The 51,092-nt window shown below is 74.8% G+C and carries 45 protein-coding genes and 1 pseudogene; 22 read left to right on the top strand and 24 right to left on the bottom strand.

The window, feature by feature from the left end; translation table 11 throughout:
- The first annotated feature begins 252 nt into the window (after positions 1-252).
- From ACZ56B_RS14770 to ACZ56B_RS14730, 9 genes are all read left to right on the top strand, one after another.
- Entirely contained in the window at positions 253-1,551 is a 1,299-nt protein-coding gene (locus ACZ56B_RS14770) for a glycosyltransferase (protein WP_468789872.1), read from the top strand.
- Between the two features lie 244 nt (positions 1,552-1,795).
- Positions 1,796-2,473: a DsbA family oxidoreductase gene (locus ACZ56B_RS14765; RefSeq protein WP_468789870.1), complete on the top strand. Its 678-nt coding sequence runs from the start codon at positions 1,796-1,798 to the stop codon at positions 2,471-2,473.
- 149 nt (positions 2,474-2,622) lie between these two features.
- Positions 2,623-3,192 carry a DUF6328 family protein gene (locus ACZ56B_RS14760; RefSeq protein WP_468789868.1) on the top strand — a complete coding sequence of 190 codons (570 nt, stop codon included), beginning with the start codon at positions 2,623-2,625 and terminating at the stop codon, positions 3,190-3,192.
- A 207-nt stretch (positions 3,193-3,399) separates the two neighbouring features.
- A complete protein-coding gene (locus ACZ56B_RS14755) occupies positions 3,400-5,958 on the top strand; it encodes a molybdopterin oxidoreductase family protein (protein ID WP_468789866.1) in 2,559 nt (852 codons plus the stop codon).
- A 6-nt stretch (positions 5,959-5,964) separates the two neighbouring features.
- A complete protein-coding gene (locus tag ACZ56B_RS14750; RefSeq protein WP_468789864.1) occupies positions 5,965-6,432 on the top strand; it encodes a hypothetical protein in 468 nt (155 codons plus the stop codon).
- 371 nt (positions 6,433-6,803) lie between these two features.
- A complete protein-coding gene (locus ACZ56B_RS14745) occupies positions 6,804-8,498 on the top strand; it encodes a BCCT family transporter (protein WP_468789862.1) in 1,695 nt (564 codons plus the stop codon).
- Between the two features lie 345 nt (positions 8,499-8,843).
- Positions 8,844-9,251 carry a hypothetical protein gene (locus ACZ56B_RS14740; protein WP_468789897.1) on the top strand — a complete coding sequence of 136 codons (408 nt, stop codon included), beginning with the start codon at positions 8,844-8,846 and terminating at the stop codon, positions 9,249-9,251.
- Between the two features lie 295 nt (positions 9,252-9,546).
- Positions 9,547-9,780: a DUF5133 domain-containing protein gene (locus ACZ56B_RS14735; protein ID WP_468789860.1), complete on the top strand. Its 234-nt coding sequence runs from the start codon at positions 9,547-9,549 to the stop codon at positions 9,778-9,780.
- A gap of 73 nt (positions 9,781-9,853) precedes the next feature.
- On the top strand, positions 9,854-10,024 hold the full coding sequence (locus tag ACZ56B_RS14730; protein WP_468789858.1) for a hypothetical protein: 171 nt from the start codon (positions 9,854-9,856) through the stop codon (positions 10,022-10,024).
- Between the two features lie 256 nt (positions 10,025-10,280).
- On the opposite strand, the gene ACZ56B_RS14725 is transcribed toward ACZ56B_RS14730, so the two are convergent.
- The 3 genes from ACZ56B_RS14725 to ACZ56B_RS14715 form a co-directional block, all read right to left on the bottom strand.
- Complete coding sequence (locus ACZ56B_RS14725) at positions 10,281-10,691, bottom strand: DUF2795 domain-containing protein (protein ID WP_468789856.1); 411 nt, start codon at positions 10,689-10,691, stop codon at positions 10,281-10,283.
- A 629-nt stretch (positions 10,692-11,320) separates the two neighbouring features.
- Positions 11,321-11,515: a DUF2795 domain-containing protein gene (locus ACZ56B_RS14720; protein ID WP_468789854.1), complete on the bottom strand. Its 195-nt coding sequence runs from the start codon at positions 11,513-11,515 to the stop codon at positions 11,321-11,323.
- 435 nt (positions 11,516-11,950) lie between these two features.
- Positions 11,951-12,778, bottom strand: coding sequence for an Orn/Lys/Arg family decarboxylase (locus ACZ56B_RS14715; RefSeq protein WP_468789852.1), 828 nt, complete (start codon positions 12,776-12,778; stop codon positions 11,951-11,953).
- Between the two features lie 27 nt (positions 12,779-12,805).
- Between ACZ56B_RS14715 and ACZ56B_RS14710 the strand changes: the two are divergent.
- Positions 12,806-13,809, top strand: a pseudogene (locus ACZ56B_RS14710) (M20/M25/M40 family metallo-hydrolase); the annotation flags it as partial.
- A gap of 210 nt (positions 13,810-14,019) precedes the next feature.
- Here ACZ56B_RS14710 and ACZ56B_RS14705 read toward each other — a convergent pair.
- The 5 genes from ACZ56B_RS14705 to ACZ56B_RS14685 form a co-directional block, all read right to left on the bottom strand.
- Positions 14,020-14,904 (bottom strand): urease accessory protein UreD, encoded by an 885-nt coding sequence (locus ACZ56B_RS14705; protein WP_468789850.1) that lies wholly within the window; start codon positions 14,902-14,904, stop codon positions 14,020-14,022.
- Positions 14,901-15,596 (bottom strand): urease accessory protein UreG, encoded by a 696-nt coding sequence (gene ureG / locus ACZ56B_RS14700; RefSeq protein WP_468789848.1) that lies wholly within the window; start codon positions 15,594-15,596, stop codon positions 14,901-14,903. The genes ACZ56B_RS14705 and ureG overlap by 4 nt, the downstream gene beginning before the upstream one ends.
- A 29-nt stretch (positions 15,597-15,625) precedes the next feature.
- Positions 15,626-16,300: an urease accessory protein UreF gene (locus ACZ56B_RS14695; RefSeq protein WP_468789846.1), complete on the bottom strand. Its 675-nt coding sequence runs from the start codon at positions 16,298-16,300 to the stop codon at positions 15,626-15,628.
- Between the two features lie 68 nt (positions 16,301-16,368).
- A complete protein-coding gene (locus ACZ56B_RS14690) occupies positions 16,369-18,204 on the bottom strand; it encodes an urease subunit alpha (RefSeq protein WP_468789844.1) in 1,836 nt (611 codons plus the stop codon).
- On the bottom strand, positions 18,197-18,862 hold the full coding sequence (locus ACZ56B_RS14685) for an urease subunit gamma (protein ID WP_468789842.1): 666 nt from the start codon (positions 18,860-18,862) through the stop codon (positions 18,197-18,199). Before ACZ56B_RS14685 ends, ACZ56B_RS14690 begins: the two co-directional genes overlap by 8 nt.
- Positions 18,863-19,351: 489 nt before the next feature.
- Between ACZ56B_RS14685 and ACZ56B_RS14680 the strand changes: the two genes are divergently transcribed.
- Positions 19,352-20,743 carry an MFS transporter gene (locus tag ACZ56B_RS14680; protein WP_468789840.1) on the top strand — a complete coding sequence of 464 codons (1,392 nt, stop codon included), beginning with the start codon at positions 19,352-19,354 and terminating at the stop codon, positions 20,741-20,743.
- 55 nt (positions 20,744-20,798) lie between these two features.
- On the opposite strand, the gene ACZ56B_RS14675 is transcribed toward ACZ56B_RS14680, so the two are convergent.
- The 6 genes from ACZ56B_RS14675 to ACZ56B_RS14650 form a co-directional block, all read right to left on the bottom strand.
- Positions 20,799-22,784 (bottom strand): helix-turn-helix domain-containing protein, encoded by a 1,986-nt coding sequence (locus ACZ56B_RS14675; protein WP_468789838.1) that lies wholly within the window; start codon positions 22,782-22,784, stop codon positions 20,799-20,801.
- A gap of 75 nt (positions 22,785-22,859) precedes the next feature.
- The gene (locus ACZ56B_RS14670) at positions 22,860-23,660 is read right to left on the bottom strand and encodes a 3-hydroxybutyrate dehydrogenase (RefSeq protein ID WP_468789836.1); all 801 of its coding nucleotides are present in this window, start codon (positions 23,658-23,660) and stop codon (positions 22,860-22,862) included.
- Between the two features lie 55 nt (positions 23,661-23,715).
- A complete protein-coding gene (locus tag ACZ56B_RS14665) occupies positions 23,716-24,195 on the bottom strand; it encodes an NUDIX hydrolase (RefSeq protein ID WP_468789834.1) in 480 nt (159 codons plus the stop codon).
- A gap of 64 nt (positions 24,196-24,259) precedes the next feature.
- A complete protein-coding gene (gene lnt, locus ACZ56B_RS14660) occupies positions 24,260-25,873 on the bottom strand; it encodes an apolipoprotein N-acyltransferase (RefSeq protein WP_468789833.1) in 1,614 nt (537 codons plus the stop codon).
- Positions 25,874-26,216: 343 nt separating this feature from the next.
- Positions 26,217-26,762 carry a hypothetical protein gene (locus ACZ56B_RS14655; protein WP_468789831.1) on the bottom strand — a complete coding sequence of 182 codons (546 nt, stop codon included), beginning with the start codon at positions 26,760-26,762 and terminating at the stop codon, positions 26,217-26,219.
- 113 nt (positions 26,763-26,875) lie between these two features.
- The gene (locus ACZ56B_RS14650) at positions 26,876-27,661 is read right to left on the bottom strand and encodes a glutamate racemase (RefSeq protein ID WP_468789829.1); all 786 of its coding nucleotides are present in this window, start codon (positions 27,659-27,661) and stop codon (positions 26,876-26,878) included.
- 39 nt (positions 27,662-27,700) lie between these two features.
- Between ACZ56B_RS14650 and ACZ56B_RS14645 the strand changes: the two genes are divergently transcribed.
- The 4 genes from ACZ56B_RS14645 (at position 27,701) to ACZ56B_RS14630 (ending at position 33,365) form a co-directional block, all read left to right on the top strand.
- A complete protein-coding gene (locus ACZ56B_RS14645) occupies positions 27,701-28,894 on the top strand; it encodes a glycosyltransferase (RefSeq protein ID WP_468789827.1) in 1,194 nt (397 codons plus the stop codon).
- A 487-nt stretch (positions 28,895-29,381) separates the two neighbouring features.
- Positions 29,382-29,816: a DUF6643 family protein gene (locus ACZ56B_RS14640; RefSeq protein ID WP_468789825.1), complete on the top strand. Its 435-nt coding sequence runs from the start codon at positions 29,382-29,384 to the stop codon at positions 29,814-29,816.
- Between the two features lie 40 nt (positions 29,817-29,856).
- Positions 29,857-30,684 carry an MOSC domain-containing protein gene (locus ACZ56B_RS14635; RefSeq protein ID WP_468789823.1) on the top strand — a complete coding sequence of 276 codons (828 nt, stop codon included), beginning with the start codon at positions 29,857-29,859 and terminating at the stop codon, positions 30,682-30,684.
- Positions 30,685-30,917: 233 nt separating this feature from the next.
- Positions 30,918-33,365, top strand: a complete 2,448-nt coding sequence (locus ACZ56B_RS14630) for a right-handed parallel beta-helix repeat-containing protein (RefSeq protein ID WP_468789822.1) — start codon at positions 30,918-30,920, stop codon at positions 33,363-33,365.
- 13 nt (positions 33,366-33,378) lie between these two features.
- Here ACZ56B_RS14630 and ACZ56B_RS14625 read toward each other — a convergent pair whose 3' ends face one another.
- Positions 33,379-35,628 (bottom strand): hypothetical protein, encoded by a 2,250-nt coding sequence (locus ACZ56B_RS14625; RefSeq protein WP_468789896.1) that lies wholly within the window; start codon positions 35,626-35,628, stop codon positions 33,379-33,381.
- 424 nt (positions 35,629-36,052) lie between these two features.
- On the opposite strand from ACZ56B_RS14625, the gene ACZ56B_RS14620 reads away from it, so the two are divergent.
- Positions 36,053-36,895: a DeoR/GlpR family DNA-binding transcription regulator gene (locus tag ACZ56B_RS14620; RefSeq protein WP_468789821.1), complete on the top strand. Its 843-nt coding sequence runs from the start codon at positions 36,053-36,055 to the stop codon at positions 36,893-36,895.
- 111 nt (positions 36,896-37,006) lie between these two features.
- Here ACZ56B_RS14620 and cds1 read toward each other — a convergent pair whose 3' ends face one another.
- Positions 37,007-38,131, bottom strand: a complete 1,125-nt coding sequence (gene cds1, locus ACZ56B_RS14615) for an L-cysteine desulfhydrase Cds1 (protein ID WP_468789820.1) — start codon at positions 38,129-38,131, stop codon at positions 37,007-37,009.
- A gap of 336 nt (positions 38,132-38,467) precedes the next feature.
- Here cds1 and ACZ56B_RS14610 point away from each other — a divergent pair, with 336 nt between their 5' ends.
- Positions 38,468-38,791, top strand: coding sequence for a hypothetical protein (locus ACZ56B_RS14610; protein WP_159530002.1), 324 nt, complete (start codon positions 38,468-38,470; stop codon positions 38,789-38,791).
- Between the two features lie 195 nt (positions 38,792-38,986).
- Complete coding sequence (locus ACZ56B_RS14605) at positions 38,987-39,529, top strand: ATP-binding protein (protein WP_468789819.1); 543 nt, start codon at positions 38,987-38,989, stop codon at positions 39,527-39,529.
- A gap of 97 nt (positions 39,530-39,626) precedes the next feature.
- Here ACZ56B_RS14605 and ACZ56B_RS14600 read toward each other — a convergent pair whose 3' ends face one another.
- Positions 39,627-40,049: a PPOX class F420-dependent oxidoreductase gene (locus ACZ56B_RS14600; protein WP_468789818.1), complete on the bottom strand. Its 423-nt coding sequence runs from the start codon at positions 40,047-40,049 to the stop codon at positions 39,627-39,629.
- A gap of 288 nt (positions 40,050-40,337) precedes the next feature.
- A complete protein-coding gene (locus tag ACZ56B_RS14595; protein ID WP_468789816.1) occupies positions 40,338-41,585 on the bottom strand; it encodes an ROK family protein in 1,248 nt (415 codons plus the stop codon).
- A 300-nt stretch (positions 41,586-41,885) separates the two neighbouring features.
- On the opposite strand from ACZ56B_RS14595, the gene ACZ56B_RS14590 reads away from it, so the two are divergent.
- Positions 41,886-43,019 carry a methyltransferase gene (locus ACZ56B_RS14590; RefSeq protein ID WP_468789895.1) on the top strand — a complete coding sequence of 378 codons (1,134 nt, stop codon included), beginning with the start codon at positions 41,886-41,888 and terminating at the stop codon, positions 43,017-43,019.
- 12 nt (positions 43,020-43,031) lie between these two features.
- Here ACZ56B_RS14590 and ACZ56B_RS14585 read toward each other — a convergent pair whose 3' ends face one another.
- Complete coding sequence (locus ACZ56B_RS14585; RefSeq protein WP_468789814.1) at positions 43,032-43,898, bottom strand: class II fructose-bisphosphate aldolase; 867 nt, start codon at positions 43,896-43,898, stop codon at positions 43,032-43,034.
- 21 nt (positions 43,899-43,919) lie between these two features.
- Positions 43,920-44,801 (bottom strand): SIS domain-containing protein, encoded by an 882-nt coding sequence (locus ACZ56B_RS14580; protein WP_468789894.1) that lies wholly within the window; start codon positions 44,799-44,801, stop codon positions 43,920-43,922.
- A gap of 134 nt (positions 44,802-44,935) precedes the next feature.
- On the opposite strand from ACZ56B_RS14580, the gene ACZ56B_RS14575 reads away from it, so the two are divergent.
- Both ACZ56B_RS14575 and ACZ56B_RS14570 read left to right on the top strand, forming a co-directional pair.
- Positions 44,936-45,715 (top strand): DeoR/GlpR family DNA-binding transcription regulator, encoded by a 780-nt coding sequence (locus ACZ56B_RS14575; RefSeq protein ID WP_468789812.1) that lies wholly within the window; start codon positions 44,936-44,938, stop codon positions 45,713-45,715.
- Between the two features lie 83 nt (positions 45,716-45,798).
- Entirely contained in the window at positions 45,799-47,634 is a 1,836-nt protein-coding gene (locus tag ACZ56B_RS14570) for a glycoside hydrolase family 15 protein (RefSeq protein WP_468789810.1), read from the top strand.
- A 4-nt stretch (positions 47,635-47,638) separates the two neighbouring features.
- Here the strand turns inward: ACZ56B_RS14570 and ACZ56B_RS14565 are convergent, their stop codons facing one another.
- Positions 47,639-48,628, bottom strand: coding sequence for a hypothetical protein (locus ACZ56B_RS14565; protein ID WP_468789808.1), 990 nt, complete (start codon positions 48,626-48,628; stop codon positions 47,639-47,641).
- A gap of 621 nt (positions 48,629-49,249) precedes the next feature.
- Between ACZ56B_RS14565 and ACZ56B_RS14560 the strand changes: the two genes are divergently transcribed.
- Complete coding sequence (locus tag ACZ56B_RS14560; protein WP_468789806.1) at positions 49,250-49,921, top strand: phosphatase PAP2 family protein; 672 nt, start codon at positions 49,250-49,252, stop codon at positions 49,919-49,921.
- Positions 49,922-50,084: 163 nt separating this feature from the next.
- On the opposite strand, the gene ACZ56B_RS14555 is transcribed toward ACZ56B_RS14560, so the two are convergent.
- The 3 genes from ACZ56B_RS14555 to ACZ56B_RS14545 all read right to left on the bottom strand — a co-directional run.
- A complete protein-coding gene (locus tag ACZ56B_RS14555; protein ID WP_468789804.1) occupies positions 50,085-50,243 on the bottom strand; it encodes a hypothetical protein in 159 nt (52 codons plus the stop codon).
- Entirely contained in the window at positions 50,240-50,548 is a 309-nt protein-coding gene (locus tag ACZ56B_RS14550) for a hypothetical protein (protein WP_468789802.1), read from the bottom strand. Before ACZ56B_RS14550 ends, ACZ56B_RS14555 begins: the two co-directional genes overlap by 4 nt.
- Positions 50,549-50,894: 346 nt before the next feature.
- A partial coding sequence (locus ACZ56B_RS14545; protein ID WP_468789800.1) for a hypothetical protein occupies positions 50,895-51,092 on the bottom strand: 198 nt, incomplete at its 5' end.

The raw sequence follows: 51,092 nt of genomic DNA, 5'->3' as shown, positions 1-51,092 counted from the left end.
AACACAGAGGCAACAGCAGTTGCTTGGTTGGCTCCAACACACCGCAGACCCCCCCCCCCCCCCCCTCCCCTCCCCCCCCCCCCCCCCCCCCCCCCCCCCCGCACCGCTTCCCCGTGCGGCCCGAGCCGTCCTGGCCGAGCAGGACCACGGGTGGCGCGAGGCCCGCCGCCGGACGGCGGTCCCGGCGGTCTTGCCCGGCGTCCGGACCCGGTGCGAGACTTCTGAACCGCCTTTCGGACGAAGGAGTCGGGCTTGTCATCCACGGGAGGGCCGTTACGGCCCCTGACCGTCCTCTTCGCACCGGAGAGCGCGTACGGGCCGACGAACAACTGCGTGGGGATCGGGGACGTCCTGCGCCGCCGGGGGCACCGTGTGGTGTTCGCCGCGGAGGCGTCCTGGAAGGGCCGTCTCGCACCGCTCGGTTTCGAGGAGGAGCTGGTCGATCTGGCCCCGCCGCCCGAACGGCCCCAGGACGCGGGCCAGTTCTGGAAGGACTTCGTCCGCGGCACCGCGCCCGAGTTCCGGAAGCCCACCATCGAGCAGCTGAGCACCTGGATCAAGCCGGTGTGGGAGGAGCTGGTCTCCGGCGCCCGGTACTGCGAACCGCGGTTGAAGGAGATCGTCGACCGGGTCCGGCCGGACGTGGTGGTCGAGGACAACGTCGTGTGCTTCCCCGCGCTGACCACGGCGGGCGTTCCCTTCGTGCGGATCGTTTCGTGCAACCCGCTGGAGATGAAGGGCGAGCACGTTCCGCCGCCGTTCTCCGGGTACCCGGCCGGGGACCGGAGCGAGTGGGACGGGTTCCGCGCCGCGTACGACCGCACGCACCGGAGCCTGTGGAGCGACTTCAACGCCTGGGTGACCGAGCAGGGCGCGCGTCCGCTGCCCGACCTGGAGTTCATCCACGAGGGCGATCTGAACCTGTACGTCTATCCCGAGCCGGCCGACTACACGGACGCCCGTCCGCTGGGCCCCACCTGGCACCGGCTGGACTCCTCGGTCCGCCGGACGTGCGAGGAGTTCACGCTGCCGCCCGGCCTGGCCGACGGCGGCGGGGCGCTGATCTACTTCAGCCTCGGCTCGCTCGGCTCGGCCGACGTGGACCTCATGCGCAGGGTCGTCGCCTCGCTCGCCCGCACCCCGCACCGCTACATCGTCTCCAAGGGCCCGCTGCACGAGGAGATCGCGCTGCCGCCGAACATGTGGGGCGAGGAGTTCCTGCCGCAGCCCCGGATCCTCCCGCTCGTCGACCTCGTCATCACGCACGGCGGCAACAACACGACCACCGAGGCCCTCCACTTCGGCAAGCCCATGATCCTGCTGCCGCTGTTCTGGGACCAGCACGACAACGCCCAGCGCATGGCCGAACTGGGTTACGGCGTCCGGCTCGACCCGTACCGCTTCACCGACGCCCGGCTCCACGGCGCGATCGACCGTCTGCTCGGCGACACGGCTCTGCGGCGCACCCTCACCGAGGTCGGTGAGACGATCCGGGCGCGCGACGGACTGCGCACGGCCGCGGACCTGATCGAGCGGGCCGCCGGGGGGTGATCCCACCGGCCCCCGGACGCACCGGGCCCGTGCCCGACCCCGCGCGCCCCGCGTACCGCCGGGCACCTCCGTGCCCCGCGGTACGCGGGGCACCGGCGGACCGACCGTGGCAGGGCCGCGGGCGCCGGCCTTCCGGCTCCCGTCCGGCGACCCGGGCGGCAGTATCGGCCCCGGGCAAAGGGGTACTCCCGACATCACGCACCGGAGCACAGCCGGTCGGCGACACGGCATCGGAGGTGAGGTCATGACGATCCAGGTGGCGCCGGGCACGATCGTCGTCTACACGGACGTGGCGTGCGCGTGGTCCACGGTGGGACTGGCACGGCTGTACGCCGCCCGGGAGCGGGCCGGGGCACAGGACCGGCTCCGGGTGGACCACCGCCTGTTCCTGCTGGAGGACATCAACCGCTTCCCCGTTCCCAAGCGCTACCTGGACGCCGAGATCCCGGTCGTGGGCCCCCTGGCTCCGGAGCTCGGGTTCAGGCCGTGGCAGCAGGACCCGTCGGCCTGGCCGGTGACCGCGGCCCCGGCCGACGAGGCCGTGCACGCCGCGAAAGCCCGGTCGCACGAGGCCGCGGAACAGCTGGACATGGCGCTGCGGCTGGCGTTCTTCCGTGACAGCCGGTGCATCTCGCTGCGCCACGAGATCCTGGACGTCGCCTCCGGCTGCGACCGGGTGGACACCGACGCGCTGGCCGAAGCACTCGACGCCGGCAGCGCCCGCGGCGCGATGATGCGCGACTACCGCGAGCACCGCGACGAGGTCCAGGGCAGCCCGCACTTCTTCCTCCCGGACGGGTCGGACGTCCACAACCCGGGCATCGGACTGCGCTGGGAGGGCGATCCCGGCGCCGGCTACCCCGTGGTCGAGAGCGACGACCCGGGCGCCTACGACGCGCTCGTACGCCGCGCCCTGGAGTGACCCGTCGCGCTGCCCGCACAGCCGTCCGTCCGTGTCCAGGGGGGCACCCCCACCGCCCGCCGCGGCCGGACCGGCCCTCCTGTACCCCGTGACCTGCATGAAAGGGGATCGGGCGGGCAGGCGGTCGGTCTGGAATCGGGGAGGATGCCATGACCATGACGGAGCAGCCGGCCGAACTGGTGGGAGAGGACACCGCCTGCTGTGCGCGCCACGACGACCGCGGACCGGGGCCCGGCGCCGAAGCGCCGGAGACACCGCGTGAGCGGGTCAACCGCCGCTGGAACGAGGTCCTGCAGGAGACCCGGGTCACCCAGACGGGCGTGCAGATCCTCTTCGGGTTCCTGCTCAGTGTGGCCTTCACCCCGCTGTTCCGGGAGCTGGGGACGTTCGACCGCGCCGTCTACGTCGTCACCGTGGTGCTCGGCGCGTCGGCCACGGGAACGCTCATCGCGCCCGTCTCCCTCCACCGCTTCCTGTCCGGCCAGCGCATGAAGGACGAAGTGGTGGAGATCGCCTGCCGCCTGATGAGGTGCGGCATGGTCCTGCTCGCGCTGACCATCGGCTGCACGCTGCTGCTGATCCTGCGTTTCGTCGTTCCCGGCGTCCTCGCCGAGGTGCTCGTCGGCGGGGTCATGCTGTGGTTCGGCCTGTGCTGGTACGCGCTGCCGCTGTACCTGCGCCGCCGCGCCGCCCGGCGCTCGCGCCCCGACGGCGCATAGCGCCCCCGGGGCGCGGGACGGGCGGGGCACCGTGGGCGGTCGGCGGGACACGTCCGGCGGGGAGGGCCCGCGGCAGGGGCCCGGGCGACGGTGACCGCCGCTGTCTCCGTCGGGCGGGTGGTTCTCCGTCCCGCCCGGATGTGGGCCACCGGTGGACGGGTACCTGGGGGTCGCCCGTGCGTTTCCTCCGAGTGGAAGAGGCTTGCTGTGAGTGACCGGATCGCGGACATCTGGGGGGCGCGCACCCCGCATGCGAGGGACACGCCCTGGCCCGTACGCGTCGACACCCATCTGGACGCGTCCCTGCGCGAGGAGGACGTGGACCGGTGGGTGCAGTCGGCGTGCGTGCTGTGCAGCAACGGGTGCGGATGCGACATCGCGGTGAAGGACGGCCGCATGGTCGGCGTCCGCGGCCGCGCGGCCGACACCGTCAACCACGGCCGGCTGGGACCCAAGGGGCTGTACGGGTCGTGGCAGTGGAGCCGCACCGACCGGCTCACCCGCCCGCTGGTGCGCGACGGGAGCGGGGACCTGGTCGAGAGCGACTGGGACACGGCGATGGGCCGCGTCGTGGAACGCTCACGGCAGTTGCTGGCGACCGACGCGGGAGCCCTCAGCCACGCCTTCTACACCTCCGGCCAGCTGTTCCTGGAGGAGTACTACACCCTGGGGGTGATCGGGAAGGCGGGGCTGGGCACGCCGCACATGGACGGCAACACCCGGCTGTGCACGGCGACCGCGGCGGCCGCGCTGAAGGAGAGCTTCGGCTCGGACGGGCAGCCGGGCAGCTACAGCGACATCGAGGCCACCGACGCCGTGTTCCTGTTCGGGCACAACATGGCCGAGACCCAGACCGTGCTGTGGATGCGCGTCCTGGACCGGATCCACGGCCCGAACCCGCCGCGGATCGTCGCCGTCGACCCGCGCACGACCAAGGTCGCCGAGGCGGCGCGGACCACCGGCGGGGTGCATCTGGCGCCGCTGCCGGGCACCAACCAGGCGCTGATGAACGCACTCGTCCGCGAGGTCATTCACCACGGTTGGCTGGACGAGGACTACATCGCGGCGCACACCCTGGGATTCGACGAGCTGAAGGCCGTCGTCGAGCCCTACACCCCCGAGCACGCGGCCGGCATCTGCCGGGTCCCGGCCGGCGACATCCGCCGCGCGGCGGAGATCTTCGGCACCTCCGAGCGGGTGCTGTCCACGGTGCTGCAGGGGTTCTTCCAGTCCCACCAGGCCACCGCCGCCTCCTGCGCGGTGAACAACCTGCACCTGCTGCGCGGGATGCTGGGCCGTCCCGGGTGCGGGATCCTGCAGATGAACGGCCAGCCCACCGCCCAGAACACCCGCGAGTGCGGGGCCGACGGGGACCTGCCGGGCTTCCGCAACTGGGACAACCCCGACCACGTCCGGCAACTGGCCGACCTGTGGAACGTCGACCCCCTGGTCGTTCCGCACTGGTCCCCGCCGACCCACGCCCTGCAGATCTGGCGCTACTGCGAACAGGGCTCGATCGGCCTGCTGTGGATCTCCGGCACCAATCCGGCCGTCTCCCTGCCCGAGTTGCCCCGCATCCGCAAGATCCTCGAGCGGGACTCCCTCTTCACCGTCGTGCAGGACGGCTTCCTCACCGAGACCGCCCGCTACGCCGACGTCGTGCTGCCGGCCGCCCTGTGGGGCGAGAAGCAGGGCACGTTCACCAACGTCGACCGCACCGTGCACCTGTCGGACAAGGCGGTGGACCCGCCCGGCGAGGCCCGCAGCGACCTGGACATCTGGCTGGACTACGCCCGGCGCATGGACTTCCGCGACAAGGACGGCGCCCCGCTGATCAAGTGGTCCGACCCGCAAGGGGCGTTCGAGGCGTGGAAGGAGTGCACCCGCGGCCGCCCGGTGGACTACACCGGCCTGACCTACGACAAGCTGCGCGGTGGCAGCGGCATTCCCTGGCCCGTGAACGAGGAGGCACCCGAGGGCACCGACCGCCTGTACGCCGACGCCGACTTCCCCACCCGTCCGGACGTCTGCGAGACCTACGGCCACGACCTGCTCACCGGCGGGGTGCTCAGCGCCCAGGAGTACCGCGCCGAGGATCCGGGCGGCCGCGCGTTCCTCAAGGCCGCCCCCTACGTCCCGCCGCCGGAGGGCCCCGGGGAGGAGTACCCGTTCGTCCTCACCACCGGCCGCACCGTCTACCACTTCCACACCCGGACCAAGACCGGACGGTCCCGCCGACTGCGCGGCGCCGCACCGGGGATGTGGGTGGAGCTGTCCCCCGGCGACGCGGCACGCCTCGGTGTGCGGGAGGGGGACCTGGTGCGCGTGGAGTCGCCCCGGGGTGCCCTGCGGGCCCCGGTGCGCGTCGGCCGCGGCCGTGACGGCGTGGTCTTCGCACCGTTCCACTACGGCTACTGGGACCAGCCCGGTACCGACGGCGCGGCACCGGGCGACAGTCCGCGCGCGGCGAACGAACTGACGATCACCGAATGGGACCCGGTCTCCAAACAGCCGCTGTACAAGATCGGTGCGGTCAGAGTCACCAAGATCGCCGACGCCACCGGCCCCTCCCCCGCGCCCACCACCACGGCGTCCGCGCCGGCCGACCCGGACGCGGTCCCGGCCACCGTCGGCGGTCCCGACGCGGACGTGCACGAACACCCGGACGCCGCCGCGCCGCCGCGGCCCCCGCGACAGCCGGAAGCCTCGCCGGAGCAGCCCGCCTCCGGAGGCACCACGACGTCCGCCCTCGGCACGGAGGACTGAGACCCCATGCACCTCGCCACCTACGTCGGCCTGCAGCACACCGCGTCCCGGACGCTGGCCGATGCCTTCCGCCAGGTCGCCGACGGGCACGCCGCCGAACCGGACGTGCGCTCCCTCTGCCGCACCCTCGCCCGGATGAGCGACGCGCACGTCGGCAGGCTCGCGCCGGTCGCCGAGCGCTACGGCGAACAGCGCGAGGACGAGCCCGAGCGGCTGCACGCCGAGGGGCTGTCCCGCACCCGCTCCGGCGGCGTCGGTCTCCTGCGCGACCTGCAGGACCTCTACACCCTGGCCTCCTTCGTGGACATCACCTGGACCGTCCTGGGCCAAGCGGCGCAGGGAACACGCGACCGCGAACTGCTGGACGTCGTGGACGCGTGCAAGACCGACACCCAGCGCCAGCTGAAGTGGCTGAACACCCGCATCAAGCAGGCCGCCCCCCAGGCGCTGATCGCCTCCGCGGCCGTCACCTGAACCCGGCCGCCGGGAGGCGGACCGAGCCCCGGACGCCCGCGGTCGCCGGGCCGCCGGCACGCCCGACCGCCCACGTCCCGCGAGTCCGCCGGACACGCAGGAGGCAGAGGGCGGTGGGCGCACCCGGCCGTTCCCGAGGAGAGCCGAACGGCGGACAGCCCATCCGGTTCGAACCCGGAGTCGGTTCGAACCGGTCCGTCTGCGGGCTGGGCCGCCTCGTTCGAGGATCGCCCGGAGGACTCGTCGACGGCGATGACGGGCAGGCCGACGGCCGGCGGCACAGTGCGGACGATGCACTGCGCGTCCTTACTCGGCCGCCGGGCGGCGTGCCGCCCGCTGCCGTGACGGCAGGCGTCTCATAGTGGGGCTTCATGAGCATGGAACCGACCGACCGGCCCCCGTCGGAGTCCGCACCCCCCACTCCCGTCACCGGCGCGCCCGACCGCGTCCTCGTCGGTGTCGGAATGGCCGTCGTCGTCGCCGTGGTCCTGTGGGCCTGGCTCGGCGAGGAGTCCTTCGACAGCGCCTCCTCCACGGGTCTGACGTGGGTCCTGAACAACTTCGGCTGGCTGTTCGTGGTCGCCGCGGACGTGTTCCTGGTCCTGTGCCTGGTGATCGCCCTCAGCCGGTTCGGCCGGATCAGGCTGGGCGCGGACGGCTCCGAGCCGGAGTTCGGGAACCTCGCCTGGATCGCGATGATGTTCAGCGCCGGCATGGGCATCGGCCTGATGTTCTACGGGGTCGGGGAGCCGCTCACGCACTACCTGGCACCGCCCCCGGCGAGCGGCGTGCGCCCCGAGTCCGGTGCGGCGGCGCGCACGGCCCTGGAGTACTCGTTCTTCCACTGGACGCTCACCCCGTGGGCGATCTACGGGATCGTGGGACTCGCCCTGGCGTACGCCGTGTTCCGCAAGGGCCGCGGCAATCGGCTCAGCGCCGCGTTCGTGCCCCTCATCGGCGCCCGGCGGGCCGGGTCGTGGCAGGGCAGGGCGATCGACCTGCTCGCCGTCTTCGCCACCGTCTTCGGCACGGCGACGAGCCTGGGGCTGGGCGCGCTGCAGGTGGCCGGGGGCCTCGACCTCACGGTGGGGGTGAGCGTCTCCCGGGCCACGGAGCTGATCATCATCGCGGTCCTGTCGACGGCGTTCGTCGTCTCGGCCTTCTCCGGCCTGCACCGGGGCATCAAGTGGCTGTCGACGTTGAACATCGTGCTCGTGGCGGCGGTGATGGTGTTCGTCTTCCTGTTCGGCCCGACCGTCTACGTCCTGGACACGATCCCGGCGTCCGTCGGCGGCTACCTGCAGAACCTGCTGCCCATGGCCACGCGGACCGGCGCCTTCTCGGACCACGCCTGGCTGGGCGCCTGGACGATCTTCTACTGGGCCTGGTGGCTGTCGTGGGCGCCGTTCGTGGGGACGTTCATCGCCCGCATCTCGCACGGCCGGACCATCCGCGAGTTCCTCATCGGCGTGCTGCTGGTGCCGAGCGGGGCGACCGTCGTCTGGTTCTGCGTGATGGGCGGCACGGCGCTCCGGCTCGAGTCGACCGGGCAGGCGGACCTCGCGGGCGCGATGGAGGACGGCGCCGAGGCGTCGCTGTTCGCGATGCTGGACGCGCTGCCGATCGGCACGGTCACGTCGTTCGTCGCGATGGTCCTGGTCATGACCTACTTCATCACGAGCGCCGACTCGGCGTCGCTGGTGATGGGTTCCCTGACCAGCCGCGGGGCGCTGCACCCGCCGTCGTGGCTGGTCGTCGCGTGGGGCGTGCTGATGGCCGCGGTGGCGGCGGTGCTGCTGGTGGTGGGCGGGCTGGACTCGCTGCAGACCGCGACGATCCTGGTGGCGCTGCCGTTCGTGGTCGTCATGCTGCTGCTGTGCTGGGCGCTGCTGCGGGAACTGCGGCAGGACCCCGCCGCGGGGCCTTCCCGCCACCACGCGCTGCACGGGCTGCAGGACGTCGTGCGGACGATGGTCGGCGACGTCGTCGCGGAGCGGGACCGGGCGCGCCACCACCGGCTGCGGCGGGCGGCGAAGGCCCGCACGGAGTCCGACGACGGGACGTGACGTGCCCTCGCGCCACCCGAGCGGTCGCACGGCACCGGACCCGGCCCCCGGACGGCCCAGGGGGGCGACGACGCGTCACCTCCGGGGAAGGGGGACGTTCTCCGCGCGGGCACGGCGCCGTGGGGGGGCGGGGCCCGCGCCACCGACCGGCCGGAGCAGCGGCCGGACGCCTGTGACCCGCCCATGCGCCGGCCCCGGACGCGCGACGGCCTGATCGCCTGCCCGGGCCGGCACGGGCGCCGCCCCGTCGACCCGCTTCCGGCCCGGACGGGGAGCCGTGCGCCGAAGCGGGTACTCGGCCGTGGAACGGGACAGGTGGGTCATCGGCTTGCGGAGGTGTCGGCGGTGCGCACCGGACTGCTCAGAGCACTCGGAGCGGCGACGTGCGCGTACGGGGCCGCCGCCGCGTACCGGCCCGGCCTGCTGGCCCGTCCCCTGGGGCTGGTCGATCCCCACGGCCGTGTCGAGCCGCACCACGCCCTGGCGGTGCGCCCCATGGCGTGGCGGGACGCCGCCACCGGCCTGGCGATGCTCGTCGCTCCCGAGGGCCCGGCGCTGGCCACGGCGACCGCCGTGCGCATCGCCTCCGACGTGGGTGACGCCGTGCTGTTCGGCACCGCCCTTCCCGGCCGGGTCCGCCGTGCGGGGGCCGCCGTCAGCGCCCTGGCCTGGGCCGCCCTGGGGGTGGCGGGGCTGGCCGGGAGCCGCCGCGCCCCCGAGGACCGGCCGAACGGGCGAAACGGACCGCGTTGACCGCACCGGTCGAACGGGCGCCGCCCCGGGAACCGTGCACCGCCGTGTGGCGCGGGCCCGGTGCGGTCGGGGCCGCGGACCGAGCCGCCCCGCGGCGGGTCGCGCCGGGCGGCCGAGGCGGTCCGGAGGCCCGGGAGGCGGGATCCGGGGCCGGACGGCTTCCCGTCCCGGGACGTGCGGCGCTCCCCGGACGTCACCGGCTCCCTGGTGGCCGTGGGGCATGCGGGGCGGGGAACGGGGTAAACGAGCGGCGACCTCGCCCCGGACCCGTGGCGGTGTGGAAGGAGAACCCCTGATGTTGATGGCCCACCCTGCAGTGCTGCGGGATCTGATCGAGCAGTACGAGGCCCTGGTGGCTCTGGACGCCTCCGAGGCGGACAGCGCGCGGGTGCGGCAGCGCATGGAGGACATCGCCTACACCCTGTGCGTCTCCACCGGCACCCGCGACATCGACGCGGCCCTGATCGCGGCCCGTCACCGGCTGCCCGGCGCCCGGCCCCAGGACGACTCCCTCCTGAGCGGCGGCTGACCCTTCCCGGGCCGCACTCATGCGCGTGCCCGTGCCTCCGCCCCGAACAGACCCGAACAGAACGGACGAAGACGTGAACACCGCTGAAAGAGCTGCCGCACCGATCTACGACCGCCTGATAGCCGAACGCGGCGACGTCGTCGCGGTGGCCGCGCTCACCGCGGAAGAAACCCGCCGTGAGGTCGCCGCGGTTCTGGACTTCGGCTTCTCGAGCACGGGCGGCGAGACGGACGAGGACACGTAGAGCCGGCCGCCCCGGTTCTTCCCCGGCCGGGGGCACGGGGACGGCCCGTGGACGCGCACGCCGCCCTGTGCCCGGCGTCCCAGCGCCCGTCCGGAGCGGGTGACGCCCCGGGGGACACGACCGCGCCGCTCGGGCGGTGTGCCGTACGCACGCGCGTGCCGGGTACGGCCGGCGCCGCGGGGCCCGGACCGTACCGCCGTCTCGTCTCCCGTGCGCGGGCCGGGCCGCACGGGAGCCGTTCGCCGGCTTCCCGTCGTCACCGTGTCGGCCGGTGGCCCAGTGCCTCGACGATCTCGGTCACGTCGGCGTACGTGCCGCCCTCCGGGAGGGCCCGCGCCGCCTCCAGCACCGGGTCCGGCGCGTGGTGCGCCTGCAGGACCTCCAGCACCGACCGCCGGTCGGCGGGGAAGGCCGTGCGGTCCAGGTGACGTGCCAGTTCGAGGCGCAGGGAGTCCGCCTCCGCCTCGGCGCGCGCCCGGTCGCGTTCCTCGCCGGGCGGGGGCACCGGTCCGCCCGGGTCCACCCGGACGTCGTCGTCCGCCGGCGGCTCCGGGTCGCTCGCCTCCTCCACGTGGGTCGGCCGACCGGAACGCAGGTGTCCTTCCAGTTCGTGCTTCATCTCGTCGTCGGTACGCGGACTGATCGGGTTGCTGCCTCGTTCGGTCATGTCCCGGCACCTCCTTCTCTCGCTCGTGCCGCTCTTCTCTCGCTCGTGCCGCTGCGCACCGGAGCCGCCCGTCCCTCAGGTCCAGCCCGGAAGGGCGCCCGGGCCGCCTGCCGGAATGTCCGTGGCGTCCGTGCCGTCCTCGTCCGCCGGGGGACGACCGGTACGTCGGCGGCGGTGGCGGCGGTACGCGCGCAGCGACGCGTCGTCCGCGTATACCGCCGTCGGGCCGCTCTCCCCCGGCGTCCGGGTGTCGCTCCGGCGCGCCGGCCCCCGGTCGGACCGGGCACCCGCCCACGTCTCACGGCCCGGCTCCGGCCCGTCGGGCCGGACGGGTCGGCGCTCCCGCCGGTGCCGGGCTCCCGGGTGTTCCCGCGCCTCGGGCTGGAAACGCCGCTCGGACCAGCCGGACGAAGCCGTGCGGTGCGCGGGGCGCCGCTCCCTCCCGGACCTGCCCCCGCGGATCGCGGTCCGACCGCTCCGCGCGGTTCGAGGCCGGCACCCGTCCGGTCGACGTACGCCACGAGACGCACCGGGTCCCGGCCTGTCCGGCTGCGCCGGTCCGCCGGTCCTCGTGCCGTTCTCCGGGAGGGGCGACGGCTCGTCGTCGGCGCTCTCCGGAGCCGTCCGGGCTATTCGTCCCCGAACACGGCCTTCTGTACGTCGTTCGGGCCGTCGAACCCGTCCGCGGGGGCATCGACGAGCTTCTCGACGAGGGCGTCGTCCGCGCCGTTTCCCTTGGCCAGTTTCACCAGGTCGTCGCGGCTGGCAGGGTACTCGGCGCCCTTGAGCGCCTTCTGCAGGTCGATCGGGCTGATGCTCGCCATGGTGGTCTCCTCGCTGTCCTGGCGGTCCCCCGGCGGGGCCCGCGTCGCACCGGGCCGGCCGGCAGGTCCATCGTGTCCACAGGGGAGGGGGCGGCGCATGTCGGCCCGTCCGCCCCGGTGCCCCGGCGAAGTGGGCGGCACCGCCCGTGACGTGGGCCGCCCCGGTCCCGCGGACGTCCCGCCCCGCCCGGAGTTGCGCGGACCGGACGCGTTCCTCCCGCTCACGGACCGGCTCCTCGCAGCCTCGGGCCGCCGTCCGCACCTTGCGGACGCCGAACTCCGCCGCACCCCCGGCCCGGGGGTGCGGCGACGGCTCCCGGAACCCGCAGGAGCGCCTCGGGGGCCTGCCTTTCCCGCGGCGGCACCAGGGGGCGCCACGAGGTCGGTCCCCGCCGGGTCCGGCCTTCGTCCGCGCGTGTCCTCGGTCGGCCGTCCTCAGCCCCGCACCACCACACGGAGCGTCTTGACCGAAGGGTCGGCCGCGTCCGGGATCAGGACCCCGTGCTCGACGCCGCTGCGCAGGTAGTCCAGCACCTCGTCGGTGATGACCTCACCGGGAGCGACGGCGGGCACCCCCGGCGGGTACGGGCTGATCGTCTCCGCGGCGATCCGTCCCTCGGCGCGCTCGGCGGGCACGTGCTCCACCGGGGCGAAGAACGCCTCCCGCGGCAGCATCGCCTGCTCCAGTTCCAGGGCCGAGGGCTCGGGCAGGCGCACCGGCGGCCGCCTCTCGACGGAGTCGGCGCCCTCGACGAGCGCGCGCAGGGCGTCCAGCAGGGCCTTCTCGGTCTCGTCGTCGTCGGCGTGCGTGATGGACGCGCTGATCCGGCAGGTGTCGGAGCCGCCGACGTCCACCGGCCGGTTCGCCCGCAGCCACTCGGCCGCCTGCATGCCGCTGACACCCAGCTCCCGTACGTCGGTCACGATCTTCAGCGGGTCGAACGCGGCCGCGCACCCTTCCTCGACGGCCTCCCCGCCCATGGGCCGCAGACCGGGCAGATCACCGACGGCCGACCGGATGCGCTCCGCACGGTGCAGCGCGGCGTCCGGGAGTTCGCGCCCGTGTTCGACCATCTGACGGCGCCAGCCGTCGAGGGCCGCGTGGACCGGCGACGAGGCGCTGGTGGTGCCCAGCAGGCCCTCCCGCTGGTCGAGGGCCTCCGGCGACACCCGGTCGTACTGGAGGTGGAAGACGGAGCTCTGCTCGATGGCCCCGCCCATCTTGTGGACGCTGGTGACCACCAGGTCGGCCTCGGCGTTCATGCCCCAGGCCGGCAGCCCGGGATGGAACAGCGCGGGACGGCCGGGGTGCCCACCGCGTTCACCGCCCGCTCGGGTCACGGCCGTCCCGCCGTGGCACTGCTGCTGGAGTACGACGCCTTGCCGGGCCTCGGTCACGCCTGCGGGCACAACCTCACCGCAGCCGCCGGTCTGGGAGCGGCGCTCGCGCTGAACGCGGTGCTGGACGCCTCGACCGGACGGGTCGTGGCCGTCGGGACGCCGACCGAGGAGGGCGGGGGCGGAAAGGTCCCGGAGGTGGAGGCCGGCGTGTTCGACGACCTCGACGCCGCGCTGACGTTCCACCCGGGCGTGTACGACTGGTCCCGGGCACCGCTGACCGCGCAGGTGCCGTACCGGGTGGCCTTCCACGGCCGTGCCGCGCACCTCACCGGCAACCCGACCGAGGGCGTCGACGTTCTCCTGGCGCTGGTCGAGCTGTTCAACGTCCTGACCGCCCTGGGCAGGCGTCTGCCGGCCGCCTCCCACGTCCAGGGGATCGTCACCGACGGGGGCAGGGCCACCAACATCGTCCCGGAGTACGCGGAGGGGCTGTTCGGCCTGCGCGCGGCGACGACCGGGGCGTTGGAGGACCTGATCGGGCAGTTGCGCGCCGGTGCCGAGGGCGTCGCCCACGCCACGGGCACCGGGGGCGAGGTGGAACGCGCCACGCTCCGCTACGAGCACTTCCGTGACAGCGGCCCGCTGTCCGAGACGTTCGCCGGGCACCTGTCCGGGGCGGGGATCGCGTTGACGCCGCCCGCGCCTGGCGTCTACCTGGATCGTCGGACATCGGCAACGTCAGTACGCGCGTGCCCGCCATCCATCCCTTCGTCGCCATCATGGACGAGGGGTCCGACCACGCCCCCGAGTTCGCGGCGGCGGCCGCCTCCCCCCGGGCCCGCGACGTACTCGTCGCCGTCACCGGCGCGCCGGCCTGCACGGCCGCGGACCTGCTCCTCGACGCGGACCTGCGCGCGGAGGCGTGGAGACTGCACCGGGAGGCGGGAGGCTGAGCCCTGTCCGTCACCGGAACCCTTTCGAAAGGCCGCCGGAGGCGAAGAAGCGGCGAAGCCGACGAGGTTCTCCCGGACTCCGACGGGGCTGCTCGAGGAGGCGGCGGCCGGCCCTGCCCCCGGCGGGTGCGGGACATCCTGCCGGCGCATCGACGAAAGTCGGTCGGCGAGGTCCCGGGCGGCACTCGCCCGACGCTCGCGGCCCCGGGCTCACGCTCCCCGGACGTGCGCCAGTGCCCTGTCGAGGAGGTGGCGCAGACGGGCCGGGCTGGGGGCGACGGCCGTCGTGAGCAGTGCCGGCCCGTCCGCGAGGGGGGCGATGACGGCGCGCCCCTCCGCGGGGTCGTCGCCGATCAGGTGTGGTTCTCCGTCCGTGGCGGCCCTAGGGTGGACGATGAGGAGCTGTCCGGTGGCCCGGTGTCCGCCCAGCACCGCGGGACCGTCCCAGGCCGGCGCCGGACCGCCGTAAGCGGTCCGCTGGTCGAGGAGCAGCCGACCGTCCCACCGCACCGTCAAACGGGTGGTCAGGTGCCCGGGCGGCTCCGCCGTGCGGCCGAGGACCTGTTCCTCCCGGAACAGGAGTCGGGAGGTGGGGGCGAGCTCCATGGCGCACGACTGGTGGAGGGTGCTGCCCCGGGTACTGATCAAGTGCCGGGGCAGCCAGTGCAGGGACGCCCGCTCGCCGACGGTGAGCCGCAGGTCGTAGGTGGCGGGCGCGGGGGTGGGGCCGCGTAGCGCGATGGTGGCGGCGGCCGTGGTCACCTCCAGGTCGGCATCGGCCCCTGCCTCGATGTCGAGCCCGAGACGGTCTCCTCCGAGCGGCGCGCTCATCGCACCGATCACACCGACGCGGGCCCGGCCGTCGCGGGACCGCAGCCTCCTCAGGTGGAAGGGGCCGTCGCAGTGCAGAAGCGGGAGCGTCGTCGTGCGGCCGTTGTGGGCGGCCCGGATGCGGGCCGTGGCGCGGACGGCGGACGGGGCGGAGGCGGTGGCCCCTTCCGGCGGACGGGTTCCGGTTCCGGGAGAGGGGTGGACCGTGCCCGCTCGCGCGGCGGAGGGCGCCGGCGTGACCGGCGGCCGTGTGGTGCTCCTCATGCGGTGGTCCCGGTACGCCATGCGGCGAGCCGCCCGGTGACCCAGTCGGCGACCGGGCGGATTCCGTCGGCCGAGGTGAGGCTGGTGAAGGCGACCGGCAGGGAACCTCGCTGCTTCTCGGCGTCCGCCGCCATGGCGTCCAGGTCGGCCCCGACGTACGGGGCGAGGTCGGTCTTGTTGATCACGAGCAGATCGGCGGTGGTGATGCCGGGCCCGCCCTTGCGGGGGATGTCGTCACCGCTGGCCACGTCGATCACGAACACCTGGGTGTCGACGAGGCCGCGGGAGAAGGTGGCGGTGAGATTGTCCCCGCCGGACTCGATGAGGACCAGGTCCAGCGGGTGCAGGTCCCGCTCCAGTTGCTCGGCCGCTTCCAGGTTGGCGGAGATGTCGTCGCGGATCGCGGTGTGCGGGCAGGCTCCGGTCTCCACGGCGGTGATCCGTTCCGGTGGCAGTACGGCCTCGCGGCGCAGGAACTCGGCGTCCTCCCGGGTGTAGATGTCGTTGGTGACGACGGCGATGGACAGCGTGTCGCGCAGCGCGCGGCACAGCGCGGCCACGGTGGCCGTCTTGCCCGAGCCGACGGGGCCGCCGAGGCCGATCCGCAGTGCGCGGCGGCTGCCGTCGGGGCGGTGGGCGTCGGCGCTGTGGGTGTGCCGTTCGGGCATGGTCACGGGGGGATCGAGGTGCACGGCGGCTCCAAGCGAGAGGGGGGAGAAGGTCAGGACGCGAAGAGGCGGACGGTCCAGGCGGCGTGCTGCTCCGCGGTGATGTCCAGCAACGGGGCCGATGCGGACGGCAGGACGCCGGTGCCCTCGGCGGGAACGCGAGCCGCCGCGGCGGCGGCGGTCGCGGCCACGTCGTCGATTTCGGGCGCGAGCCGGGCGAGCAGCGCGGTGGCGTCGAACGGGTCGAGGCTCAGCAGGCGTACCGCCGCGGCCGCCGGTCCCCCGACGCTCTCATACGCGGCGCACTGCGCGGCGTCGGACGGAGTCAGGCCGGCGACGTGCGCGGCGACACCCAGCACGACGGGGTGGTGCGCTCCGTGCGGCCGGACGGAGGCGAGGTGGTCGAGAACGGGCGAGGGCCAGGTGGCCCGGGCGGCCCGCAGCATCTGCCGGCCGAGCCGGCGGGCGATCTGCCGCAGCGCGGGTACGGACGTGCGGGCATCGGCGGCCTCGTCCAGCTCGACGGGATCGTGGCCGTCGGCCGCTGTCGCGGCGAGTCCCGCCGCCGTCAGCCCGGCCGTGTGCAGACGCCCGCGGCAGAAGGCCTCCAGACTCGCGGTGTCGTGCACGCCTCCGGAGGCGACGGCGGCCTCGACGCCCCCGGAGTGGGCGTGCCCGCCCGCGGGGAAGCGGCCGTCGGCCAGGACGAGCAGGGCGGCACGGTTCATCGGGTCGGTGACCGGCCTTTCTCGGGAGGGCCGGCCCGGCCGCATGAGCAGGCCGGGCCGGGGGGCGTTCAGAACAGGAAGTACCGCTGTGCCATGGGCAGTTCGGTGGCGTAGTTCCGGCCGACCAGTTGCCCGTCCACCCTGGTGCGCACGTCGGTGGTGGTGGCTCCGCCGATGGTGACCTCGAAGGTGTCGGGGTCGACGACGATTTCCGGCAGGCCGTCGTTGTGCACCATGTCGGCCTTGGTCACCTCGCGGGTGGACTTGATCGCCCGCAGCGGTTTGAGCAGGCCGATCTCCGACAGCTCACCGTCGACGGCTCGCTCGGCCACGAAGTTGAACGAGTTGCTCCTCGGAGAGCGGCCGGTGAACCCCCACACCGGACGCGGCAGGAACGGCTGCGGCGTCGGGATCGAGGCGTTGGCGTCACCGATCTGCGCGTAGGCGATCTGGCCGCCCTTGATGACCATGTGCGGCTTCACGCCGAAGAACTTCGGCTCCCACAGCACCAGATCCGCGAGTTTGCCGGGCTCGACGGAACCGACCTCGTGGTCGATGCCGTGCGTGATGGCCGGGTTGATCGTGTACTTGGCGACGTAGCGGCGGGCCCGGAAGTTGTCCGCCTCGGCGCTGTCCTCGTGCAGGTGTCCGTAGCGGGCCTTCATGACGTGCGCGGTCTGCCAGGTCCGCATGATCATCTCGCCGATGCGGCCCATGGCCTGGGCGTCGGAGGACATCATCGAGATGGCGCCCATGTCGTGCAGCAGGTCCTCGGCGGCCATGGTGGAGGGCCGGATCCTCGAGTCGGCGAACGCCATGTCCGCCTCGACCTCCGGATTGAGGTGGTGGCACACGATCATCATGTCGACGTGTTCCTTGACGGTGTTGACCGTCAGGGGCCGGGTCGGGTTCGTCGACGCGGGCAGCACGTTCCGCCGGCTCACCAGACTGATCATGTCGGGTGCGTGACCGCCGCCGGCGCCTTCGATGTGGAAGACGTGCAGACTGCGGTACTTGGCGTCCGCGGTGTCGAGGTCGCCGTCCTTGGTCGCGGCGAAGGTGTGGTGCACGAAGCCGGATTCGTTCAGGGAGTCGGCGTGCAGGGCGACCTGTACGCCGGTCTCCTCGCACACCGTCAGGGCCGCGTCGATCACCGCGGGGGTCGCGCCCCAGTCCTCGTGGATCTTGAAGCCGAGGGCGCCGGCGGCCACCTGGTCGCGCAGGGCCTTCTCCGAGACGGTGCTGCCCTTGGCGAGCAGGCCGATGTTCACCGGAAAGGAGTCCAGGGCCTCGAACGTCCGCTGGAGGTGCCACTTGCCGGGCGTCACAGTGGTGGCCGTACTGCCCTCGGCGGGACCGGTGCCACCACCGATCAGCGTGGTCACGCCCGACGCGAGCGCTTCGTGGATCTGTCCCGGGCACAGGAAGTGCACGTGGGTGTCCACGCCGCCCGCGGTCAGGATCCGCCCGTTGCCGGCGATCACCTCCGTCTCGGGCCCCACGACGAAGTCCGAAGCACGTGGGTCGTCGTTGGGCCGCGGCGTCATCGTCTCGGGGTTGTACGCCTTGCCGATCGCCTGGATCCGGCCGTCGCGCAGACCGACGTCGGCCTTCACCACGCCCCAGTGGTCGAGGATCAGCGCGCCGGTGATCACCGTGTCCACCGGCGCGCGGGCATGGCTCCGGGGGAGGTGCGACTGCCCCATCGACTCGCGGATCACCTTGCCGCCGCCGAACAGCATCTCGTCGCCGCTGCGGCCGGGGCCGCCGCACCAGTCCGCGTCGATCCGCAGGACGAGATCGGTGTCGGCGAGCCGGATCCGGTCGCCTTCCGTCGGGCCGTAGAGGTCGGCGTACCTGGACCGTGTCAGCAGGCCCGGAGTCGGTTCGGTCCCGTCAGCCATCGAGACGCGCCTCCTCTTCGCTCTTGCCGGCCCGGAGCCCCCGGACGACGCGCTCGCCCGCGATGGGTACGAGGTGCACAGTGTGCACGGTGTTCTCGTCGGGGCTGGGCTCGAAACGCACCGACGTCCCGGAGGGGATGTGCAACCGCATGCCGTGCGCGGCGTCGCGATCGAAACAGAGGTGCTCGTTGACCTCGGCGAAATGGAAGTGGGAGCCGACCTGGACCGGGCGGTCCGAGGGATTGCTCACGTCGAGCGCGACGGGTTCGTGACCCTCGTTGTACGTCACCGCGTGCTTGTCCTCATCGGGGAGGAGTTCCGTCTTCCCGGGGTGGACGGTCACCTCCTCGGCTGCCTCGTCGAACGGGTCGTGGAGTGTCACCAGCTTCGTTCCGTCGGGGAACGTGGCCTCGACCTGGACGTTGCTGATCATCTCCGGGACGCCGTCCATGACGTCGTCGCGGGTCAGGACACGGCGCCCGGACTCCATGACGGAGTCCACCGTGGCACCGGTCCGGGCCTCCTCGTACACATGTGCCGTGAGCAGCGCCATGGCCTCCGGATAGTTCAGCCGCAGTCCCCGCTCGCGGCGCCGACGGGCGACATCCGCCGCCACGTGGACCATGAGCCGCTCCTGCTCGTGCGGAGTCAGGTGCATGCGTGCGCCCTCCTTCCTGCTCGTCCTGCTTGTCGCCTGGCTCGTACGGCGAAGGCACACGGAGACGACGGGAGCCGTCGCGGTGCATCGGATGCCGCGGGTCGACTATCGGAGGCGAAGCGGTCGGACGTAGGGAGAACCCGTCCTCGTTCCCCTGATGGTGTGGAACCGAGGCAGTGGTGGTGCGGGGAGCGCACACCGTCGGCGCGGCCGTGTCCGTGCCACCGCCGTCCGCGGGAGCCGCTCCGGGCGGGCGCGGCTCACGGGAGCCGGCACCGCGCCGCCAGACCTTCCCCGACTCCATTTCCCGGACAGTGCTCGTTTCGGCCTTCGTCGGCCCCTGGGCCTCTCTTCCCCGGGCCAGCATGGTGGCCGCGCGTATACCTGGGCCCCGAACTATGGTGCCCCGCCACATGTGCCCCTGATCTGCGTGTTCCTACGGTGTGCCGACACGTACCCGTCCCCACCGCACACGAGGAAGTGGCGCACATGGCCTCCCCAGCAACCGCTCCCCCGACGCCGAGCAGTCTCAAGCGCATCGTCACCGCGTCCCTCATCGGCACCACCATCGAGTGGTACGACTTCTTCCTCTACGGCTCCGCCGCCGCGCTCGTCTTCAACAAGCTGTTCTTCCCGGACTCCGACCCGCTCGTCGGCACGCTGCTGTCGTTCATGACGTACGCCGTCGGGTTCGCCGCGCGGCCCCTGGGCGCCCTGGTCTTCGGGCACTACGGGGACCGGCTCGGGCGCAAGAAGCTGCTGGTGCTGAGCCTGCTGCTGATGGGCGGGGCCACCTTCGCCATCGGGCTGATGCCCACGCACGCCACCATCGGCAGCGCCGCGCCGGTGCTGCTCACCGTGCTGCGGCTCGTCCAGGGGTTCGCGCTGGGCGGCGAGTGGGGTGGCGCCGTGCTGCTGGTGTCCGAGCACGGGGACGCGCGGCGACGCGGGTTCTGGGCCTCCTGGCCGCAGACCGGTGCGCCGGCGGGGCAGCTGCTGGCGACCGGTGTGCTGGCCCTGCTGACCGCCGTGCTGTCGGAGTCGGCGTTCGAGGCCTGGGGCTGGCGGATCCCGTTCCTGCTCTCCGGTGTGCTGGTGGTCGTCGGCCTGTGGATCCGGCTCTCCGTCGACGAGTCGCCCGTGTTCAAGCAGGCGCTGGCGCAGGCCGAGGCCCGCAAGGCGCAGGCCGGTGCCGGTGCCGAGCGGATGCCGATCGTGGCCGTCCTGCGGCACCACTGGCGCGACGTGCTGATCGCGATGGGCGCGCGCATGGCGGAGAACATCAGCTACTACGTGGTCACGGCGTTCATCCTGGTGTACGCCACCACCGCCGCCGACGTCTCGCGGCAGACCGCGCTGAACTCGGTGCTCATCGCCTCGGCCGTCCACTTCGCCGTCATCCCGGCCTGGGGAGCGCTGTCGGACCGGATCGGCCGCCGTCCCGTCTACCTGATCGGCGCGGCCGGCGTGGGGCTGTGGATGTTCCCGTTCTTCGCGCTGATCGACACCGGGAGTTTCGCGAACCTGCTCCTCGCGGTGACCGTGGGCCTGGCGCTGCACGGGGCGATGTACGCGCCGCAGGCCGCCTTCTTCTCCGAGATGTTCGCGACCCGGATGCGTTACTCCGGCGCCTCCATCGGCGCCCAGTTCTCCTCCATCGCGGCGGGTGCGCCGGCGCCGCTCATCGCCACCGCGCTGCTCTCGGACCACGGCAGCTCCACCCCGATCGCCCTGTACGTCATCGCGGCGAGCCTGCTGACGGTCGTGGCCGTGGCCCTGGCCAAGGAGACCCGGCACCGGGACCTGACCGAGGTCGACCCGTCCGGTGGCGCCCGGGAACCGGACGGGTCCCGGGCGGCGCGGGACGCGCACACCGTCTGATCCCGCGGACCGGCCCCGCGGACCACCGGCCCCCGCACGCCCGCGCGTACGGGGGTCAGTGCCGTGGGGGCGGCGCCCCCGCGGACAGCCGGTGCAGGCGCAGGGCGAGCTGGATCTCCAGCGCCCGGGCGGGGTTCTGCCAGTCGTCGCCGAGGAGGCGGCCGACGCGCTCCAGGCGCTGGGCGACGGTGTTCACGTGGACGTGCAGGTCGTCCTTGGTGCGGGCGGGGCTCATGCCGCTGGCGAAGTACGCGTCGAGGGTGCGCAGCAGCTCGGTGCCGCGCCGTTCGTCGTACGCCACGACCTGGCCGATGGTGCGGTCGACGAAGCCCGCGATGTCCCGCTCCCCCGCCAGCAGCAGTCCCAGGAAGCCGAGGTCCTCGGCGGCGGCGCCGTCCCCGGAGCGGCCCAGCCGCCGCAGGGCGTCGAGGCAGCGCCGGGCCTCCGCGTAGGCCGCCGCCGCGGTGTCGGGGCGGTCGGTGAGCCGCTCCACCGGGGCGGACGCGCCGACGGTGACCGGTTCGTGGACGGCCGTGCCCAGGTGCCGGGCGGTGCGGCGGGCCAGGCCGGTGGCGGTGTCCCCGGGGGCGAGGGGCAGCAGCAGGACGGTGCCGCCGTCGCGTGCGGCGGCGAGGCCCCGCCGGGTGGCCGCGAGGTGCGAGGCCGCGGCCCACAGGCGTCTGCGGGCGTCCGCCTCCTGGTCGGCGTCGGCGGCGCCGCCCTCCAGCCGGGCCGCCAGCACCGCGTGGGTGGCGTCGAGGTCGGCGTGCAGCCGGGCGGCGCGCTCGCGCAGCAGGCGCGGGTCGCGGTCGCGGGCGTCCAGCAGGTCGTCGAGCAGCTCGCCCCGGACGCGCTGCTCGGCCTCCGCGGCGAAGCGGCGGGCGAGCAGCAGCAGCGAGGTGACCATGGCCGCGCGCTCCAGGGTCCGCTGGTCGACGGGGTCGAGACCGGGATGGCCGCGCAGGACGAGGGCGCCGAGGAGTTCGCCCCCGGCGGTCACGGCGGCGATCCAGTCGTCCCCGTGCCGCACCGCGTGCCCTTCGGCCCGCGAGGACTCCAGGGCCCGGACGGGCACGCCGGCGGCCTCGGCGAACTCGACCGTGCCGTCCAGGACCTGGGAGACGGCGGCGGCCACGTCGTGCACCCCGCCCCCGCGCAGGACCAGCTCGGCCAGCCGGTCGTGGACGTCCGAGGCGCGCTCGATGACCCCGCTGCGGTCCTGGATGATCTCGTTGGCGCGTTCCAGGTCGGCGAGGGCCGAGCGGGTCTCGGCGAGCAGGTTGGCGGTGTCGATGGCGGCCGCGGCGAGGGCGGCGAAGGAACCGAGCAGGGCGATCTGCTCCCGTTCGAAGACCCGGGCCCGCCGGTCGGCGGCGAACAGGACGCCGATGACGTGGTGCCCGAGCATCAGGGGCACCCCGAGGATGGCCACGAGTCCCTCGTCCCGCACGCCGGTGTCGATGCTGTGGGTGTGCCGGAAGCGGTCGTCGCGGAAGTAGTCGTCGGTGACGTAGGGGCGGGCGGTCTGGGCGACCAGGCCGCCGAGCCCCTCCCCCATGCCGAGGCGCAGCTGCTGGAAGCGGGCGGCGACCGAGCCCTCGGTGACCCGCATGTAGGTGTCGCCCCTGGCCGGGTCGTTCAGGCTGAGGTAGGCGACGTCGGTGCCGAGGAGCGAGCGGGCCCGCTGCACGATCGCCTGGAGCACGGCGTCCAGGTCGCGCAGTCCGGCGAGGTCGTGGGCGGTCTCGAAGAGCGCGGACAGCTCGGCCTCCCGGCGGCGCCGGTCCTCCAGTTCCGAGCGCACGCGCAGGGCGAGCAGCTTGGCCCGCTCGAGCGCGGTGACGCGCTCGGCGGGCAGCCCCTCGGCCCGGGCGAGCAGCACCGGCCGCTCGTACTCCTCGGCGGGCGCGCCCCGGGCGAGCAGTTCCAGGAACGGGGTCTCGGCGCCGCCGGGCGCGGGGCGGGTGCCGGGGAGCGTCCGGCCGGGCGTCGCGGCGCCGGGGACGGCGTGCTCGGCGGACTGCACGTGATCACGGGACATGCTCACAGGATTACCTCATCCCACGGCCGCTCCGTCAGGCCTGTGGACGGCCCGGCCGGGCCGCCGGCCGGGACCTCAGTGAGCGGTCCAGCCTCCGTCCAGGACCAGCGACGCGCCGGTCACGGAGGACGCCTGCGGGCCGCACAGGTAGGCCACCGCCTCGGCGACCTCCTCCGGCTCGATGAGCCGCTTGACGGCGCTGTCCCGCAGCAGCACCTCGGACAGGACGCGTTCCTCGGGGATGCCGTGCGTGCGGGCCTGGTCGGCGAGCTGCCGCTCGACCAGGGGGGTGCGCACATAGCCGGGGTTCACGCAGTTCGAGGTGACACCGTGGGGTGCGCCTTCGAGGGCGGTGGTCTTGGACAGGCCCTCCAGACCGTGTTTGGCGGCCACATAGGCGGACTTGTAGGCCGAGGCGCGCAGACCGTGGACCGAGGACACGTTGACGACGCGGCCCCACCCCTGGCCGTACATGTGGGGCAGGGCTCCGCGGATGAGCCGGAACGGCGCCTCCAGCATCACGGTGAGCACCGTGTGGAAGACGTCGGGCGGGAACTCCTCGATCGGGCGGACGAGCTGCAGCCCGGCATTGTTGACCAGCACGTCCGTGCCGACCGCGGCGAGTTCGGCGGCGTCCAGATCGGTGAGGTCGAGGACGTGCGGCTCGACGGCTCCCCCGAGACCGTGCGCCTCCTCGGCCAGGGCCAGCAGTCCTTCGGCGTCCCGGTCGACGGCTCTCACCTTGGCTCCGGCGGCCGCGAGCCGCAGCGCGCAGGCGCGGCCGATGCCACTGGCGGCACCGGTGACGAGGGCGGTGCGACCGCCGAGGTCGAGCGGGGACGGGTGGGGGGCCGGGAAGGCACGGGGCGCGGTCATGGCTTCGACCCTAGGTAGTGCCCACCCCCCACCCCATGTGGCTACGCCCTATAGTTCAGCCGGTTCCAGTGGGGTCGAACCATGTGGGTGCATCCGCCATGGCTTGTTTGATCCGGAAGCGGCCGAACTCGTTCAGCTCCGGCAGCGCGTCCACCGCGAACCAGCCGACGTCCAGCGACTCGTCGTCGTTGACCCGCGCCGTCCCGCCGACGGCCCGGCAGCGGAAGGTGATGTCCATGTACTGGCAGATGTCGCCGTTGCCGTACGTCACCGGCTCCAGCGCCTGGACCAGGACGACCCGCTCGACGGCGCAGCGCACCGCGGTCTCCTCCTCGACCTCCCGCACCGCGCAGGCCGCCGGCTGCTCCCCGGGGTCGGGGATGCCGCCGATCACCGCCCACCGGCGGGTGTCGGACCGGCGGTTCAGCAGCACCCGGCCCTCGTCGTCGAAGACGATCGCGGTGACCCCGGGAAGCCACAGCAGCTGATGACCGGCGGAGGCGCGCAGGGAGCGGATGAAGTCGGGAGTGGCCATGCCCCCGACCCTAACCGCCCGGTCAGGGTTCCCCCGGCACCTCGGGGGGTGCGCGACGGGCGTACTACCGCACGTCACCGGCGCGCCGCCCGCGCACACCGGCGCCGACGGCCCAGCCGAGCCCGCCCGCGGCGACGAGCACGAGGGCGGTCTCCGGGAGGACGCCGAGGCGGGTGGCCGGGGTCCGCGAGGAGCGCAGCGGCACCTCCTGCACCAGGGAGTCGGCGACGAACATGCCGGTCCGCTGCGCGACCCGTCCGTCCGGCATGATGACCGCGCTGACGCCGCTGGTCACCGGGACGGTGACGGCGCGGCCGTGCTCGACGGCCCGGACGCGGGACATGGCGAGCTGCTGGTGGGTCATCTCGCTGCGGCCGAAGGTGGCGTTGTTGCTGGGCACGGAGATCATCTGGGCGCCGGCGGCGACCGTGTCGCGCACCGCCCAGTCGAAGGCGGCCTCGTAGCAGGTGACCAGGCCGACCCCGGCACCGCCCATGCGGAAGAGGCCCGGCTCGTCGCCCCGGCTGAAGTCCTGGCGGACCATCGACGTCCAGTCCTCGTTGATCGCCCCGACGAGCGAGCGCAGCGGGAGGTACTCGCCGAACGGCTGGATCTGCCGTTTGTCGTAGGTGTCGACGGGGCCCTTCACCGGGTCCCACAGGATCTGCTCGTTGAGCAGCCGGCCGTCCCTGCCGACCACGCCGCCGACCGAGACGGGGGCGCCGATCGCCTTGGCCGCGCGGTCGATGACGGTGCGCGCGTCGCTGTTGGCGAAGGGGTCGATGTCGGAGGAGTTCTCCGGCCACAGCACGAGGTCCGGCCGTTCGGCACGGCCGGCCTCCACCTCGGCGGCCAGCCGCTCCGTCTCGCGTGCGTGGTAGTCGAGGACGGCGCGCCGCTGGGAGTTGAAGTCCAGGCCCAGCCGCGGCACGTTGCCCTGGATGACCGCGACGGTCACGGTGCCGTCCTCGGCCCGGTCGCCGACCAGCGGCCGGGCGGCCACGGCCGCCGCGACGGGGAGGGTGACACCGAGCACGCCGGCGACGGCCGCGGCCCGCCGCACCGTGCCGGTGCGCCGGGCCCGCAGGACCAGGCGCACGGTCTCGTGGAGCCCGAAGCCGCACAGCACGACGGCGAAGCCGAGCAGGGGGGTGCCGCCGAGCGCGGCGAGCGGCAGGAGGACCCCGTCCGCCTGGCCGAACGCGACCTTGCCCCAGGGGAACCCGTGGAACGGCACGCGCGCGCGTGCCGCCTCTCCGGCGGTCCACAGCGCGGCCGCCCACACGGGCCACCCGGGCAGCTTGGAGACCGCGGCGACGCCCGCGCCGACCAGTGCGACGAAGACCGCCTCGATCACCACGAGGGCGAGCCACGGTCCGGGGCCCACCTCCACGCCGGTCCACACCAGCAGCGGCAGCAGGAAGCCGAGACCGAAGAGGTAGCCGAGACCGAGTCCCGCCTTCCAGCCGCGGCCGCGCAGCGACCAGCCGAGGACCGCGAAGGCGGGCAGGGCCAGCCACCACAGGGTGCGCGGCGGGAAGCTGACGTAGAGGAGCAGGCCGGAGAGCGCGGCCGCGGCGGCCGGCAGGAGGCGGGCGAGTCGCCTGCCCCGCGCCGTGTGCGCGGTCTGCGGCGGCACCGGGCCCGACTCGCCGACGGAGGTTGCGGTGACGGTCACTCCGGGAGTCTACGGGGAGTGACCTCGGGGCCGGCAGCTCGGCCGGCCGGAGCCCGCACGGCCGCGGCGGCGGCCGGGGCCGCCACGGGCCGGGGCGACGCGGCACGGGGCGGGTTCCACGGGGACGGCGTGCGCCGCTCCGGAGACGGACGGCGGAAGACGGAACGGCCGCTCGCGGACGCTTCCGGCGAGGAGGCGCGGCACCCGGCGGGGACGCTCCCGGCGAGGACGCCTCCGACGAGGAGGCGCGCCACCCGGCCGGGACGCCTCCACCGCGGCGGGACGGCCGCCGCGGTGGAGCGGGGACCGGACGGCCGCGGTGGCCGGGCGGCCCCTCCGAGGTTCAGCGCGGCGCGCCCGGCCGGTGCGGACCGAGCCGGTCGCGGATGACGTGCACCGCCGCCTCCGCGTCGTCCACGGTGACCGTGAAGGTGTGTCCGTCCCACAGCTGCAGCACGATGCCCTCGCCACGGCGCACGACGACCGCCGTGCCCTTCTCGGGCCGCCAGCGGTAGCCCCAGCCGCCCCAGTGCCGCGGTGTGACGTGCGGGGCGAACTCCGCGCCGGCGACCTGGGAGAGCGGGATGCGGCGGCGCGGCACTCCCATGTGGCCGCAGCGCACCTCCAGGTGGTCCACGTCGACCCGCAGTGCGACGTGCACGAAGGCGAGGGTCCCGAACAGGACGAGCAGCCCTGCGGCGATGCACCCGACGACGGCCATGGCCAGGGGGACGACGCCGGTCGTCCAGGCGGAGTCGACGGCCAGCGTGATGCCGAGCGCCAGGCAGGCGGCGCCGCTCAGCGCCAGGAGCCACTGGTAGCGGTTGGTCGCGCGACCGGTCCAGACCTCGGGGCGAGGGGCGTGCGGGCCGTGGCGGTGGTCCCTCATGCGTTCGAGGTTACTCAGGATCCGCCGCGCGGGAGCCGCGGGGCGCGGCGCCACTGGGCCGACCGGGCGTGCGCCGCGCCGGCTGCGCGGGCCGGCCGGCGCCGGCTCCGGGTTCACCCGGCGGCGGTGACCTGCCGCAGCAGCCGGCCTTCCGGGTAGGTGAGGGCGGGCGGGGGGAGCGCGCCCTCGCGTCCGCTCAGCAGCACCGTCAGGGTGCCGCTCGCCGGGGCGCCGGGGGCGGGCCGCTCACCGATGCGGCGCAGGGCCTGGGCGGCCACCGCCCCGGCGGAGCCGTACAGGGTGACCGGCGGGCCGGCGGGGCGCTGCACGGCGGCCCGGATGCGCTCGGCGACCAGCTCGTAGTGGGTGCAGCCCAGGACGACGGTCGCCACGTCCCTCGGGGTGAGTTCGGCGGCCGCCGCGACGGCGGCGTCGATCGCCGCCGCGTCGGCCCGCTCCACGGCCTCGGCGAGCCCCCAGCACGGCACCTCGGCGACGGCCACGCCGTCGGCGAAGTTCTGGATCAGGTCCTTCTGGTAGGGGCTGCCGGTCGTGGCCGGGGTGGCCCAGATGGCCAGCGGTCCGCCGCCGGCCGCGGCGGGCTTGATCGCCGGGACGGTGCCGATGACCGGCAGGTCCGGTTCGAGACGGGCGCGCAGGGCGGTGAGCGCGTGCACCGTCGCGGTGTTGCAGCCGACGATCAGCGCGTCGGGCCGGTGCGCGGCGGCCGCCTCGGCGACGGCCAGGGCCCGCTCGGTGAGGTCCTCGGGCGTCCTGGGGCCCCACGGCATGCCGTCGGGGTCGAGGGAGAGGACGAGATCGGCGTCGGGGCGCAGGCGCCGTACCTCGGCGGTGGCCGCCAGCAGGCCGATTCCGGAGTCCATGAGCGCGATCTTCACCCGGCCACGATAGACGATGGGCCGCTCCGGGCCGTTCCCGTGGGGCAGACTGCGCACGTGAGCGCCGTTGTGTGGACCGCCGCCGGATCACTCGCCGCCTGGCTGTGGCTGTTGCTCTGCCGGGGCTTCTTCTGGCGTACCGACGTCCGGCTCCCGCCTTCCCGGGACCCGGACGCGTGGCCGCCGGTGTGCGTGGTCGTCCCCGCGCGCGACGAGGCGGCGGTGCTGCCCGCGAGCCTGCCGTCCCTGCTCGCCCAGGAGTACCCGGGGCGGGCCGAGGTCTTCCTGATCGACGACGGCAGCACCGACGGCACCGGAGGACTCGCGCGCGAACTCGCCCGCCGGTCCGGCGGGCTGCCGCTCACCGTGGGGTCCGCGGGCGAGCCGCCCGCCGGCTGGACCGGCAAGCTGTGGGCGGTGCGGCACGGCATCGCGCTGGCCCGCGCGCGCGACCCCGAGTACCTGCTGCTGACGGACGCCGACATCGCGCACGCCCCGGACGGCCTGCGCCGACTGGTGGCGGCGGCCCGCACCGGGGGGTACGACGTGGTGTCGCAGATGGCCCGGCTGCGGGTGGAGAGCCCCTGGGAGCGGCTGGTCGTGCCGGCCTTCGTCTACTTCTTCGCGCAGCTCTACCCGTTCCGCCGGACCGGGAGGGACGGGACGCGGACGGCCGCCGCGGCCGGCGGCTGTGTGCTGGTGCGCGCCGAGGCGGCCGGGCGGGCGCGGATCCCGGACGCGATCCGGCACGCCGTCATCGACGACGTGGCCCTGGCCCGGGCGGTCAAGCGCCGCGGCGGACGCGTCTGGCTGGGGCTGGCGGAGCGGGTGGAGAGCGTGCGCCCGTACCCGCGGCTGCGCGACCTGTGGCACATGGTGGCGCGCAGCGCGTACGCGCAGCTGCGGCACAGTCCGGTGGTGCTGGCCGGTACGGTCGCCGGGCTGGCCCTGGTGTACCTGGTGCCGCCCGCGGCGGTGCTCGCGGGGGCGGTCGCCGGGAACGCGGTCGCGGCGGTCCTCGGCGCGGGGGCCTGGCTGGTGATGGCGGGGACGTACCTCCCGATGCTCCGCTACTACCGGCAGCCGCCGTGGCTCGCTCCCCTGCTGCCGTTCACCGCGTTCCTGTACCTCCTGATGACGGTCGACTCCGCGGTGCGGCACCACCGGGGACGCGGTGCGGCCTGGAAGGGCCGCACCTACGCCCGCCCGGACGCCGTGCCCGACGAGGGCTGAGCGTCCGGTGCCGCACGGGGCCGTGCGGGCTCACTTCCGGCCGGGGTCCAGCCCATGCCCCATCCGTACGCGCGGTCGACCGTGCGCTGGGGGCTCGCTCCCCGTTCGGGCACGCCGGGGCCGGACCGTCAGCCCGGGTCCACCCGGAGCGCCGTGGCCGGCACCGGGGTGTCCGATCCCTCCGGTATGGACATGTCCGCCCCCATCGCGGGCCGCCGCGCCGGGCCGTGGCGTCCCGGCGTCCGTCGGGTTCCCGTCCGCACCGCCCATGCCCCACGGGCGGGGGACTCCCGCGGGGATGCGCGGGGACCGGTGGCCGACCGCCGGTAACCCGCCCGGAACTCGCCCTTTACACGAAATCCGCCCGGCAGATCGCCCGTTTTCCCCAAGTTCGCTCGTATTGGGGATGCCAGGACACGGCGGGCACGGAAAACAACCCTCTTATCGGTCTCCCCAACCAGCACATCGTGGGCTTAACTTATGTGCCATGACCTCCCCCCGCTCCACTTATGGTGGCGGCTACTACTCCGCCTCCTTCCCGGACACCCCGATCTACGACTCGCTCGTGGCCGAGCGAGGCACCCCGCAGATCGCCCCGATCCGGGTCCCCTCCGCGTACGAGGCGCCGGCCAGTCATCTGCCCGCGCTCCCCTCGGCGTTGCCCGCCCTCCCGGCGGCCCCGTCCCAGCCCTCCTACGGCTACCCGCAGGCGCCGCAGCCGGCTCCGCTCCAGCAGGCGCCCGCGGCGTACATCCCGCAGCAGGCCACCGCGCCGCGCGGGTACCCCGGACCCCAGCCGCAGCCGCCGCGCCCGGCTCCTCCCGGCGCGGGCTACGAGGCGATGCGCCCCGCGGCGCCCCGGCCCGCCCCGGCCCCGTACCAGGACCCGTACCAGAACCAGCAGCAGTACCGCGGGTACTGAGCCGCCCGGGGGCCGTCGTGCCGGCTGGCAGGATGGCCCCATGGGGAACGCGCGCCTGCACTCGCTCCACGTCCACCCGGTCAAGGCCTTCCGGAGCCTGGCGCTCCGGGAGGTCGCCGTGGAGCCCTGGGGGCCGGCCGGGGACCGGCGCTGGATGGTGGTCGACGACGGGGGAAAGGTCGTCACACAGCGCCAACAGCCGCGCCTCGCACAGGCCGTCGCCGAGCTCCTGCCCGGCGGCGGCGTCCGGCTGTCCGCGCCGGGGGCGGAGCCGGTGACGGTGCCCGTCCCCCGGTCCGGCGGGACGGTCCCGGTGACGATCTTCCGCGACGAGGTCGAGGCGGTCCCGGCCGAGGACGACGCCGCGCACGCCTGGTGCAGCGCCTACCTCGGCGTCGACGTACGCCTCGTGCACCTGGACGATCCGGCCACCCGCCGGCCGGTCGACCCGGAGTACGCACGGCCGGGCGAGACCGTCACCTTCGCCGACGGCTATCCGCTGCTGCTCACCACGACCGCCTCGCTCGACCGTCTCAACTCCCTGATCGCAGCGGGCGACCACCCGGACGAGGGCCCGCTGCCGATGAACCGCTTCCGGCCGAACGTGGTCGTCGAGGGCACCTCCGCCTGGGAGGAGGACACGTGGACGCGCGTCACCATCGGCGAGGTCGCCTTCCGCGTCGCGAAGCCCTGCGGCCGGTGCGTGGTGACGACCACCGACCAGGAGACCGCCCGGCGCGGACGGGAACCGCTGCGCACCCTGGCCGCCCACCGGGGGACCGGCGACGGGCTGCTCTTCGGGCAGAACCTGGTGCCCCTGTCCACCGGCACGATCCGGGTCGGCGACCCCGTGGAGGTCCCGGCGTAGCGGTTCGCGCCCGCGCGGACGGGGCCCGGGCCCGGGGAGGGCGGGCCCGGGCCGGGCGGGACGGGCACCGGCAGCCGTCCGCGTCCCGGCTCCGGTCAACCTCGCGCCCGCGCGCACGCTACGGTGGTCCGGCCGGACAGGTCGGCGGCGACCCGCGCGAGCCGCGGGGCCGGCCGCGGCGTCCGACGGGCGAACGAGCCACAGGCACGACGAGGTGGGGGCACGGCTACACCATGGCACAGGGCACGGTCCAGGTGACGCACACCGGCACATCGAGGTGGCGCCGCCGCACGGGTGAGTACGCGACGCTCGCCGCCGCCCTGGAGGCCGCGGCCGACGGCGACGTCCTCACCGTCGCCCCCGGCACCTACCGGGAGAACCTCGTCATACAGCGGTCGGTGACCCTGCGCGGTCCCGAGGGCTCCCCCGGGTCGGTGCGCCTCGCGCCCGCGGACGGGGTCCCGTTGACCGTGCGCGCCTCGGCGGTGGTGCGGGACCTGCACGTGGAGGGCCAGGACGCCGCCGCCCCGGCGATACTCCTCGAGGAGGGCACCCCGGAGCTGCGCGACGTCCGCGTGGTCACCCGCTCCGCGGCCGGCCTGGAGGTGCGCGGCGGCGCCCGGCCCACGGTGCGCCGCTGCACGGTCGACAACCCGGCGGGCATCGGCATCGCCGTGCTGGACGGCGGGGGCGGGGTCTTCGAGGAGTGCGAGGTGGTCTCCGCGGGGCAGGCCGCCGTGGCCGTGCGCGACGGCGGCCGTCCCCGCCTGGAGCGCTGCCGGGTGCACCACGCCTCGGGCTCGGGACTGACCGCGACCGGGGAGCACTCGGCGCTGGAGGCGGTGGGGTGCGAGGTCTACGAGGTGCGCGGCAGCGGGGTCCAGGTGACGGACCGCGCCACCGCCCACCTCACCGACTGCGAGGTGCACCGCACCACCGGGGACGGCGTCACCCTCGACACGGACGCGGTGCTCACGCTGGCCGACTGCCGGATCCACGACATCCCGGAGAACGCGGTCGACCTGCGGTCCCGGTCGGTGCTCACGCTGACCCGCACCAGCGTGCGGCAGTTCGGCCGCAACGGCCTGTCGGTGTGGGACCCGGGCACGCGCGTGGACGCCAACCAGTGCGAGATCTTCGACAGCACCGGTGACTACCCGGCGGTGTGGGTGAGCGACGGCGCCACCGCCGTACTGGACTCCTGCCGGGTGCACGACGTGCCGGACGCGCTGTTCGTCCTCGACCGCGGTTCGCGCGCGGACGTGGTCGACAGCGACCTGTCGCAGGTGCGCAACACGGCGGTGTCGGTGAGCGACGGCGCCACCGCGCAGCTCGACGACTGCCGGATCCACCAGGCGTCGACCGGCGCCTGGTTCCGGGACCACGGCAGCGGCGGCACGCTCAGCAACTGCACCCTGGACGGCACGCAGACCGGTGTGATCGTCACCAAGGGCGCCGACCCGACCGTCGAGCGCTGCACGGTCGACTCCCCCGCCGAGGCCGGCGTCTACGTCTCGGCCGGCGGCCGCGGCACCTTCCTCGACTGCCGGGTCACCGGCAGCGGCGGCTACGGCTTCCACGTGATCGACGGCAGCCGTACGACGCTCAGGAAGTGCCGCACCGAGCGCTGCGCGCGCGGCGGTTACGAGTTCGCCGAGGGCGGCGCGGACGCGGCCCCCGGCGCGGGCGGTCCGGTCGTCGAGGACTGCACGAGCGACGAGAGCGGGAGCCTGAGGGCGCCCGCGCCGGAACCGGCCGTGCAGACGACGGGGGGTACCCCGGGCCTGCTGGGCCCGGTTCCCGGCCGGCGCGCCGAACCCGCGCCGCCCGCCCCGGAGCCCGCCGCGGAGCCCGTGGCGGAGCGGGAGGCGCGCTCCTCGAAGGACGTCCTCGGCGAACTCGACGCGCTGGTGGGCCTGGAGAGCGTCAAGCGGGAGGTACGGGCCCTCATCGACATGATCGAGGTGGGCCGGCGCCGGCAGCGGGCGGGGCTGAAGGCGGCGTCGGTCAAGCGGCACCTGGTGTTCACGGGTTCTCCCGGCACCGGCAAGACCACCGTCGCCCGCCTGTACGGCGAGATCCTCGCCTCGCTCGGCGTGCTGGAGAAGGGACACCTGGTCGAGGTGTCCCGGGTCGACCTGGTCGGCGAGCACATCGGCTCCACGGCGATCCGCACCCAGGAGGCGTTCGAGAAGGCGCGCGGCGGTGTGCTGTTCATCGACGAGGCGTACGCGCTCTCCCCCGAGGACGCCGGGCGCGACTTCGGCAAGGAGGCCATCGACACCCTGGTGAAGCTGATGGAGGACCACCGGGACGCGGTGGTGGTGATCGTCGCCGGCTACACGGCCGAGATGGAGCGCTTCCTCTCGGTCAATCCGGGGGTGGCGTCCCGTTTCTCACGGACCATCACCTTCGGCGACTACGGCCCCGGGGAACTGCTGCGGATCGTGGAGCAGCAGGCCGAGGAGCACGAGTACCGGCTGGCGCCGGGGACGGGCGAGGCGCTGCTGAAGTACTTCACGGAGGTCCCCAAGGGGCCCGCGTTCGGCAACGGGCGCACCGCGCGGCGGACGTTCGAGGCGATGGTCGAGCGGCACGCGGGCCGCGTCGCCCAGCTCGACGAGCCGACCACCGACGACCTGACCCTGCTCTACGCCGAGGACCTGCCCGCGCTGCCCTGAGCACCGCCCGCCGCTACGCCGAGGGCACGGGGGGCCCGGCCGGGCCGCCGCCCCCGGGGTCCGCCGTGCGCCGGGGCGCCGGCACGTCCGGCCGCAGCCGGGCGAGCAGCCGGCGGCGCTCCTCGGCGAACGCCGGGTCCGCCTGGTAGTCGGAGTGGCCCAGGATCGGCGCGGGCAGCGGATGGGCCTCGGTGCGGCCGTAGGCGAGGGGGTCCCTGAGCGGGGCGCGGTCCACCTCGGGGCCGCGGCCGCCGGGCAGCCGCACCGGACCGCCGATGGGGTCGGTGAGCCGGTACAGGTTGCGCCAGCAGTCGACCTCCCGGTGCAGGGAGCCGAGCGCGGCCGGGCCGAAGTGGGCCGGGAACCAGCGGCCGTACAGCCGCTCCAGCGGGGAGCCGTAGGTCAGCAGGGCGACGCGCCTGCGGGTGGACGGCGGGAGCTGCCAGGCCGCCGCGGCGGCGAGGACGCTGCCCTGGGAGTGGCCGGAGATCACCAGCCGCCCGCCGGTGGAGCGGGTCCAGGTGGCGATCCGCCAGGTCAGGTCGGGCACCGCGCGCTCGGCGTAGCAGGGCGGCGCGAAGGGGTGGGCGGCGCGCGGCCAGAAGGTGCCGACGTCCCACAGGACGCCGATGGTGCGCCGCGCGGAGGCGTCCTTGTAGGCGCGCCGGCCGCAGGCGACGAGGAGGACGAAGCCCAGCCCGATCAGCCAGGATCCCAGCGCCTGCGCGGTCTCGGCGGCGCCGTGGACGACGGCGTGGGAGTCCCGGGCCGCCGCGCCGGGCGTCCGGTCGGTGAGCGTGGCGCCGACGAGGGCGCCGGCGCCCAGCAGCAGGGTGGCGGCGGAGGTGGCGGCGACGACGCGCGGGGCGCGGTCGGTGAGCGCGGCCAGGGTGCGGGCGGTGGCGATGCGGCGGGTGCGGCCGGCGTCCCCCGTCTCGCCGGGGTACTCCTGTTCCACGGCGGCGCGCTCGGCCCGCGCGACGTGCCAGGCGCGCCGGGCCAGCCAGCCGCACAGCACCACCAGCAGCACCAGCAGCGGCGGGATCACGGACGCCTGCCAGGTGAGCAGCACCGGCGGCCCGGGGATCGACGTCCCGGTGCCGTCCAGCCAGTCGGACATCCGCTGGGACACGCCGCCGGACATCACCCCGCCGAGCGCGCAGGCGAGCATGGCGACCGCCGGCCCGGCCAGGCCCCGCATCGCGGCGCGCCGGTCGGGGGCGGAGCGGTACAGGACGTGGGCGGCCCCGGCGAGGAGGATCACCAGCAGGCCCTGGGCGAGGGTGAGGGCGCCGAAGGCCGGGTCGCCGGGCAGCCGGCCCGCCGACTCCCACCCGTCGCGTTCCCAGCCGGCGTACAGGAGGGTCAGCGCGAGCAGCACGAGGGCGGCGAGGGGCAGGCGCCGCACCAGGGCCGCGTCGAGCACGTCGTCCGGGCGGCGTTCGCTGCGGCCCCGGCGGCACACCACCCACACCACCGCGCACGCCCCGGCCACCAGCGCCGCCTCCAGGAGCACGCCGAGCACGCCCAGGACGGCGGGGCCGCCGGGCTCGCGGTCGTGCCGGGCGGCGGCGGAGCCGACCGCGGCGGCGACCGTCAGCAGTCCGGCGGCGGTGTGCGCGGCGCGCAGCCGCGCGACCAGGCGCCGGCCGTACCAGAAGCCGGGCCGGTTCAGCGCGGTGCGGTCGCCGGCTTCCTCGGGCTCGGGGTCGTGGGTCATCGGCTGCTGGGACTCGTACGCGCTCCAGGTGCGCAGCGACAGGTACCACAGCAGGCCGGTCAGGGCGGTGGGCACCAGGGCGGCGAGGGCGAGCCTGCGGCCCGGGAGGCTCCACCAGCCGCCGTCGGAGGCCTCGGGCGAGAGGAAGCCGAGCCAGGAGTGCCGTGCGGCGCACGCGCGCGTGCCCGCGCACTGCCAGGCGGCCAGGTCCAGGGCGACCTCGCAGGCGGCCGCGACGAGCAGCACCGTCAGGCTCAGCCCGGCCAGCCGGACCAGCAGTCCGTACAGCCGGACCGTGCGGGCGCGGTCCCGGCTGCACGGGCGCATCCAGTGGGCGAGGTTGACCACCATGAAGGGCAGCAGCAACAGCCACAGGGCGCGGGTGCCGTTCCCGGAGGTGAGGTTGCACCAGACGTAGGCCTCGGGGACGGGTCCGTCCCGGCGGTCGTCGGGCCGCTGTTCCGCGTCGGCGTCGTCGGCGCGCCGGAACACGGCGGCGACGTCGTCACCGGTGATCCGGACCGTGCGCGGGTCGTCGAGCATCTCCTCGGGGGTGGTGCCGCCCACCCCGTGGACCAGGAGTTCCAGGGCGGCCCCGGACGGCCCGGGCCGTGCGGCGGTGCCGTCCGTGCTCCCGGCCGGCCCGTGTTCTCGCGGCTCTCGCGTACGTTCCACTGATGCGCACTTCCCCCGGTGACACGTCGTCGGCTCCGTCCGTGCGGGCACAGGATCTCCCGTGCCGGGACGGCTCACACCTCTCGTCACGGAATCTCCCCGATCCGCGTGACGGGCAGGCACCCTACGGGACATCACTGACATGCACGCGGCGATCCACCGGTGGCGCCCTCCGGGTCCCGGCGTGCGAGGATGGGACGTCCGCGCACCGGCGGCGCGGAGAACGCGCTCGTCGGAAGGGGTGCCCGGGGCGGCGTGTCGGACGGTTTCGAGCGAAAGGACCGGAGCGTACGTGAGCGAGAATCAGAACCTCCTCGCGGAGCAGCGGCGCGCCCTGATCCTCGACGAGGTCCGGCGCCGGGGCGGGGTCCGGGTCAACGAGCTGACCCGCAAGCTCGGCGTGTCGGACATGACCGTCCGCCGCGACCTCGACGCGCTGGCCCGGCAGGGCGTGCTGGAGAAGGTGCACGGCGGGGCGGTCCCCGTGGTGGAGGCGAGCACGCACGAACCCGGGTTCGAGGCCAAGTCGGGCCTGGAGCTGAGCGCCAAGGAGGACATCGCGCGGGCGGCGGCCGAACTGGTCTCCCCGGGCGCGGCGATCGCGCTCTCGGGCGGTACGACGACGTTCGCGCTGGCGCACCGGCTGCTCGACGTCCCCGATCTGACGGTGGTCACCAACTCGGTGCGGGTGGCGGACGTCTTCCACGCGGCGCAGCGCACCTCGGGTCCCCGGCAGGGGGCGGCCACGGTGGTGCTGACCGGCGGGGTGCGCACCCCGTCCGACTCGCTGGTGGGTCCGGTGGCCGACCAGGCGATCGCGGCGCTCCACTTCGACCTGCTGTTCCTCGGGGTGCACGGGATATCCGTCGAGGCGGGCCTGTCGACGCCGAACCTCGCGGAGGCCGAGACCAACCGGCGGCTGGTGCAGTCGGCGAGACGCGTGGTGGTGGTCGCCGACCACACCAAGTGGGGCACGGTGGGGCTGAGTTCGTTCGCCTCCCTGGACCAGGTCGACACCCTCGTGACCGATGCCGGACTGCCGGACGAGGCGCGCGAGGAGATCGCGGAACGTCTGCGGCGGCTGGTGGTGGCGGGTGAGCCCGAGGAGGAGGACGGGGAGCCCGCGGACACCTGACGGGCCGCCGGCCGGGGTGCGGGGTCCGGCCCGCCGCAACCCCGGCCCCGGTCAAGGGGGTTCGGCCCATGACCCCCATCTCCCCCCGGGCCCGACGGCGGGGCCCGTCCGTCAGCCGGGCCAGGCCCCCGTCCGCAGCAGGGAGTCGATCGCCGCCGCGTAGGGCGCGGGATCCAGGCCCTGCTCGGCCAGCCAGGCGTCCGAGTAGTACTTGTCGAGGTAGCGGTCCCCCGGGTCGCACAGCAGCGTCACCACGCTCCCCCGCCGCCCGTCGGCCACCATCTCCGCGACGATCTTCAGCGCGCTCCACAGGCCGGTGCCGGTCGAGCCGCCCGCCTTGCGGCCGATGACCCGCTCCAGGGCCCGCACGGCGGCCACACTGGCCGCGTCGGGCACCTTCATCATCCGGTCGACGGCGCCGGGCACGAAGCTCGGTTCCATGCGGGGCCGTCCGATGCCCTCGATGCGGGAACCGCGGTCGCAGGTGACGTCCGGATCGCCGGTGGTCCAGCCCTCGAAGAAGCACGAGTTCTCCGGATCGGCGACACAGATGCGGGTGTCGTACTGCATGTAGCGCACGTAGCGCGCGAGGGTCGCCGAGGTGCCGCCGGTGCCGGCCGTGGCGACGATCCAGGCGGGTTCCGGGAACCGCTCCAGCTCCATCTGCCGGAAGATCGATTCGGCGATGTTGTTGTTGCCGCGCCAGTCCGTGGCCCGTTCCGCGTAGGTGAACTGGTCCATGTAGTGGCCGCCGGTCTCCGCCGCGAGGGCCGCCGACGCCTCGTACATCGTGCGGGGGTCGTCCACGAAGTGGCACCGCCCGCCGTGGAACTCGATCAGGCGGCACTTCTCGGCGCTCGTCGTGCGCGGCATGACGGCGATGAAGGGCACGCCGATCAGCTTCGCGAAGTACGCCTCGGAGACGGCCGTCGAACCGCTGGAGGCCTCGATCACCGGACGGTCCGGCCGGATCCAGCCGTTGCAGAGGCCGTAGAGGAAGAGGGAGCGCGCCAGCCGGTGCTTGAGGCTGCCGGTGGGGTGGGTCGACTCGTCCTTCAGGTAGAGGTCGACGCCCCACCGCTCGGGCAGCGGGAAGCGCAGCAGGTGGGTGTCGGCCGAGCGGTTGGCGTCGGCCTGGACCCTGCGCACGGCCTCTTTCAGCCAGGCCCGGTAGGCGGGGTCGCCGTGGTCGACGTCGGGGGTGGCGCCGGTCGGGGCAAAGGGGGAGGTGCTCACGGCGGGCTCCTTACGCTGAGCGCCGACGGCGTCCCGTGCGGTCGGCGCACCGATCATAGGCACCCTCCGCACCACTTCCCACCTGCATAAACGCTCCTTTGGGCGGCTCAAAGGCACCCTGGGGCAAAGGGGGCGCATGAACGCGGGGGCATGAGGACCCGAGTGCTCCGGGCGCCCCGGGGAACGGGGGCGCGCGCACTGGTGCTCCACGGCGGACGGGGGCAGACTGCACCGGCGGGAGCAGGTCCCCGTACCGGGGCACACCTGCTTCCGGACACGAGCCGGGCCCGCGGAGCGCGGTCCGGTCACACCGACGCGCACAAGGGGGCGGGTGGCATGGCGGAGCCGGAGTTCACGGCCACGGGCGTGCGGATCGGCAAGCGGCTGCGGTCGCTCACCCGGGCCGGCCAGGTCCGGATCAGCGACGGCAGGCTGGAGTTGCTCACCAGCTACGGCAGTGAGATCGACAGCGCGCCGGTGCAGGCGGTCCGCGCGTCCCGGCCCTGGTTCGCGCCCGAGGACCGGGCGCTCGCGGATCTCAACGGCAAGCGGTACCTGCTGACCCTGGGCGACCACGATCCCGCGCCGGGCGAACCGGGCCCGCCCGCGGCCCGCCGTTTCATCGAGGCCGTCCGCCGGGCGTCGGGGCGCGGCGCCTGAGATGACCGTGACTTGCGTCACTTCGCCTCGTGCGTCACGCTGGTCCCACGTCACTCTGGGTTTACCGGCGATAACGCTGCGAACCAGCCCGCCGGCCACGACAGCAGGCGGCAGCGTCACGCGGACGCCCTGCTGGATCCGTACTCCGTGTTCTTCCGGACGTCTTTCCGGACCTGACATCGGGGAGTCGCAGCCGTGATCAGTCATCCAAGCAGGCACTGCACGGTGGAGCTCCAAGCCCTGCCGTCGCGGATCGGCCAGGTCCGCAGAATCGTCTCTGCGCAGTTGCGCTACTGGCACATGGATCCTTTGATAGACCGGGCCTCGCTCGGTGTGACGGAGCTGTTGTCCAACGTCCACCGGCACGCCCTGCCCGACAAGACGTGCACCGTCGAGATGGAGCTGCTGCTCGACCGGCTCAAGGTCTCGGTGCGCGACCACGACCCGCGTCTGCCGGTCGTGGAGGACGCCGGTCCGCTCGCCACGTGCGGGAGGGGGCTGGCCATGGTGGCCGCGATGAGCGAGAGCTGGGGCGCGCTGCCGGACGGCGACTGCGGCAAGGTCGTGTGGTTCACCCTGCCGACGCCCTCCGCGACCGCCCCGGCGGCCTGGGACCGGCATCCGCGGCTCGCGGCCGGCGAGCGTCCCGATCCCCGGTTCGCGCAGGTGGCACTCGCCGAGCCCGCCGAGGACCGCCGGCCCGAACCCGCCCCCGCCCGGTCCGCCGTCGTCGGCTGACCGGACGGCGGCGCCGTCCCGGCCGTTCGTCCGCCCGCGCCCGCGCCGGTGCCGGGCGTCCGGCACCGGCGCGCCCCGCCGGCTCTCCCGCGGGGGGTCAGGCGGACGCCTGGTCGCTGTCCTTCATGGCGCCCCAGCCGTGCCAGCGGTCGACCTCGATCCAGGCGCTGACCCGGGCGCGCTTCCGCTCCGGGTAGGCGCGGCCGGTGTAGTGCCGGGAGAGGCGGTCGATGTCGGTCAGACCGTCGTCGTCGCGCAGGTCGACGACGCGGCCGAGCAGGGTGACGTGGGTGTACCAGTCGTCCTCGGCCAGGACGGTGAGGGTGATGCGCGGGTCGCGGCGCAGGTGCTTCAGCCGCACCCGGCCCTCGTCGAGGTTGACCAGCGCGCGGCCGTCCTCCCACAGGTACCAGGTGGGGGTGGAGACGGGCGCGCCGTCGGAGCGGACCGTGGCCATGACACAGGGGTTGGGACGGCGCAGCAGGGCCTCGGCCTCGGGCGGCAGTGGGGGCTTGGACACGACGGTCTCCTCCGGTGTCTTCGAACGTGGGGGTCCCGCACGCTGCGTACGGGTCGTACGGGTGCTCAGGGGGCGGCGCCCGGGACGCTCACGGTGAGCCTGTCGGTCATGGTGTCGGCTTTCCTGTCCGTCGGGTCCGTCGGGCCGCCTCCCGCGACCGGTGCGCGTGGATCCGCGACCGGTGCGCGTGGATCATTGTGCGCCGTCGGCCGGGCCGCGGGGGGCCGGTCGCGGGCCGACCCGCCGGGCCGGGTGTCCGGTCCCCCGGAAACGATGCGGGCCGCACCACTACGACAGCGCCGCCAGCGCCGCCAGCGGATCGTCCAGCACCGGCTGCCAGGCCAGCTCGGCGGCGCCGACCAGGCTGTTGTGGTCCAGGGTGCAGGCGAGGATCGGCACACCGCCGCTGCGGCCCCACAGACTGCGGTCGGCGACGACGGCGCGGAGCCGGTCGGGGTCGGCCTCCAGGAGGGTGCGGTGCAGGCCGCCCAGGATGATCCGGTCGGGGTTGAGGATGTTGACCAGGCCGGCCAGCCCGGACCCGAGGCGGTCGATGAGGGCCTCGGCGGCCGCGCGGACGGCCGGGTCGTCGTACTGTCCGCGGATCAGGTCGTCGGCCTGCTTCAGCAGGGACGTCTCGGGGCCCGGGACGCGTCCCGCCGCGGTGAGGAGGGCCAGCGGGTCCGTCTCCACGTCCAGGCAGCCGCGGCTGCCGCAGTGGCAGGGCCGGCCCTCGGGGTTGACGGCGAGGTGGCCGACCTCCAGGGCGAGTCCCGAACTGCCCGAGTGCAGACGGCCGTCGAGCACCAGCGCACCGCCCACACCGCGGTGGCCGGTGGCCACGCACAGCAGGTCGCGGGATCCGCGCCCGGCGCCGTGCCGGTGCTCGGCCAGGGCGGCGAGGTTGATGTCGTTGGCCGCGAAGACGGGTCCGGGGAGGCCGGCCGCCCGCACCTGCTCGGTGAAGATCTCCCGCACCGGTGCGCCCGCGGGCCAGGCCAGGCGCAGCGGGCTGAGGGCCAGCCCTTCCGGTTCGGCCACCGCCGAGGGCACCGCGAGACCGGCGCCCACGCACCGCCGTCCGGTCTCCCGCAGCAGCTCCGCGCCGGCCGCGACGACGGAGCCCAGCACCTTCGCCGGGTCGGCGTCGACCGCCTCGCAGCCGGGTGTGGTCGCCACGATGCGGCCGCCGAGCCCGACCAGCGCCGCCCGGAAACCGTCGACGTGCACCTGCGCGGCGAGCGCGACGGGGCCGTCCTCGGCGACCGAGAGCCGGTGCGAGGGACGCCCCTGCGAACCGGCCGCCGCGCCGGGACGGGCGTCCACCCGGATCAGTCCGAGCGCCTCCAGCTCGGCGGCGACCGCTCCGGCCGTGGCCCGGGTCACCCCGAGCTCGGCGGTGAGGACCGCGCGGGTCGGCGCGCGTCCGGTGTGCACGAGCTCCAGCGCGGGGCCGAGCGCCCCGCGCCCCCGGTCCAGCCGCGTCCTCGAGGTGGTCCCTGCCCCCGCCGGCCGGGGGTCCGCCTTCCCGCTCATGAGGGCGAGTCTCCCATGATCCGCAACCGGCGCCGCCTGCCGCCCGCTCACCCGCGGGGCGGTCCGGTCCGCCGAGCCGGGCGGGGAGGGGGGCCACCGGGACGCCGTCGCCGTCGACGGCGGTGCGGGGGCGGCCGTACGGGTGCCGGTGCCGTCCCGGGCGTCCGGCCGGCCGGGCACGCGCCCCGCGCCGGGCGCCACCCGCGCACGGGCGCGGGGGAACGGCCCGGCCTCCCTCCGTCCCTCCCGACCCGTCCCGACCTGCGGCTCGGCTAGCCTGGTCGCACGATGAACGACCGTATGACGACTCCGTGGGGCGAGCCGGTGCTGGCCCGTTTCCCCGAGGACCCGCGTGAGAGGCTGCGCGCCTGGGACGCCTCCGACACCTACCTCCTGAGGCACCTCGCCGAACGGCAGGTCCCGCTGTCCGGCACGGTCGTGGTCGTCGGGGACCGCTGGGGCGCGCTGGCCACGGCGCTCGCGGCGCACCGGCCGACGCAGATCACCGACTCCTGGCTCGGGCAGGAGGCGACCCGCGCGAACCTGGCCCGCAACGGCGTCGAGCCGGGCGCGGTCCGGCTGCTCACCACGCAGGACCCCCCGCCGGACCGGGTGGACGTGCTGCTGGTGCGCGTGCCGAAGAGCCTGGCGCTGCTGGAGGACCAGCTGCTGCGGCTGGCCCCGGCGGTGCACGGGGGCACGGTGGTCGTCGGCACGGGCATGGTGAAGGAGATCCACACCTCGACGCTGGACCTCTTCGAGCGGATCCTCGGCCCGACCCGGACCTCGCTGGCCGAGCGGAAGGCCCGGCTGATCCTCTGCACGCCGGATCCCGCGCTGGAGCGTCCCGCCAATCCGTGGCCGTACCGCTACACCCTGCCCGACGGCATCGGCCCGGTCTCCGGGCGGACCGTCGTCAACCACGCGGGCGTCTTCTGCGCCGACCGCCTCGACATCGGCACCCGGTTCTTCCTGAAGCACCTGCCGACCGGCCGCAGCGGCGGCCGGGTGGTGGACCTGGGCTGCGGCAACGGCGTGGTCGGTACGGCGGCAACGCTGGCCGATCCGCGGGCCGAGGTGCTGTTCACGGACGAGTCCTTCCAGGCGGTGGCGTCCGCCCGGGCCACCCACCGGGCCAACGGCGCCCCCGGGCACGCCGAGTTCCGGGTCGGCGACGGCCTGACGGGCGTACCGGCCGGCAGCGTCGACCTCGTGCTCAACAACCCGCCCTTCCACTCCCACCAGGCGACCACCGACGCCACGGCCTGGCGCATGTTCACCGGCGCCCGGCGCGCCCTGCGCCCGGGCGGCGAGCTGTGGGTGGTCGGCAACCGGCACCTGGGGTACCACGTGAAGCTGCGCCGGCTGTTCGGGAACGGCGAAGTGGTGGCGTCCGACCCGAAGTTCGTGGTGCTGAAGGCCGTGAAGCGCTGACCGGCCGGCCGCTCAGGGCGCCGCGGGGACCGGGCCGAGCGCCCCGATGACCGCCGCCACCGTCCGGGTCATCGCCTCCCGGCCCGCCGTCAGGTAGCCGCGGGAGTCGACCGCCTCGGGGCGGGCGGTGAGGAACTCCCTGATCGCGCCGGTCATGGCGACGTTCAGGGCCGTGCCGACGTTGACCTTGGCGATGCCGCCCGCGACCGCCGCGGCGAGCTCCTCGTCCGGCAGGCCCGAGGAGCCGTGCAGGACGAGGGGGACGTCGAGGGCCGCGCTCAGGCGGGTGAGGAGGCCGTGGTCGAGGGCGGCCGTGCGGGTGGTCATGGCGTGGGTGGTGCCGACGGCGACGGCCAGCGCGTCCACCCCGGAACCGGCGACGAAGGCACGGGCCCGGTCGGGGTCGGTGCGGGCGCCGGGGTCGTGGGCGTCCGGCGGGGGCTCCCCGTCCTTGCCGCCGATCCGCCCCAGCTCCGCCTCGATCCACAGGCCCCGGGCGTGGGCCCAGTCGGCGGCGGCCCGGGTCGCGGCGAGGTTCTCGGCGTAGGGCAGCCGGGCCGCGTCGTACATCACGGAGCCGAAGCCGGCGTCCGGTGCCTGGCGCAGCAGGGCGTCGCTCCGTACGTGGTCCAGGTGCAGGGCGACGGGGACGGCGGCGCGTTCGGCGGCGGCGACGGCGGCGCGGGCGAGCGGCAGCAGGCGGCCGTGGCGGAACCTGACGGTGTTCTCGCTGATCTGCAGGACGACGGGGGCGCGCACCGACTCCGCGCCGGCGATGACGGCCTCGACGTGTTCGAGGGTGATGACGTTGAACGAGGCGACCGCGGCGCGGTGCGCGGTGGCGCGGGCGACGAGCTCGCCGGTGGGTGCGAGGGGCACGGCCTGTCCTTTCCGGCGGGGTCAGGGCGCGAGGACGACCGAGCGGGTGAGGTGGCGGGGGTGGTCGGGGTCGAGCCCGCGGGCCGCGGCGACGGCGACCGCGAGGCGCTGGACCCGGACGAGTTCGGCCAGCGGGTCGAGGGTGCCCTCGATCCACAGTCCCCCGGTGCCCCTGACCTGCCGGGCCAGGCCGTCGGGGGCCGGTCCGAGCATCCAGGTCGCCGTTCCGCGGGTGGTGACGCTGATGGGGCCGTGCCGGTACTCCATCGCCGGGTAGGCCTCCGCCCACGCCAGTGCGGCCTCGCGCATCTTCAGCCCGGCCTCGCCGGCCAGGCCGACGGTCCAGCCGCGGCCGAGGAAGGTGAACTGGGAGCAGCCCGCGAGTCCTTCGGGCAGGGGTGCTTCGAGCGCCGTCCGGGCGTCCTCGACGACCGCTTCGGTGTGCAGGCCCAGGTGGGCGCGGAGCAGGGTGAGGGCGGTGGTCGCGAACCGGGTCTGGACGACGGAGCGTTCGTCCGCGTGGTCGAGGACGACCTGCTCGTCGGCCAGGGACACCACGGGCGCGGCCGGGTCGGCGGTGACCGCCGCGGTGCGGGTGGTGCCCTTCAACCGCCCGAGCAGGTCCAGGACTTCGGTGGTGGTGCCGGAGCGGGTCAGGGCGAGGACCCGGTCGTAGGAGCGGCCGTGCGGGAACTCCGAGGCGGCGAAGGCGTCGGTCTCCCCCCGGCCCGCCGTCTCGCGCAGGGCCGCGACCGCCCGGGCCATGAAGTACGAGGTGCCGCAGCCGACGACCGCGACCCGCTCACCGGGCGCCGGCAGGGCCGGGGCGTGCTCCGCGGCCTGTGCCGCGGCGCGGCTCCAGCACTCGGGCTGGCTGTTGAGCTCGTCCTCGACATGGGCCATGCCGCCCCCCGGCCGCTCGGTGATTGTTGTTGCAAGATAGAGCGGGGTTTCGCGCAGAATCAAGCATCCGGAGGGAAGAAGGGGGTGCGTTAGGGTCGCCCGAGGACGCGGAACGGCCGGGAACAGGAGGGCGGATGTCGCGGGACGCCCGCTGGAAGACGCTGCTGGAGCTGCTCGTCGAGCGCGGCCGGCTGGACGTCGGGGAGGCGGCCGCCGAGCTGTCGGTGTCGGCGGCGACGATCCGGCGCGACCTCGACCGGCTCGCCGAGCAGCGGATGCTGGTGCGCACCCGGGGCGGCGCGGTCGTGCACGGGGTCTCCTACGAGCTGCCGCTGCGCTACAAGACCGCACGCCGCGCCCCCCAGAAGCAGCGCATCGCGAAGGCGGTGGCGGACCTCGTCGCGCCGGGCGAGGCGGTCGGCCTGACCGGCGGCACGACCACCACGGAGGTGGCGCGGGCACTGGCCGTGCGCGGTGACCTCACCTCCGGTCCGCCCGCGCTGACCGTGGTGACGAACGCGCTCAACATCGCGAACGAGCTCGCGGTGCGGCCGCAGTTCAAGATCGTGGTGACCGGCGGGGTGGCGCGGGCCCAGTCGTACGAGCTCGTCGGGCCGCTCGCGGACGGGGTACTGGAGCAGATCACCCTCGACGCGGCGGTGCTCGGCGTCGTCGCCTTCGACGTCGCGCACGGCGCCACGGCCCACGACGAGGCGGAGGCCGCGATCAACCGGCTGCTGTGCGAGCGCGCCGAGCGGGTGATCGTGGCCGCCGACTCCAGCAAGCTGGGCCGGCGGGCGTTCGCCCGGATCTGCGCGACCGATTCGGTGGGCACGCTGGTGACGGACGCGTCGGCGGATCCGCGGACGGTGCGCCGGTTCGAGGAGGCGGGGGTGCACGTCGTCGTGGCGTGATCCGCCGGCCGTCCCGGCGGCCGGTACGGCAGGGGGTGCCTAAGCTGGCAGGGGCGGGGGGTACCGGAGCCGAGGAGGCCGCGATGAACGGTACGGCCGGGGAGCGGGACGCGTCGGGGAAGGGCCGGTACGTGCCGATCGCCGACCACGGGCTGATCGGCGACCTGCGCACCGTGGCGCTCGTGGGGACCGACGGCACCGTCGACTGGTACTGCTGCCCGTCCTTCGACTCGCCGAGCGTCTTCGCGGCGGTCCTCGACGCCGAACGCGGCGGGTGCTTCGAGCTGGCGGCGGCCGTGCCGGCGCGCACCAAGCAGTTCTACTTCCCCTACACCAACGTCCTGATCACCCGGTTCTTCACCGAGGACGGCGTCGGCGAGGTCCAGGACTTCATGCCCGTCGTCGAGGAGGCGGGCGCGGAGGGCCGGCACCGGCTGATCCGGCGGGTGCTGTGCGTGCGCGGCTCCGTCCCGTTCCGGACGCGGGTGGCGCCGCGGTTCGACTACGGCACCCGGCCGCACACCGTGCGGGTGACCGGCGACCTGGCGGTCTTCGACGGCGAGGGGCTGTCCCTGGCGCTCACCGCGACCGTCCCCCTGGAGGAGGAGGGCCCGGACGTGCGGGCCGGGTTCAAGCTGGCCGAGGGCGAGACGGCGGTGTTCGCGCTGGACCGGGTCGGCGGCGAGGTGGCCCCGAGCCGGTGCGCGTGCGGCGAGGCGGAGGAGCAGTTCGGCGCGACGGTGCGGTACTGGCGGAACTGGCTGTCCTCCTCGCGCTACCGGGGCCGCTGGCGGGAGATGGTGCACCGCTCCGCCCTCACCCTGAAGCTGCTCACCTACGCACCGACCGGGGCGATCGTGGCGGCGCCGACGACCAGCCTGCCCGAGGAGATCGGCGGGGAACGCAACTGGGACTACCGGTACGTGTGGGTGCGCGACGCGGCGTTCTGCGTGTACGCGCTGCTGCGGCTGGGCTTCACCGAGGAGGCCAAGGCGTTCATGGGGTTCGTCTCCCGGCACATCAGCCCGGGGCACGAGACCCCCTCCGGCCCGCTGCAGATCATGTACGGCATCGACGGCCGCACCGACCTCCCGGAGTCCGAACTCGGCCATCTGGAGGGGCACCAGGGCTCCGCACCGGTGCGCGTCGGCAACGCCGCGGCCGATCAGCTGCAGCTCGACATCTACGGGGCGCTGATCGACTCCGTCTACCTGTACGACAAGTGGGCCGAGCCCGTCTCCAGCGAGCAGTGGGACCACGTGTGCGCGCTGGTGGACTGGGTGTGCGCGCACTGGGACCAGCCCGACGAGGGGATCTGGGAGATCCGCGGCGGGCGGAAGAACTTCCTGTACTCGCGCCTGATGTGCTGGGTGGCGATCGAGCGGGGCATCCGCATGGCCAACCGGCGCGGCCTGCCCGCCGACCTGCCGCGCTGGCAGGCGAGCCGCGACACCGTCTACCGGCGGATCATGAGCCACGGCTGGTCCGAGACGCGCCGGGCCTTCGTGCAGCACGAGGACGGGGACGTGCTGGACGCCGCGGTGCTGATGATGCCGCTGGCGAAGTTCATCGCGCCGACCGACCCGAAGTGGCTGTCCACGCTCGACTCGCTCACCGAGGGCCTGGTGTCCGACTCGCTGGTCTACCGCTACGACCCGCAGGTGAGCCCCGACGGGATGCACGGCGACGAGGGGACGTTCTCCATCTGCTCGTTCTGGTACGTGGAGGCGCTGACCCGGGCCGGGCGGCTCGACGAGGCGTCCCTCGCCTTCGAGAAGATGCTCACCTACGCCAACCACCTGGGCCTGTACGCCGAGGAGATCAGCCGCAGCGGGGAGCAGCAGGGCAACTTCCCGCAGGCGTTCACGCACCTCTCCCTGATCAGCGCCGCGTTCACCCTCGACCGCGCCCTGGGCTGAGGCCTCAGTGGCCGTGGCCGTCGGAGTGCTCCGGTGCGCCGCTCCCGGAGTGCTCCGGCGTGTCCCCGCCCGGTGCCCGCGCGTCCGTCTCCTGTGCGGCCCGGACCGTGAACGCCGCCGTGCGGACGACTCCGCCGTGCTTGAAGTCCAGGAACAGCCGGTAGGTGCCGCTGCTGGGCGCCGCGGCCGTGAAGGAGACCTCCGGACCGGGTTCGGTCGTGCCGTCGCCGGGTTCGCCCCGGGGGTGGACGTGCAGGTAAGCGAGGTCGCCGGAACGCAGGGCGACCAGGTGGCCGTAGGCGCCGAGGTAGGGCTGGAGGTCGGTGACCGGCCTGCCGTCGCGGGAGACGGTCAGGCGCAGTTCCTCCGCCCGGCCCGGGCGCAGGGTTCCGGTCAGTTCGACCTCGTAGCCGTCGACGCGCGCCGTGCCGGCGGGGCGCGGCAGTTCCCGCGGGCGGTAGGCGCCGGAGACGGCGAGGTCCGCGCCGAGGGTGAGGCCCCGCGCGCCCTCGCGCGCCGGGGTGAAGTCGGCGAAGACCCGGTAGCCGCCGGCCCGGGGCAGTTCGACGGGGGTGCTCCAGGTGCCGTCGGCGGCGCGGACCGGGTGCAGGTGGCGGTAGGTGAGCAGATCGCGTGAGGCCACGATGAGGTGGAGTTCCTTGTCGTGCTCGCGACGGTACTCGGTGACGGGTCGGCCCCGGTCGTCCCGGACGGTGAAGCGCAGCTCGGTGCGGTCCGAGGCGGTGACGTGCGGAGTCCCCAGGTCGAGGGTGTAGCCGCCCTCGGAGACCTGGAGCCCGCCGGCGGGAGTGGCTCCGTGCCCGGTGTGTCCGCCGCCCTTCCCGCCCTCGGGTGGTGACGGAACGTGTTGCTCCTCGTGCGCGGGCGCGCGGTCCGCGACGACCGGGTCGAAGCCCCGGCCGATGCCGTAGGCCGTGCTGAAGGTGGCGGCCAGGGCGGCCGCGAACGCGGTGATCCTCAGTCCGGTGTGCATGGCCTTCTCTCCTCGGGAAGGGGGATCCGGCTCGTCGCAGCCGGTCCCGATGCGGCTCACGATACCCCCCTGGGGTACCGAGTCAAGCCATGGACACGCTTGCGCCGAATACGGGGCGGGGGTATGCGCTCCCGGGTCTTCCCCTACCCCCGCCCGGTATGAGCACCGACCACCGGACAGCGCCCCGGCCGCTCCTCGCGGCCGGGGCAACCCGTGACCCTCCGTACCGTCGGCGCCGGGCGCGACGCCCGGCCCGGCACCCTGGCCAAGGGCCCGGAGGTCCTGACGAGGCGGCGGCCGGGCCGGCCGCCCGCGAGGCGGGGACCGCGCCCGAGGACGTGAGCGCCGGGGGCCCGCCGCGGGGCGAGGCGGACGTGGCCGAGCGGTTCCGGGCACGGGGGGCGTTCGGCCGCGGCGGTCGGCAACTCCCCGCGCCCGCACGCCTCCCGGGCCGCCCGGCCCGGGGCGGCCGGCCCGGCGCCGGGGCGGGCGACGCCCCGGTGTGGGGCGTGCGTACCGTGGGCACCTGGTGATCCCCGCCCCACGGTGCGGGGACACCGGACCCCGGACACCGGCCCCGTCCCGGGCCCTGCTCCACGACGCCACCGCGGGAGAGACGAGATGAGCGAGCCGACCAGCACCGACCAGGACGTCACCCGTCCGCTCACGACGCCCGTACCGCCCGCCGACGGGCTGCGCAGAGTCGCCTCGGCCGTGCTCGGCGACCTCAGGGCCGTGGACGGCGCCCTGTACGCGGCGGTGGCCGCCACGCCCACGCCGACCCTCGACCGGGCCCTGCGCCGGCTCTCCCACGCGGCCGACCACTCCAAGATCTCGTTCGCCGTCGCCGGGGCCCTCGCCCTGGGCGGGCCGCGGCCGCGCCGGGCGGCGCTGGCCGGCGTCGGGGCCATCGCCGTGGCCTCGGCGTCGGCCAACCTGCTGGGCAAGCGCCTGGTCCGCCGTGACCGGCCGGACCGGGAGGCGGCCCGGGTGACCGTCGACCGCCACGTGCCGATGCCGACGTCGGCGTCCTTCCCGTCCGGGCACACCGCCTCGGCCGTCGCGTTCGCCACCGCCGTCGGGACGGTGCTGCCCGCCGCGTCGGTCCCGCTGGGCGCGCTGGCCGGCGCGGTCGGTTACTCCCGTGTGCACACGGGCGTGCACTACCCGGGCGACGTGGCCGCCGGCGCGGTCCTGGGCATCGCCAGCGCCGCCACCGCCCTCGCCGTGGCGGCGGCCCGCTTCCCGGCCTCCTACGGATCCGGCAGGACGCTGTGGGGCCGGCGACGGTGACCGGCGGGCCCGCGGCCCGCGGACGGGACGACCGGACCGGGCAGCGGGAGGCGACCCCGGCCGCGCACCCGGGAGTCGCCGCCCCGGAGGTTCCCTCCCCAGAGGTGACCGGCCGTCATCTGCAGCCCCGTGCGCCTGCGTCGGCCGTTCGGGCGGTGCCCGGTCACCGTGCGGCCGGCCGGGTGCGCACCGGACGGGCGTACGGCTTGCGGGACCCGGACGGACCGGGGGCGGAGCGGTGGGGACGGCGCAGGATCTCCGCGCCGTTCGCAGCCGTGGCGGCGGCGGCCCCGCCGTGGGTGCGGGCGGCGCGCACGCTCACGCCCGCTCCCCGGGTGCCCGGTCGGGGTGGCCGCCGTGCACGGCCGCATGGAAGGGGTCGCCGGGGACGATCTCACCGGCTCGCACCGGCAGGCCGGTGAACGCCGCCTCGTACAGGGCGGCGGCGAACTCCAGGGGTGTCGCGGGCCTGCCGGCCGCTGCCCGGGGCCCCGTACCGGCGTCGCGTGCGTCGAGGAAGGCGCCCAGCCGGGCCGCGTGGGAGCTGGGGACGTCGTGCGCCGGGACGCGCCAGGCGGCGGCGCGGAAGGCGTCGAGCCGTTCCCGGTCCACATCGACGGCCGCCACCGGTGCGGTGCGGTCGGCGTGGGCGCGCAGCGCGGGCAGGTGGCCGCCGACGGCGGTGGCACCGGTGCCGACGACGGCGACGCGACGGCGGACGGGGGCATGCGGCGCTCCCCAGGAGGTCGGCGTGCGCGGTGCGCAGGGCGGGGGAGAGCGCGATCGGGAGGCAGCGGAGAAAACGCTTTCTCCTGTCCGCCGACCCCAGGCCGGACTGCCGGCCGGGACAACCCCGCGCCCCTCCGCACGCCCCTCACCCGGACACCTCCGAGCGGCGACCGGGAGCCGCGCCGGAGCGGCCGCCCTTGACCCCCGCTCTTGACGCGTCAATGTCAATGATGGCTTGATGTCCTCATGGGAGCGCTCCCACCTCACTCAGGGAAGGGAACACCATGCGCGTCCTCCGTTGTGTGCGCTTGCGCACGCCCCTGCTCCGCGGACTGCTGACCGCTCTGCTCCTGGCACTCCTCGGGGGGGGGGGGGGGGGGGGGGGGGGGGGGGGGGGGGGGGGGGGGGGGAGAGAGGGGGGGGGGGGGGGGGGGGGGGGGGA

It is taken from the genome of Streptomyces sp. NPDC034670 (assembly GCF_055574875.1).
The sequence above is the reverse complement of the archived record's forward strand: the minus strand, read 5'-3'. Positions and strand labels throughout refer to the sequence as shown.

What these genes read in the sequence shown, in the direction of transcription:
- ACZ56B_RS14765 (WP_468789870.1), top strand. Translation starts at nt 1,796, where the DNA reads ATGACGATCCAGGTGGCGCCGGGCACGATCGTCGTCTACACGGACGTG.
- ACZ56B_RS14760 (WP_468789868.1), top strand. Translation starts at nt 2,623, where the DNA reads ATGACCATGACGGAGCAGCCGGCCGAACTGGTGGGAGAGGACACCGCC.
- ACZ56B_RS14750 (WP_468789864.1), top strand. Translation starts at nt 5,965, where the DNA reads ATGCACCTCGCCACCTACGTCGGCCTGCAGCACACCGCGTCCCGGACG.
- ACZ56B_RS14745 (WP_468789862.1), top strand. Translation starts at nt 6,804, where the DNA reads ATGAGCATGGAACCGACCGACCGGCCCCCGTCGGAGTCCGCACCCCCC.
- ACZ56B_RS14735 (WP_468789860.1), top strand. Translation starts at nt 9,547, where the DNA reads ATGTTGATGGCCCACCCTGCAGTGCTGCGGGATCTGATCGAGCAGTAC.
- ACZ56B_RS14725 (WP_468789856.1), bottom strand. Translation starts at nt 10,691, where the DNA reads ATGACCGAACGAGGCAGCAACCCGATCAGTCCGCGTACCGACGACGAG.
- ACZ56B_RS14720 (WP_468789854.1), bottom strand. Translation starts at nt 11,515, where the DNA reads ATGGCGAGCATCAGCCCGATCGACCTGCAGAAGGCGCTCAAGGGCGCC.
- ACZ56B_RS14715 (WP_468789852.1), bottom strand. Translation starts at nt 12,778, where the DNA reads ATGAACGCCGAGGCCGACCTGGTGGTCACCAGCGTCCACAAGATGGGC.
- ACZ56B_RS14705 (WP_468789850.1), bottom strand. Translation starts at nt 14,904, where the DNA reads ATGAGGAGCACCACACGGCCGCCGGTCACGCCGGCGCCCTCCGCCGCG.
- ACZ56B_RS14695 (WP_468789846.1), bottom strand. Translation starts at nt 16,300, where the DNA reads ATGAACCGTGCCGCCCTGCTCGTCCTGGCCGACGGCCGCTTCCCCGCG.
- ACZ56B_RS14690 (WP_468789844.1), bottom strand. Translation starts at nt 18,204, where the DNA reads ATGGCTGACGGGACCGAACCGACTCCGGGCCTGCTGACACGGTCCAGG.
- ACZ56B_RS14685 (WP_468789842.1), bottom strand. Translation starts at nt 18,862, where the DNA reads ATGCACCTGACTCCGCACGAGCAGGAGCGGCTCATGGTCCACGTGGCG.
- ACZ56B_RS14680 (WP_468789840.1), top strand. Translation starts at nt 19,352, where the DNA reads ATGGCCTCCCCAGCAACCGCTCCCCCGACGCCGAGCAGTCTCAAGCGC.
- ACZ56B_RS14675 (WP_468789838.1), bottom strand. Translation starts at nt 22,784, where the DNA reads ATGTCCCGTGATCACGTGCAGTCCGCCGAGCACGCCGTCCCCGGCGCC.
- ACZ56B_RS14670 (WP_468789836.1), bottom strand. Translation starts at nt 23,660, where the DNA reads ATGACCGCGCCCCGTGCCTTCCCGGCCCCCCACCCGTCCCCGCTCGAC.
- ACZ56B_RS14665 (WP_468789834.1), bottom strand. Translation starts at nt 24,195, where the DNA reads ATGGCCACTCCCGACTTCATCCGCTCCCTGCGCGCCTCCGCCGGTCAT.
- ACZ56B_RS14655 (WP_468789831.1), bottom strand. Translation starts at nt 26,762, where the DNA reads ATGAGGGACCACCGCCACGGCCCGCACGCCCCTCGCCCCGAGGTCTGG.
- ACZ56B_RS14640 (WP_468789825.1), top strand. Translation starts at nt 29,382, where the DNA reads ATGACCTCCCCCCGCTCCACTTATGGTGGCGGCTACTACTCCGCCTCC.
- ACZ56B_RS14635 (WP_468789823.1), top strand. Translation starts at nt 29,857, where the DNA reads ATGGGGAACGCGCGCCTGCACTCGCTCCACGTCCACCCGGTCAAGGCC.
- ACZ56B_RS14630 (WP_468789822.1), top strand. Translation starts at nt 30,918, where the DNA reads ATGGCACAGGGCACGGTCCAGGTGACGCACACCGGCACATCGAGGTGG.
- ACZ56B_RS14625 (WP_468789896.1), bottom strand. Translation starts at nt 35,628, where the DNA reads ATGCTCGACGACCCGCGCACGGTCCGGATCACCGGTGACGACGTCGCC.
- ACZ56B_RS14610 (WP_159530002.1), top strand. Translation starts at nt 38,468, where the DNA reads ATGGCGGAGCCGGAGTTCACGGCCACGGGCGTGCGGATCGGCAAGCGG.
- ACZ56B_RS14595 (WP_468789816.1), bottom strand. Translation starts at nt 41,585, where the DNA reads ATGAGCGGGAAGGCGGACCCCCGGCCGGCGGGGGCAGGGACCACCTCG.
- ACZ56B_RS14590 (WP_468789895.1), top strand. Translation starts at nt 41,886, where the DNA reads ATGACGACTCCGTGGGGCGAGCCGGTGCTGGCCCGTTTCCCCGAGGAC.
- ACZ56B_RS14580 (WP_468789894.1), bottom strand. Translation starts at nt 44,801, where the DNA reads ATGGCCCATGTCGAGGACGAGCTCAACAGCCAGCCCGAGTGCTGGAGC.
- ACZ56B_RS14575 (WP_468789812.1), top strand. Translation starts at nt 44,936, where the DNA reads ATGTCGCGGGACGCCCGCTGGAAGACGCTGCTGGAGCTGCTCGTCGAG.
- ACZ56B_RS14570 (WP_468789810.1), top strand. Translation starts at nt 45,799, where the DNA reads ATGAACGGTACGGCCGGGGAGCGGGACGCGTCGGGGAAGGGCCGGTAC.
- ACZ56B_RS14565 (WP_468789808.1), bottom strand. Translation starts at nt 48,628, where the DNA reads ATGCACACCGGACTGAGGATCACCGCGTTCGCGGCCGCCCTGGCCGCC.
- ACZ56B_RS14560 (WP_468789806.1), top strand. Translation starts at nt 49,250, where the DNA reads ATGAGCGAGCCGACCAGCACCGACCAGGACGTCACCCGTCCGCTCACG.